The sequence below is a fragment of the Mycobacterium sp. E2327 genome, from assembly GCF_001672675.1.
In the GTDB taxonomy this organism is placed as follows: Bacteria; Actinomycetota; Actinomycetes; order Mycobacteriales; family Mycobacteriaceae; genus Mycobacterium.
This window is the reverse complement of record NZ_LZKE01000218.1, coordinates 1-48,958: the sequence shown is the minus strand read 5'-3', so window position 1 is coordinate 48,958 and position 48,958 is coordinate 1. Positions and strand designations below refer to the sequence as shown.

Here is a 48,958-nt window from a genome sequence, read left to right as displayed (position 1 = left end):
AGGAGGACGTCCTGCTGGCGACGGGCGAGGCCGTTACCAACGCCATCGAACACGGCAGCCGCTGCGAGCCGCGCCGGACCGTCTCCGTCGAGGCATTCCTGCACGGGGAGACCGTCGCGGTCACCGTCAGCGACACGGGGAGCTGGGCTGACGATTCGTCCGCCAGCCTGCGCAGCCGCCGGCGCGGGCGCGGGCTGACCCTGATCGGTGGGCTGGCCGACCGCGTCGCCACCGTCCGCACCCCGGGCGGCACCCGGGTCACGCTGGAGTTCGACAACGCGGTGAGCGGCTAGACCTGAGCGGCTAGACCTCTTCCATCGCCTCGCCGAGCTCCTCGAGGAGCCGGTTGTGGTGGTTGCTCGCGAGCACGTGGCCGGCGGCGATGACCAGGGCGACGGGCCAGTCGATGAGTTCGAACGCCGCCAGGGCCGCCAGGCCGCCGTAGTAGGCCAGCTGCTCGGGTCGCGGAATCTCCACCTGACCCACGACCGGCACGTTCACCACGAACGTTTCGCCCTCGCGGATCTTCTGTACGGCTTCGCTCTGCGAGGTCCCCTTGCGCGATTTCTTTTCGGCCATGATTCGCCTTTCGGTAACGAAGGGTTTGCCGCCCCGCCGAGTACTCCGACCACCGTCGGACTTATGTCGACGACCGACTCCGTGTCCGATCCGCTGGTTTCGTCGATCGCTTTGGTGCTGAAGGTGCCTCTGGTGCAACTTTATGCGCTGCTTTGGCGGGCCGGGGTGGTTGAGATTCGCCATTCCGATCGGACGGCGCACCGGTCGTCGCGTCAGGTCCTGGTGGCAGCGTGTGCGGGCTGCCCCAACCGTCCGAAAACCGGTTCAGAACGGCTATCGCGACGGTCGCCCCGGCGGCGGCGCCCAGAGCTTGTCCCCAGCCAACCGGACCAAGCGGTGTGCAGCCGAGCAACTGGCTGACCACCGGGATGCTGATCAGCGTCCCCATCGCGCCGAGCGAACCCACCGCCGTGAGCACCACCAGCGGGGCGTGAGAGTCCAGCAGCGTCTGGCCCAGCTCGGCGCCCACCAGCGCGACCAGCGCCACGGTGGAGGCCCGCTGCGGGCGGCCCGTGACGCTCGCCATGGCCCACGCCACCGTCGTCGCGGCGGCGGTGGTGACGCCGCGGATGGCCACCGCGCGCCACAGCGCGGGTTGGTCGGGGCCCCGAATGCCCGGGTCCATCGGGGTGCTGGGCTCGCTGACCGCCAGGGCGGCGGCCGGTAGCGCGTCGGTCATCATGTTCACCAGCAGGAGCTGCCGGGTGTTCAGCGGCGACGTGCCGGTGATCGCGCTGCCGATGACGGCGAACAGCACCTCGCCGGCGTTGCCGCCCAGCAGCACCGACACCGCCGCCTGCACCCGCTGCCAGAGCTGGCGCCCCTCCTCGATGGCCTGCACCAGCGCCTCGATGCGGGCGTCCACCAGCACCACGTCGGCCGCCATGTGGGCCGGGTCGCTGCCGCCCGCGACCACGCCGATGCCGACGGTGGCGGCCCGGATGGCGGCGGCGTCGTTCGACCCGTCGCCGACCATCGCGCACAGCACGCCGGCGCCCTCCAGCGTCTGGACCACCTGCACCTTGTTCTCGGGCGTCATCCGCGCGAAGATCACCCGCTCGGTCACGACGCGCTCTTGGTCCTTGCGCGACAACGCGTCCCACTCGGAACCGCTGATCACCTGCTCGTCGGTCACCGATAGGCCCAGCTCCCGGGCGATGGCCAGTGCGGTGATGGGGTGGTCGCCGGTGATCAGCTTGATGCCCACGCCCTGGCGGCGCAGGTTGGCCAGCAGCTCGACCGCCTCGGGGCGCGGCGTGTCGGACAGGCCGAGGAACCCGGTCAGGGTCAGCCCGTCGCGGCAGAAGTCCGCGATGTCGTCCGGGTCGTCGCGGATCGCCTCGGCCTGCTGCGCCGTCAGCCGGCGCTGCGCCACCGCGATCACCCGCAGACCGCCGGCGGCCAGCTCGCCGACCGCTTTCTGGATCTTCGGGCCGGTGTTCTCGCAGGCGGCCAGCACCACTTCGGGCGCGCCCTTGACGGTCAGCTCCGTCCCGGTGACCGAGGCGGAGAACGACCGCCCGGAGCGGAAGGGCAGGTGCGCGTCCGCTTCGCCGGTCGGCGCCGAGCCGTCGAGCGAACGCTGCGCCGCCTCGACGATGGCGGCGTCGGTGGCGTGCGCCTGCGGGCTGCCGTTGGCGGCGGGGGCGGCGTGCGCCGCGTGGCGCAGCACCTCCTCGGCCGAGTGCCCCGGCGCGGGACGGACCTCGGCCACCCGCAGGCGGTTCTCGCTCAGCGTGCCCGTCTTGTCGAAGCAGACGACGTCGATGCGGCCGAGCGCCTCCACCGAACGCGGAACTCGGACGAGCGCGCCGAACTTGGTCAGCCGTCGCGCGGACGCCGACTGCGCCAGCGTCGCCACCAGGGGCATCCCTTCGGGGACCGCGGCGACGGCGATGGCGATGCCGCTGGCCACTGCCTGGCGCAGGCCCGTTCCGCGCAACATCCCGAGCCCGCCGACCAGCGCGCCGCCGGTGACGCTGACGGGGAAGGCCCGGTTGGTGAGCTGGCTGAGCTGGTGCTGCAGGCCGATGTCGGACGCGGTGTCGCCGGAGACGAGCTCGGCGGCGCGGCGCTCCTGGGTGTCGGCGCCGACCGCGGTCACCACGGCGACCGCGGTGCCCGCCACGACGGTGGTCCCGGCGTACAGCATGCAGCGACGCTCGGCGAGGTCGGCGCCCGGCGTGGCGTCGACCTGCTTTTCCACCGAGAGGGACTCGCCGGTCAGCGTCGACTCGTCGACCTCGACGTCGACCTCCTCGAGGATCCGCGCGTCGGCGGGCACCACCTCGTGCGTCCGGATCTCGATGATGTCGCCGGGCCGCAGCTGCGCCGCGATGACGTCGGTGTAGCTGCGCTCGCCGTCCGGGCCGGTGTCGACCCTGCGGGCCGGCGGGATCTGCTGTGCCAGCAGGCGATCGAGGCGGTTCTCGGCGCGCAGCCGCTGGCTGGCCGCCAGGATCGAGTTGCCGGTCAAGACCGAGAACACCAGGACGGCATCGACGGGGGAACCGAGCACCGCGCTGGCCGCCGACCCGAGCGCCAGCACCGGGGTCAGCGGGTCGGTCAGCTCGGCACGCACGGCCTTGAGGAGTTGCCACACGGCGTTCGGCGGCGCTTCGACCCGCCCTTCGGGCTCGGCCTGCGCGTCCGGCTCGGGCGGCGGCAGGGCCTTGCGCACCTGCTCGACGGACATCGCGTGCCATTCGTGAACGGCCGCCGGCCGCGGCGCGTCCGCCGTCATGATCCCGCGGGCCAGCAGGCAGCCGGACAGCGCGCCCGCCGCGGCACCGGTGGTCACCGGTCCGGGGCCCAGGCCGCGCACGCCCGGGATCATCAGCAGCGATCCCATGGCCGTCGCGCCGGCCGATATCCCGACCCCGCGCTGGGTGGCGGCCTTGGCCGCGGGAAGCGCGTGCAGCACCCGCCAGGCGGCCGCGAGGTCGGGCAGCAGCAGGTCCGCGCACCAGGGCGGCGGGCCGGCGCCGGGCTGCGGCAGCACGCCCAGCGCCACGTCGGCCGACGAAAGCGCTTGTGCGCCAGACGATGACAGCACGGCGACGGTTCGGCCCTGCTGTTGCAGGTCCGCGACGGCACGGGCGAGCGCGTCGTCCATCGAGCCGTTGGCGAGCGGGGTGATCTCGTCGAACGCGGGGCGCAGCTCGCCCAGGGAATCGACGTCGATGGACACCAGCTCCGCTCCCGTGCGGTGCGCCTCGGCGACCACGGCCGACGCCAGCGGGTCGTGGGAGGGGCGGAAAAGCGCCTCGACCGCCGCGTGCGGCTCGTTGGCGGACATCCCGGGCACCCGGTGCCAGCCCGGCCGTTGGCCGTTGTTCTGCAGCACCAGCTGGGCGCGGTTCCACGCGGCGGACAGTTCACGCTCGTCGGCGCCGCGGATGCGCGCCACCCGCATGCCGGTGGTGCACAGCACCCGCGGGTCGATCACGATGGCGTCGACGCGGTCCAGGCGGCGCAGCGCGTCGGGCCGCAGCGACAGGACGGCGTGCCGGTCGGCCAACCCGCGTCCCAGGGCGGCGGCGAAAGCCTCCGGCGTGGTCCGGCTGGCCTTGGGGGCGGTCACCAGCACGGCGGTGGCGGCCATGTTCGGGTTGCGGGTGGTGGCGCCGACCAGGCCCGCGCCGAGCGCCTGGATGAGCGCGAACCGCCCGGCGCTGCGTTCCACCACCCGGGCCCGTGGCGGCCGCGGCGACGGCGCGTCGCTGGGCGGTTGGTCGGCGTGGCGGGCCAGCTCGGGTTCGTGCCGTCGCCAGGCGCGCGCCTCGGCGCGGCATTCGGCGGCCTTCAGCGACTGCATCAGCAGGCCCACCGACAGCGACGCCGGCGCGAGCGTGACGGTTTCGGCGGCCGTCATGGCCAGTGTCAGCACGGTGTCGGTCGCGGGCCCGCCGATGCGGTCCTCGAGCAGGCGTCGCAACCAGGGCTGGTAGTCGATCGCCACGACGGGCGCCTGGATCCCGATCGGCAGTCGCGGCCAGTGCAGCGCGCGCCCGGCCAGCGCGATGCCCAGCCCGGCCGCGTTGGCGGCCACGGTCACGGCCCGGGTCGCCGCCACCACACCGTCGCCCGGCAAAGCCGTCGCGGGCGCCTTGTGGGTTGAGCGGCAACGTTTTTCGGCGTCCTCGACCACGCGGCACAGGTCCCGCAGCGAAATGTCCGGATCGCCGAGGGTGACCACGACGCGCGACAGCGGATGGTTCAGGCTGGCCGACGTGACACCCGGGTGATCGCCCAGGCCGCCGAGCACGGCGCGGCCCAATTCGCCGTCATTCGCGTCTTCGAGGCCGCGCACCTCGATCCAGGCGCGCTGCTCACCGCGCCAACAGCGCCGGCTCAGCGTTTCGGCGGGAAGGTCGCCGGTGAGCGCCCTGGCGCCTTCGCGCAGCGGAATCGCCGCGATGTGAAGGGCCTCTTGTGCCAATCCGGTGAGGGCCCGCAGCGGCGTCGATCGTGGTAGCGACGTGACAATGCTCAAGGGCTCCCCGGACGATTCTTAGTTGGTGCTGCGCAGCTCGGCGGCACCGGCGCGGCGCCCGGCCGCCTTCTTGGCCGCCGGCTTGCTGGCGGCCTTCTGCGGCGCCGCCTTCTTCGACGGTTCGGAGGGCACCGGTTTGAGGCTGGCCTTCGGGGCGGCGCCGTTCTCGGGCTTGCGATTCAGCCTGTGCAACAGGAGCGCTCCGCCCCCGACGGCCAGCAGCACCGGCCACTCGACCAGGCCGGCCACGCCGATCGCGCCCAGCGCCAGCGCGGCCGCGGGTGTCGAGTGACTGCCGCTGTTGATCCCGCGCTTGATGCCCTCGGCGGCTCCCGTCACACCGCCGACGACTCCGTTGACCGCGGCGCCGCCCACGGCTCCCGCGGCCGCCGTGGTCGCGTCCGCCGCGCGACCCACCGTCTTGCCCACGCTGCGCACTGCGCCACCGACGACACCCATGATCACTCCCTGGTATCTCATCGCTCTCACTGGGAACCGCGTGGCCACCCGTATACCCGTTGAACGCGAGGTTAACAGCAACAACGAAATAGTTCTCTGCATCTATAAGGCGAAAGCCTGCCACGTTACAAACGCGCGTACAACGAGCAACTTCTTAAACCGGGCTCACATGGAGCTTAAAGCTGGCTCACATCGACCAGCACCGGCGCGTGATCGCTCGGGGCCTTGCCCTTGCGCTCGTCGCGGGCGATCTGGGCGCCGGTGACCCGGCCGGCCAACGCCGGTGACGCGAGGATGAAATCGATACGCATGCCCCGGTTCTTCGGGAACCGCAGCTGGGTGTAGTCCCAGTAGGTGTAGACGCCGGGGCCGGGAGTGAAAGGCCTTACCACGTCGGTGAATTGCGCGTCGACGATGGCGTCGAACGCGCGGCGCTCGGGCTCGGAGACGTGGGTCGCGCCGGCATAGTATTCGGTGCTCCACACGTCCTCGTCCGTCGGGGCGATGTTCCAGTCGCCGACCAGCGCGATCGGCGCCGCGGGATCGTCACGCAGCCAACCCACCGCCGTATCCCGCAGCGCGGCAAGCCAATTCAGCTTGTAGGTGTAGTGCGGGTCGCCGACGGCGCGGCCGTTGGGCACGTACAGGCTCCACACCCGCACGCCGGCGCAGGTGGCGCCGAGCGCGCGGGCCTCCGCGGTGGCGGCGACCTCCGGCTTGGACGTCCAGGTGGGCTGGCCCTCGAAGCCGATCGCGACGTCGTCGAGGCCGACGCGGGAGGCAATGGCCACGCCGTTCCACTGGTTGAAGCCGACGTGCGCGACCTCATAGCCGAGTTCGAAGAACGGCAGGGTGGGGAACTGGCCGTCGGCGCACTTGGTCTCCTGCATGGCGAGCACGTCGACGTCGGCGCGGGTCAGCCAGTCGAGGACGCGGTCGAGGCGCGTGCGAATCGAATTCACGTTCCAGGTGGCCAAGCGAATCGCGCCGTCGGGCATGGCTAGACGGTATCGATCGCCCGGATGTAGCGGCGGCGGTGGTGCAGCCGGAAGCCGAGCGCCGCGGCCAGGGCGAGGTTGTCGGCGTCGTCGTCGCCGACCTGCAGGTAACCGCGGGTCGCCCCTTGGCCGGCGCCCCAGGCCAACAGCGTCTCGCACTCGGGAGGCGCCGGGCCGTCGGCCGCCAGGCACAGCCACCGGCTGCCGTCGGGCGCTTCGGTGACCGCCGCGCGCCAGCCCCCGTCGCGCCGTTGTTCGGGCGTGACGCCCGAGAGGTCGCGCACCAGGATCTGTTCGGTGCGTTCGCTCGGCACGCCGGGCGGGATCGGCAGCAAGCGGTCGGGGATGGCCAGCCGCGGTGTCAGGCCGCGCCGCCGATACCAGCCGACGATCGCCGGCACGGCGGTCATTTGAGCCGAGATATCAAGTGGTACAGCCGAATCGGCGAGGGACCCGGGGCCGGTGCGCAGCAGCCAGCCGTCGACCCAGGCCTGTTCGGCGCCGGGCCAGGCCGCGGCGGCGACGTGCTCGACCGCCCGGATGTCGGAGGTGCGCACCGGCGCGTCGGTCAGCGCCCGGAGTGCGACGACGTCGGTGGGCGCGAACTGCACCACCGCGCCCGTTTTCGTCCGCACCCGCACCAGCGGATCGACGGCCAGCAGGTGTCCGACCGCGTCGGTCAGGGGCGGAACGGATCCGGCGGGGAGCCGGTAGCGAACACTCACCCGCGTTCCCAGGTCCGGCCACGAGACCATCAGTGACCGAACGGGTCCGGCCCCTCGCCGGGCAGCCACGACAGCCCCGGCACGCCCCAACCGTGTGACTTCACGGCGCGTTTCGCGGCGCGCGCGTGCCGGCCGATGAGGCGATCCAGGTACAGGAAGCCGTCCAGGTGCCCGGTTTCGTGTTGCAGCATCCGCGCGAACAGGCCGGTGCCCTCGATGGCGATCGGGCTGCCGTCGGCGTCGAGCCCGGTCACCCGCGCCCACTTCGCCCGGCCGGTGGGGAACGACTCGCCCGGAACCGACAGGCAGCCCTCGTCGTCGTCACCCGGGTCCGGCATGGTCTCGGGAATCTCGGAGGTCTCCAGGACCGGATTGATGACGACGCCGCGCCGGCGGTCGGTCAGCCCCCGGTCCTCGGAGCAGTCGTAGACGAAGAGCCGCAGACCGTATCCGATCTGGTTGGCGGCGAGCCCGACGCCGTGCGCGGCGTCCATGGTGTCGTACATGGTGGCGATCAACTCGGGCAGCTCGGCCGGCAGCGAACCGTCGGCGGCGACGGCCACCGGCGTCGTCGGGGCGTGCAGGACCGGGTCTCCGACGATGCGTATGGGTACGACTGCCATGATCGGTCAGCTTATTCGGGGCCCAGCGCGGCCTCCGGGGGAGCCGGGCAATCACAGCGAATCGGCCGACTCGCGGGTCTGGATTACGGCTTGAGGGTTCGCGGCGTGGTTCAATATTCGCGCGAAACATGCCCTTGAAACGCCTACGTAAGTCAAGTCATTCGAGCACGTTGAGAATCGCCGGAAGGGTCCAGGGGAAGCGGATATGGACAGCGCCATGGCGCGGGCAAATCGATCGGGGGACGACGCTGAAATCGCCGATGGCCTCACCCGTCGCGAGCACGACATCCTGGCGTTCGAGCGCCAATGGTGGAAGTACGCCGGGGTGAAGGAGGACGCCATCAAGGAGCTGTTCTCGATGTCGGCGACGCGTTACTACCAGGTGCTCAACGCGCTGGTCGATCGGCCCGAGGCGCTCGCCGCCGACCCGATGCTGGTGAAGCGGCTGCGGCGGCTGCGCGCCAGCCGGCAGAAGGCGCGGGCCGCGCGCCGCCTCGGCTTCGAGGTGACCTAACTCGCTACAGTGGGGCACGATGAAAGAGCGCGTGCCCGACTCCACGGGCCTTCCCCTTCGGGCCATGGTGATGGTGCTGTTGTTCCTGGGCGTCATCTTCCTGCTGCTCGGGTGGCAGGCGCTCAGTTCCTCCGGGAAGTCCGATGACGAGTCGGCGTCGGCGGCGTCCAGCGTCACCAGCACCACCACTTCGTCGGCCGCCACCAGCAGCGCCCCCGCGAACCAGGCCGAGGTGCACGTCTACAACATCTCGTCCAAAGAGGGCGTCGCCGCAAAGACCAAGGATCAGCTCACGTCCGCCGGGTTCAAGGTGACCGACGTCGGAAACCTGACGATCCCCGACGTCACGGCGACGACGGTGTACTACACCGACGCCGAGGGCGAGCACGCCACCGCGGACGCGGTGGGCCAGAAGCTGGGAGCGCCCGTCCAGCCGCGGATTCCGGCGCTCAAGGACCAGCCGCCCGGCGTCATCGTCCTGGTGACGGGCTGAGGGTCGCTGCTCGGAAATTCGGGGGTGCTCGGGATAGGCTCTCGCTATGCCTAAGCACCGCAACGCCGCCGCCATGCCCGCCCTGTTCGCGGTGGGTTGCGTCGCCTTGCTGGGCGCGTGCGCATCGCCCCAGCACGCCTCGTCGGTCCCCGGCACCACGCCGGCGGTGTGGACCGGGTCGAGCGCGCCGACGGCCGGCGCGGGCGCCGAGGGCGATCAGCAACAGCAGCCCGCGGGGCGCAGCATCACCACCCGGCTGAAGGGACCCGACGGGGTCGAGGTGGCGACCGCGAAGTTCGACTTCAGCAACGGCTACGCCACCATCACGATCGCGACGAGCGGCGCCGGGCACCTCGCGCCGGGGTTCCACGGCGTACACATCCACAAGGTCGGCAAGTGCGAGGCCAATTCGACGGCCCCGACCGGCGGCGCGCCCGGCGACTTCCTGTCCGCCGGCGGGCATTTCCAGGCGCCCGGGCATTCCGGGACACCGGAGAGCGGCGACCTGACCTCGCTGCAGGTCCGCAAGGACGGGGTCGGGATGCTGGTGACAACCACCGACGCCTTCGCCATGGAGGACCTGCTGACCGGCGAGAAGACCGCGATCGTGATCCACGCCGGCGCCGACAATTTCGCCAACATCCCTTCCGATCGCTACAACCAGACCAACGGAACGCCGGGCCCCGACCAGATGACGATGACGACCGGTGACGCCGGCAAGCGGGTGGCGTGCGGTGTCATCGGTGCCGGCTAGCAGGTCCCGCGCTCACATCGATTTCGCCCGCTCACCGCGGCCGACCATCGGCGTGGAATGGGAGTTCGCGCTCATCGACGCGCAGACCCGCGACCTGAGCAACGAAGCCCCCGCCGTGATCGCCGAGATCGGCCAAAACCCGCGCGTGCACAAGGAATTGCTGCGCAACACCGTCGAGGTGGTCAGCGGCATCTGTGAATGCGCCGCGGAGGCGATGCAGGACCTGCGCGACACCTTGGGCCCGGCCCGCAAGATCGTCCGCGACCGCGGCATGGAGTTGTTCTGCGCGGGCACCCACCCGTTCGCCAAGTGGTCCGCGCAGAAGCTCACCGACGCGCCGCGCTACGCCGAGCTGATCAAGCGCACCCAGTGGTGGGGCCGGCAGATGCTGATCTGGGGAGTGCATGTGCACGTGGGGATCTCGTCGGCCAACAAGGTGATGCCGATCATGACGTCGCTGCTCAACTACTACCCGCACCTGCTGGCGCTGTCGGCGTCGTCGCCGTGGTGGGCCGGCGAGGACACCGGGTACGCGAGCAATCGCGCGATGATGTTCCAGCAGCTGCCGACGGCCGGTTTGCCGTTCCACTTTCAGACCTGGGCCGAGTTCGAGGGCTTCGTCTACGACCAGAAGAAGACCGGCATCATCGACCACATGGACGAAATCCGTTGGGACATCAGGCCTTCGCCGCACCTGGGCACGCTGGAGGTGCGGGTGTGCGACGGCGTGCCCAACCTGCGTGAGCTCGGCGCGCTGGTCGCGTTGACGCACTGCCTGGTGGTGGACCTGGACCGCCGGCTGGACGCCGGCGACTCGTTGCCGATCATGCCGCCGTGGCACGTCCAGGAGAACAAGTGGCGCGCCGCGCGATACGGCCTGGACGCGGTGATCATCCTGGATGCCGAGAGCAACGAGCGGCTGGTCACCGAGGACCTCGACGACGTGCTGAACCGGCTGGAACCGATTGCGAAGTCGCTGCATTGCGCCGACGAACTGGCCGCGGTCTCCGACATCTGCCAAGGCGGGGCGTCGTATCAGCGGCAGCGGCGGGTGGCCGAGGAGCACGACGGCGACCTGCGCGCGGTCGTCGACGCGCTGGTGGCCGAGCTGGACATTTAGCATCATGGCGGATCCCGAAACCCTTGAGCTGGCGATGTTTCCGCTGGAGTCGCCGCTGCTGCCCGACCAGGAGTTGCCGTTGCGCATCTTCGAGCCCCGCTACGGCGCGTTGGTGCGGCGCTGCCTCGACCGCGACGAACCGTTCGGCGTCGTGCTGATCGCGCAGGGCCGCGAGGTGGGCGGCGGCGACGCGCGCTGTGACGTCGGGGTCCTGTCGCGCATCGACGAACACGCCGACCTCGGCGCCGGCCGGTACGCGCTGCGCTGCCGCACCGGTGAGCGGATCCGGGTGCGCCAGTGGCTGCCCGACGACCCGTATCCGCGCGCGGCCGTGACGCGCTGGCCCGACGAACCGGGCGACCCGGTGCCCGGCGCGCAGCTGCGCGGGCTCGAGGATCGGGTGATCGCCCTGTTCGAACGGATCGCGGAGGCCCGCGACGCCCGGCTGCCGGGCCGCGAGGTGCTGCTGGGCTACCGGGAGGGCGACGCCGCCGACGCCGGACAACGCCTGTTCGCGTTGGCATCTCGCATCCCGATCGGCGCCGCCGACCGCTATGCCGTGCTGTCGGCGCCGTCGGCCGCCGACCGCTTCACCGCGCTCAGCGAGGCCGTGGACGCGCTTGCCGACATGGTGGAGTTCCAGCTGTCCGAGTAGGGGGCAAGGCGATGAGCGCCGACGTGACGATCGACATCGACCAGGGCGTGGCGGTGCTGACGCTGAACCGCCCCGAACATCTCAACGCCTACACCGCCGAGATGGGCGCGCTGCTGAGCCGGGCCTACCGCGACTGCGACGCGGACGACGACGTCCGCGCCATCGTGGTGACCGGTGCGGGCAGGGCGTTTTGCGTCGGCGCGGATTTCTCGGGCAACATCTCGCCGTTCGACGCCCCATCGGACCGCGACGCTTTCTCGGCGTCGCCGATCGACCCGGCCGCCTTCGAGTTGCGCAAGCCGGTTATCGCCGCGCTCAACGGCCACGCGATCGGGATCGGCCTGACGATCGCGCTGCAGGCCGACATCCGCGTGGTGGCCGAGGACGCCAAATACGGTGTGGTGCAAGTGCGCCGGGGCGTGATACCCGACTGCATGTCGCACTGGACGCTGGCGCATCTGGCCACCTTGGGGGTGGCCGCCGAGGTGCTGCTCACCGGGCGCACCTTCACGGGCGCCGAGGCGGTGGCGCTGGGCGTCGCGAACCGGGCGCTGCCGTCCGAGCGGGTGCTCGAGTCCGCGGTGGAGATGGCCCGCGACATCGCGGCCCACGTCGCGCCGATGTCGGCGGCGTTGTGCAAGCGGCTGCTGTGGGACAGCGCAATTCACAACTACAGCCCGCGGCAGGTCGCGTCGCTGGAAACCCAGCTGCACCACCGCGTGATGGGCACCGCCGACGCCCGCGAGGGGGTCACCGCGTTCCTGGATCGGCGGCCGCCGCGGTTCAGCTCGCGGCTGTCGGCCGACTGGGCGCCGTTGCCGGAGCCGTGAGCGCGTGCCTCAGACGCTCAGCAATTCGGCCAGCGCGACACCGAGGTTGTGGAGGTTGGTCTCCAACGAATACGTCCGGTCAACCGTCCAGTTGAGGATGCCCCCGCACAGCGCGCCAACGAGTATGTCGGCCAACGTTTCTGCGTCGTGACGCGGATTGACCTCTCCGCGTGCGACGCCCTCCTTGATCAGCTCGACGAAGGTGTCGTGCAGGTTGAAACCACGCTGGATGCCGTAGCCGCTGGTGGCCATCATCTCCCCGATCAGCTCGCGGTAGGTGTCGCCCGATCCGACCAGCGTGGTGGCGATGTCGTCGAACACGCCGGCCAGGCGCGCCGGGATGGGTTGATCGCCGCGGTCGAACACGACGTCGTGCAGGTTGAGCAGCCGCCGCTCCGCCAGCGCCCGGATCATGTCCTGACGGGTCGCGAAGTGGTTGAAGAACGTTCGATTGGCGACGTCGGCGCTCTCGCAGATTTCCTCGATGGTCGTGGCCGCAACGCCCTTCCGCAGGAACAGCTCGAAGGCGGCCGAGAGGATCTTGTCCCGCACCTCGAGCTTTCGCCGCTGGTGTCTGTTCACGTTCTGTCACACAACTTCTCGGAGAGGATCCACCAGTCCGCCGCGCGCTGTTCGTCGCGCGCGTGGGGCGCGACCGCGTCGCTGACCCCGCAGTCTTCCAGGTACAGCGCCCCCTTGTCCGCCAGGTCCGGGCTGACCGCGGCCCATACCTGGGTGGCCGCCCCCTGTTCGGGCGTGGCGAGCTCGAGCGAGCCGTCGCTCGGTTCGCCGCGGGCGGCGGCGCGCGCGGCGACCATCGTTCGCAGCTCGGAAAAGTCCGCGCGGGACATGTACCGCGCCAGGGAGGTGGCCACGGTGCCGGGGTGGACGGCGTAGGCGCGGATGCCAGACTCGCGGAGGCGTCGGTCCGCTTCGATCGCATGAAGGATGTTCGCCGTCTTCGACGCGCCGTAGGCGACGAACTTGTCGTACTGCCTGCTCTCCCAGTGGGGGTCGTCGAAGTCGACGTCGCCCATGACGTGGCCGCCGGAGGACAGGATGACGATTCGCGCGCCCTCTGCGGCGGCCAGTTGCGGCACCAGCAGCCGGGTGAGTTCGAAATGCCCGAAATGGTTTGTGCCGATCTGCGTTTCGAATCCGTCGCGGGTCCGGCCGAACGGCGTGAACATGACCCCGGCGTTGTTAATCAAGACGTCTATGACCGGCGCGATATCGCGGATGGCGCTCGCCGCCGCGCGGACACTGGCCAGCGACGTGAGGTCGAGCTCCACCACCGGGGTCCGGGCGTCGGGCACCTGGTCCGCTATCCACTGGGAAGTCTGCGCCAAGGCATCGCGGTTGCGGGCGGCCAGGACGACGTGCGCGCCGGCGGCGGCGAGCGCGCGCGCCGACTCGCGGCCCAACCCCGAGGACGCGCCGGTGACGACGCACGTCTTGCCCGACAGGTCGATTCCGTCGACGACCTGCATGGCCGTCGGGCGTTCCGTCATGCCGGTGCCAACCGCCACAGCGGAATGACCACGTCCGGGTCGCATTCCTCGTCGACGATCCATTTGCACATCCGCCGGATCGGCTCGAGTGCGTCCTGCGGCGCGGCGACCGCAACGCTGCAGGCGTAGCCCAGGCTGGTCAGCCGCTGGGCGCCGAACAGCGGCAACGTGTTTCGCAGCCGACGCTTGAGGGACTCCGGGTAAATGCCGATCGTCTGCGTATAGGAGTTCACCGCCGCCGTGACCTGGTCGATGTTGTCCACCGGGACGATGTTAGCCACCCGCCCGGACAGCATCGGCGAGTAGTCCACGGGCTGATCGAACTGTGAGACGACGATGGCGCCCTCGCGCCGCTCACCGCCGATGACGCGGTAGAAATCGTCGGCCATGCGCGAGGACTCCAGGTGATCCAGCAGCTCGCGGTTCGGATATCGCGGCGGGGTGCTGACAACCGCGGGCAACGCCACCAGCTCCCGGTAGACCAATTCGCCGAACCGGTTGGCGTTGGCCAGCCCCTCGGCATCCGTCCCGCTGAGTACGTAGATGACCCGGGCGTTGGCGCAGCCTTCCTGGTTGGCGACGCCGATGTCTGTCGCGGCGCGGCGGGCCACCTCGCGCATGGTGTGTTCGTCGGCGAACGCCTCGCGTCCGATGATGGTGGCGCTGCGCTTCGGGTCGAGAGCGATGAGCTCCAAACCGGGCTGAATGTAACGGGTTACGTGCTTGACCGACGCCAATCCTCCCCACGCCACGATCTTTTCGATGTGATGCGGTTGGTAGAGGGCCTCTTCGACGGCCACGTCGCCGCCCTTCCAATACCCCACCGACAGGTGCCGGGTGATCGGGTGATTCGGCGCGACGTCGGCCAGCGTGCGCGCGATCGCGATCGCGGTCAGCGGATCGTTGGACGGCGCCTTGACGATCACGTCGGACCGGGTGATCACCGAACGCAGGATCGTCACGGCCGAGACCAGCCCGCCGTTGCCCGCCGGGATGTGCAGGACGCGGGAGCCGAAGGCCCGCACGCGCAGTTCGCGGCCGTCGCGCAGTTTGTGCGGGACCCATCCGTTGAGGTAGTCCAGCCCGACCTGGCTGTCGGCGATTTCGGTGACGTTATCGCGGGAAAAGAGTGGCCGCAGAACGCGATAGCTGTTCTGCAGCATGTCGGCCGGCAACACGTTGGCCACCAGTGACGCTTCGTACGCCTCCTGCAGGTGGGCATTGGACTCGAAGTCAAGGGCGTCGCCCAGCGCCTGGAGCACGTCGAGGATCTCGTCGAAGCCGACCTCGTAGAGGTCGGTCATTTCCGCGGGGCTTTTGAGCGGGAGCTGCTCGACGTACTTGCGCATGTCCGGTGCCTGAAACTGCGCGGCACCGCGGCGGGTGTCGAACCCAACGAGGTCGTCGGTGATGACCCGTCCGCGCAAGAACAGCGGGACGGTGTAGGCGATCACAGGTCCACGCCCTTCATGAAGTTGACCGCCTCGTCGTGCACCTCTTGTGTTGCGGCGCAGGTGATCCGGTCGTCTTCGATCTCATTCTTTTCGCTGTAGCGCATGATGTCCTTCTCGAACGCGACGCTCGCCTGCCCGCAGGGGCATCGCAGGTCCCAGTCGATCGTCACCTCGTCGCCGGAGATGACGCCGCCCCAGTGCGCGCGCAGCAGGATGTCGTAAACGGCCGCGCGGCCGGTCTGCACCCCGGTGCGGGGGAGCGGCTCGCTGGTGTCTGGATCGAGGACGAACGGGATGACCCAGGGTGCGACGTGGTAGCGGCCCTCGCTGCAGCCCCAGTGAAACGTGCTTGACTCGGAGAAGCCGTAACCCACCTGGATCCGGTCGACCCCGAGGAAGTCCTTGATGACTTCCATGAAATCGTCAGGCAGCGCAACGCCTTTCATGCCGCCGCCCGTGAGAATCGCCGAGTCGGGCGCGAAAACATTGCGTACTCCGCGCTCCAGACCGGCCCTGGCGATGTCGTACATCAGGTGGAAGGTACTGGTCATGAACACCCGTTTGCCGCGCAGCTGTTCGGTGATGCGGGCGAAGAACGCCTCCATGTCCTGGGCCTGGCGCGCCTGCATGGCGATGAACTCGTCCTTGCGGGCGGCAAGTGCGGGGTCGATCTCGAGCCGGTCGAGCTCGCCGCGCGACGCGGCCGCCCGCATCTTGGACGCCAGGAACATCAGGTCGGTGTCCACCGCGAAGGGATACAGGGCGTGGAATCTGCTTTCGTCGCCGCCGGTGAAGCCGCGCTTGATCATGTTGGCGATGCGCAGATGACCGAGCTTGCCGTTGGCGAAGTTGGGCCACACCACGTCCACCACCGGGTTGAGTTCTGTTTCGGTGGGTTCTCGGCCGAAGGTTTGGAAAAGGCAGATCTTCCACAGCGCCATGCCCTCGCGGGCGCCGCGCTTGTCCTTGGGCAGGATCGAGATGGTGCCGGTGGTGCCGCTAGAGGTGATGACCTCAAGCGGGGTCTGCGCGTCGAGTCGGTCGATCCAGTCGTCGATCCCGGCGCAGCCCGCGGTGTCCACGCCGGACAGGTCGTAGCTGGTCAGCTTGTCCAGCCACTTGGTCATCAGGTCGAAGCGCTTCTTGTCGACGAGCGCGGCCGGGTAGGACTTGAAGGCCGTGTGCGAAAAGAACAGCGGCACAACGTCATTGAATTCGTCAAGCGCCGTGATGCCGAGCCGGTCGGCCAGTTTGCGCAGCATCTCGATGGAGTCGTAGTGCTCCCGGAAGCGGACGCCCATCGCCTGGCGTTGCAACTCCTCCAGCTCGGGGCGCCCGATGCTGTGCATTCGGGTGTAGGACTGGCCGAAGAACCCGATCGGGTCGTTCATGAATTGGTCGACCGCTTGGGCGGTGGTTCCGGTGGCTGTCACCCGGTCACGTTAACGCGACTATGCAGTTATAAGCAAGATTGCAGATTACTGCAAAAAACTAACTCGATGCCAGCTGCGGCTGACCGGCGGGGGCGGCCTCCCGCGGCTCGGCCGCTGCGTGCCCGTTTCGGATGGCGAGGCCGCCGACGGCGGCGCCGACGAAGAACAGCGCCGCGCTGACGACCATGAGCCGGGCGAAGCTGGCGTCAGTGAGCCTGTTGGCGGTGATCACTCCCACGCAGGCCACCGCGATCAGCGCGGAGGTACGCCCCGTCGCGTTCTGGATCGCGGCGGCGATTCCGCTGTGCGCGGACTTGACGGCGGACAAATTGACCACGGTCAGGGGGGTCACGGCGAGGACCATGCCGACGGCCAGCACGATGCGGCCCGGCAACACGTCGGTGAGGGCGTGCAATCCGTGCGCGGTGGGGCGAATGAGCAGCAACCCGAGCCCGGCCAGCGCGGGACCCGCCATCAGGAAGATGCGCGGTCCGATCCAGGCGGCCATGCCGCCCACGCCGCGGGCGAACAGCAACGAGATGATCGGGCTGGGCAGCGTGATCAGGCCCGAGGCGGTGGCCGAATACCCCGCGACCTCCTGCAGGTACAGCGCGATCGCCAACGAACCCATCGTGATGCCGCCGTAGACGAACGCGGTGACCAGGTTGGCCCCGGCGAAGTTGCGGGCGGCGAACAGGCTCAGCGGCACCATCGGGTGGGCCGTGCGGCGCTGCCACGCCACGAACGCCAGCAGTGCCGCGATGCCCACCGCCAGCGCCGCCCTGACCAGTGCGTCGGCCCAGCCCCGCCGGCCCTGTTCGATCAGTGCGTACACCGTGGCGGCCAGCCCGACCGCCGACAGCGCGGCGCCGACGAGGTCGAGGCGCGCGCTTCCGGAGGGACCGGGAATCCCGCGCAGCCAGTACGTCAGCGCGAAGCCGACGGCCACGGGGACCGCCGACAAGACGTAGATCCAGCGCCAGCCCAGAAAGTCCACGGTCAGCCCGCCGAGCAGCGGCCCCACCGCGAAGGCGGTTCCGGTCCAGGCCGTCCACGATCCGATCGCGGCGGGGCGGTCGGCCGGCTCGAACGTCGAGTTGATCAGGGCCAGCGAACCGGGCACCAGAAACGCGCCGCCCAGTCCCTGGACGAGGCGCCCGGCGATCAGCATCGACGGGGTGCCCGCGGTCGCCGCCATCACCGAGCCGACCCCGAAGGCCGCCAGCGCGAAGCGCATCACCCGGATCCGCCCGAACAGGTCGGAGATGGCACCGCCGGGCAGGACCATGGCCGCCACGGCCAGCAGGTAGCCGTCCACCACCCACTGTTGGGTGCACATGCCCCCGCCGACGTCGCGGCCCATGGCCGGCAGGGCCAGGTTCACGACGGTGCCGTCGAGGAACACGACCGCCGAGACCATGATCGCCACCGTCATGACCCGCGTCGTCGGGGCGACATCAGGGAACTTCACGAAACCGATCCTGCTCTTCTCGGTGAGGTTGTCGGATGCCTGTATGTAGGCATCCGGGTTACACCAAGTCGGACGAACGAACGGGTCAAACGGTTCAGGTGTGTGCCGCAACGCGTTTCACGAGCCCCGGCGCCACGGCCCGATGCAGCGGGCCGACCGCGGCCCACACCGCTCGGGCGGCGAGGCGGTTGTAATGCACGCGGGTGATGAGCATCACCCGGCCGTCCTGGCGGCGCAGCGTCAACCGGCCGCGGATGAGCGGCCCGCCCGACGTCAGCACGATCTCCTCGCGATCCGAGCGCGTGATCGGCCAGCCGATGATGTGGTTCGGCGAGGAGTACGGACCCAGGCGAAGCCTCAGCACGTGGCGGTGGATCCACAGCACGAGGTTCCCGCCAGCTCCCGGCCTGCGCCCCACCGCGTCGCGGAGCGTCTGTTCGGCGGTGCGTGAATCACCCTGCGGGATAGGGGCCTCGAAGACGTCGGCGTAGTCGGCACCGGTCCCGCCGAGCGCCACCGCCGCAATGCGTCTCAGCACGCTGCGCACCACGATTCGGTGTGCGCCGGTTCCGATGACGAGCGCGCGATAGGCCGTGCCGTGGATGCCGGGGAAGGCAGCCCAGGTCGCGGAGCGCACCCGGGTGCCGGGTGCCACGTCGTCCAACTCGAACACCCACCGGTAGATCGCGAACAGGTGGCGGCCCTTGAGCGCGAACAGCTCCGGGTGCCGCGCCCCGTCCAAAACGAAGCCCGCCGGCACGGTCGACGGGTCGAGCGGGTCGCGGCACATCACCCGCAGCAGCGCCGACCACGTGTCGTCGCGATTCGCGGGCACGGTTATGGCATGCTCATCGATATAGGGTAATCGTTCCATATAGAAGGAATGTACTAGATCATGGCGCCGCCGCGGAAGCACGAAACCGATGTGATCCTCGACGCAGCTCGGGCCCTGGTGCTCGACGGGGGACCGCGGGCGGCGAGCGTCGCGGCGATCTCCGAGGCGAGCGGCGCGCCCGCCGGCACGCTGTATCACCGGTTCGGCAACCGCGACGGCATCCTGACGGCGGCGTGGCTGCGGGCGCTCGAACGTTTCCAGGCGCGGGCGCTGGGCGCCGAGGGCGAGACGGCCATCGACACGGCGGTGGCGATGGCCGTGGCCGCCGTCGGCTTCGCCCGCGAGCTGCCCGAGGACGCCCGGCTGTTGCTGACGATCCGGCCCACCGACCTGCTCGACGACGAGCCCGACGCGGCGTTCCGGGAGACGCTCGCCGCGATGAATGCGCCCTTGACCGAACGGCTTTCGGCCCTGGCGAAGCAACTGTACGGAAGACGCGACCGGCGATCGGTCGACGCGGTCGCGCGCGCGGTGGCCGACCTGCCGTATGCCGTCGTCCGCCGCCACGCGCACGACGAGCCGATGCCGCCCTGGCTGGAGGCCGACGTCGCGGCGTCGGCCCGCGCGGTGTTAGAGCGTTTTGCCGAACGCGCGTAGGGACTCCACCTGCGCGGGGTCCAGCGACGGGCGGACGGTCTTGCGGGCGGCATCGAGGTCGGCGGCCGTCACGTCGGAGGCGTCCAAGGAGCGTCGCATGGCGGTCAGCGCGGCCTCCCGCAGCAGCGCGACGCAGTCGGCGGCGCTGTAGCCGTCGAGCGAGGCGGCCACCGCGTCGAGGTCGACGTCGTCGCTCAGCGGGATGGATTTGCCTGCGGTGCGCAGGATTTCGCCGCGGGCGGCGGCGTCGGGCGGTTCCACGAATACCAGCCGCTCCAGCCGGCCCGGCCGCAGTAGTGCCGGATCGATCAGGTCGGGCCGGTTGGTGGCGCCCAGCACGACGACGTCGCGCAGCGGGTCGATGCCGTCGAGCTCGGTCAGCAGCGCGGCCACCACCCGGTCGGTGACGCCGGAGTCGAAGCTCTGCCCGCGCCGCGGCGCCAGCGCGTCCACCTCGTCGAGGAACACCAGCGACGGCGCCGAATCGCGGGCCCTCCGAAACAGTTCGCGCACAGCCTTTTCCGAGCTGCCCACCCACTTGTCCATCAGCTCGGAGCCCTTGACCGCGTGCACGGACAGCTGTCCCGTGCTGGCCAGGGCGCGGACGATGAACGTCTTGCCGCAGCCGGGCGGGCCGTACAGCAGCACGCCGCGCGGGGGATCGACGCCGAGCCGGGCGAAGGTGTCGGGATGCTGCAGCGGCCACAACACCGCTTCGGTCAGGGCTTGGCGGGCCTCGGCCATGTCGCCGACGTCGTCGAGCGTGACGTTACCGACGGTCAGTTCCTCACTGGCCGAGCGGGACAGCGGCCGGATGACGGTCAGCGCCCCGACGAGGTCGTCCTGATTCAGCTTCGGTGGCTGCCCGTCGGCGCTGGCCCGCGACGCCGCCCGCAGCGCGGCCTCACGCACCAGCGCGGCGAGGTCGGCGACGACGAAACCCGGTGTCCGCCCGGCGATCTCGTCGAGATCGAGATCGCCGGTGGGCACCGGTTTGAGCAGCGCCTCCAGCAGCGCCTTGCGGGTGGCGGCGTCGGGCAGCGGCAGGCCCAGCTCCCGGTCGCACAGGTCGGGGGCGCGCAGCCGGGCATCGAGCTGGTCCGGGTGGGCGGAGGTGGCGATCAGCGCGACGCCCCCGGTGGCGACGGCGGCTCGCAGCTCGCCGAGGATGAGGGCTGCCACCGGCTCGGCGGTGGCCGGAAGCAGCGCGTCGACGTCGGCGATCAGCAGCACGCCGCCGCCGTCGCGAACCTTCTTCACCGCCGCGGCAACGGTTTTCAGCCGGTCGTCGGCGGCGAGCGCGCCCACCTCCGGGCCGTCGAGCTCGACCAGTCGGCGGCCGTCGCACACCGCGCGCACCAGCGTCACCTTGCCCACGCCTGCCGGGCCCGACACCAGCACACCGAGGTTGGTGCCCGCGCCTAGGCTCTTGAGCAGGTGCGGCTCGTCGAGCGAGAGCTTGAGCCACTCGGCGAGTTTGGCGGCCTGCGGCTGCGAACCCTTGAGCTCCTCGACGAGGATCTCCGGGGTGCCGGTGGGAAGCTGCTCGTGCGGGCCCCCGACGGCCGGGACCCCGGTTCCCCAGCTGACCAACGAGCTGGGCTGCACGCTGACCGGCCCCTCCGGGTCGACCTCCGTGACGGTCAACAGCTCCGAGGTCCAGCTGATCCCGACGGCCGAGGCCAGCGCCCGGGTGGCCGCCGACGTCGACGTCCCGGGCCCCAGGTCGCGCGGCAGCAGCGACACGGCGTCGCCGACTGTCATCACCTTGCCCAGCAACGCCTGTCGCAGGGTGACCGGCGTGATCGAGGCGGTGGCCATCGACGAGCCGGACAGCGTCACCGACCGCGCGCCGTAGACGGTGACCGCGCTGACGATCACCGCGGTGCCCTCGCGCAGCCCGGCGTTGGACAGCGTCACGTCGTCGAGCAGCACGATGCCGACCGGGGTGTCCGGGCCGGCCAGCCCGACGACGGCCGCCGTCGTGCGCGATCCGGTCAGTGCGACCGCGTCCCATTCCCGGATGCCAAGGGCGGCAACGGCATTGGGGTGTATGCGGACGACGCCGCGGCGGGAGTCGACGGCGGAGGTGTTCAGCCTGGCGGTGAGCGTGAGCTGACTGCCGGAGGCCGGGATCATCGCAGGCGCCCGCCCGGCTTGCGCAGCCCCAGCCGCGTCATCGACCGGCGGCTCGGCTGCGCCCGGCGGTCGGCGCGCCGCACCGCGCGGCGTTCTTTGGGCTTGTCGTCCCACACCTCGGGGTGTTTGGCCAGCCAGCTCTTGGTGCGCACCGCGAACGGCACGTGGCACAGGTAAGCGATGATGATCACCCAGATCAGGATGTAAGGCTGCAGCACCGCGGCCGCCGCGACCGCCGCGAGCACCGCCAGCAGGGGAACCGCCCAGTTCGGCGGAATCGCCACGGTGTGCAGCTTCTTCATCGGAATCGCGCTGACCATCAGCATCGACGTCCCGGTGATCCAGATCGCGAGGAACCACACCGACGTCCACCAGCCCTCGCCGAACTGCAACTTGAGGGCGATCGTGCCGATCATGGAGACCGCGCCCGCCGGCGCGGGCATCCCGACGAAGAATTCATGCTGGTAGGCGTGCTGGGTTTCGTCGTCCTGCTGAGCGTTGTACCGGGCCAGGCGTAGCACGACGCACACCGCGTACAGCAGTACCACCGCCCAGCCGACCGGCCACTTCGACAACAGCATCACGTAGACCACCAGGGCGGGTGTCACCCCGAAGTTCACCGCGTCGGCCAGGGAGTCGATCTCGGCGCCGAGGCGCGACTGGGCGCCCAGGATGCGGGCGACCCGTCCGTCCAGCGCGTCCAGGATCGCCGCCGCGGCGATCAGCGCCATCGCGGGAATCGGCTTGCCGTCGAGGGCGAACTTGATCGACGTCATGCCCGCGCAGATGGACAGCACCGTCATCGCGCTGGGCAACAGTTGCAGGCTCGCGGTTCGCCGATCCCGGCGCTTGTCAGTCATCGCAGTTCGGCCAGGACGGTCTCGCCGGCCACCGCCCGCTGGCCCACCTTCACCAGCGGTTCCGTGCCGGGCGGGAGGTAGGTGTCCAGACGGGAGCCGAATCGGATCAGGCCGTAGGTGTCGCCGATCGAGAGCTTGTCCCCGGCGCGCGCGTCGCAGACGATGCGGCGCGCGAGCAGTCCGGCGACCTGTACGGCCACCACGTCGGCGCCGGTGTCGGTGCGGATGCGCAGGCTGGTGCGCTCGTTTTCGGTGCTCGCCGCGGGCAGGTCGGCCGACCCGAACCGGCCCGGCCGGTGCCGCACGTCGATCACCTCGCCGCTCACCGGGGCCCGCTGCACGTGGGCGTCCAGCAGCGACAGGAAGATGCTGACCCGCAGCAGCGGCGCGTCGCCCATGCCGAGCTCGTCCGGCGGGGCCGCCGCGTCGATCACGCAGATCTCACCGTCGGCGGGGGCGACGACGGCGCCGGGCCGCGAGGGCGGCACCCGCGGGGGATGGCGGAAGAATCCGGCGCAGGCGCCGGCCGCCAGCAGGCCCGCCCGGCGCAGCCAGCGGTGGTTGCGCCCGATCAGCGCCACACCCAGGCCGGCGGCGATGAACGGCCGCCCGGCCGGGTGCACCGGCGGAATGGCGGAACGCACCAACTCGAGGGCGTGCTGGGGGCTGAAGGCCGGGTCCTCGGCGGTCGGGCCGACGGTTTGGGGGCGTCTTGCCACGGCGGCCATCTTACGGACTAGGTGAGGTCCCAGACTTGCAGCTCGGTTCCCGCGGACACCTCGACGACGTCCTCCGGGATGTCCAGCAGCCCGTTCGCCGACGCCAGCCACCGCAAATGGTGGGAGGCCGGCGGCCCGTAGCTGGTTACGGTCCCCGCTTCGGGGTCGAGGATCGCCCGCCGGAACTGACGTTTGCCGCGCGGCGAGGTCAGCGATTCGGCGAGGACCGCGGGCCGGTGCGGCCGCTCGGGGTCGGGCAGGCCCATGGCCCGGCGCAGCGCGGGGCGGATGAACACCTCGAAGGACACCAGCGCGCTGACCGGGTTGCCGGGCAGCGTCACGATCGTGGTGCCGGCCACCCGCCCGATGCCCTGCGGCATGCCCGGCTGCATCGCCACCTTGACGAACTCCACCCCCTGGTCGCCGTCCCGCCCGAACGCGTCCTTGACCACCTCGTAGGCGCCGGCGCTGACGCCGCCGCTGGTGATGATCAGGTCGCAGTCGCCCGCGTAGCGATCGAGGATCGAACTGAACTGTGCGACGTCGTCTTCGGCGGTCGCGACGGCGATCACCTCGGCGCCGGCCTCGCGCACCGCCCCTGCCAGCATGATCGAATTGGACTCGTAGATCTGCCCTGGCCGCAGCGGTGCGCCGGGCGCTACCAGCTCCGACCCGGTCGACATCACCAGAACCCGTTGGCGCGGAACCACTTTCAGCTCCGCCATGCCCAGCGCCGACGCCAGGCCGAGCACCGCCGGCGTGACCACCTGGCCGCGGCGCAGCACGGTGGTGCCGGGCGCGACGTCCTCGCCGGCCCGCCGGATGTGCGCGCCCTCCGGACGCGGCGCCCGGATCGCCACCGCCTGCACGCCGCCGTCGGTGTCCTCGACCGGCACCACGGCCGTCGCCCCGGCCGGCAGCGGCGCGCCCGTCATGATGCGGTGCGCGGTCTTCGGTTGCAGCACCAGCTCGTCGATCCGCCCGGCCGGAATGTCCTCGGCGACTTCCAACACCACCGGTTGCTCGGGCGTGGCGCCCGCGACGTCCTCGGCGCGCACCGCGTATCCGTCCATCGCGGAGTTGTCGAACACCGGCAGCGCCAGCGACGCGACCACGTCGTCGGCCAGCACCAGCCCCTGGGCCTCGGCCAGCCCGACCGCGACCGCCGGGCGGGCGCGGATCATCTCCGCTACGACTCGCTGATGCTTCTCGACAGACCGCACCCGGCCATTATCCAAGGCGCAAAAAAGCGGCTCGCGGACGTAAGGTTGAGAACGTGATTACCGGGTTGACCCACGCCGGGTTGTGCGTGCCCGACTGTGAGGCCGCGGTGGCGTTCTACCGCGACGTATTGGGCCTGCGTGTGCTCTCGCCGCCGTACGTCATGAGCGGTAACGCCATTCGCGAGGACATGGGCGAGCTGGTCGGTGACCCGAGCATGAAGGCGGCCATCGTCGGGTTTCCGGGCGACGGCGACCGGGTGCTCGAGGTCATCGAATACCTCAACGTCGACGGCGCGGATGCCGAGCGGGCCCTGACCGATCAGGGCCTTTCGCACGTGGGCCTGATCTGCGAGGACCTCGACGCCACCCGCGCCGAGCTGGAGCGCAAGGGGGTGCGCTTCCTGGTCACCGGGATCGCCGACGTCGCCCGGGTGCGCACCACCTGGTTCGTCGACCCCTGGGGCGTGGTGTTCATCCTGGTGGAAAAAAGCCGGCCCGAGCGACCGTACTTCGCGCAATACGGGGCGTGATGCCCCGAAAAATCACAGTCGGGATCATCGGCGCGGGTGCCGGCGGCATCGCGATGGGCATCCAGCTGGCCGACGGCGGCTACGACTTCACCATCTTCGACCGCGCCGACGGGTTCGGCGGGACCTGGCGGCACAACACGTTTCCGGGCGCGGCCTGCGACGTGCCGTCGCACCTGTACTCGTATTCGTTCGCGCCCAACCCGCGGTGGAGCAAGACCTACGCCAACCAGCCCGAGATCCTGGCCTACCTGGAGAAGGTCGCCGCCGACCACGGGCTGGCCTCGCATCTGCGCCCCCACACCGAGATCACCACGGTGCGCTGGTCGGATCGGGAGCGGCGCTGGACGCTCGGCACCGCCGACGGCGCCGAACACCACTTCGAGGTCGTGGTCAGCGCCGTCGGGATGCTCGACGTGCCCAACGTCCCCGACATCCCCGGCGCGCGACGCTTCCGCGGGCGCCAATTCCATTCGGCGCGTTGGGATCACAGCAAGCCGACGGCCGGGGAGCGGGTCGCGTCCATCGGAACCGGCGCCAGCGCCATCCAGTACGTGCCCGCGATCGCGCGAGACACTGCGCACCTCACCGTGTTTCAGCGGACACCGATCTGGATCGCGCCGCGGTTCGACTTCCCGTTCACCCCCGAGCAGCACGCGGAGTTCGAGCGCCACCCCGAGACGGCGCGCAAGCTGCGCGACGAGGCCTTCGACGCCTATGAGTCATCCGACTTCGACGTCGACGCCGCGCAGACGCGCGAGGCGACCGAGCTGGCCCGCAGCTATCTGATGCGCAAGGTCGCCGACCCCGAGCTGCGCGCGAAGCTGACGCCCGACTACCCCGTCGGCTGCAAGCGGCCGCTGATGTCGCGCGACTGGTACCCGACGTTCGCGCTGCCCAACGTGAGCCTGGAGACGACGGCCATCGCCGAGCTGACCGAGCGCGGGGTGCGCACCGTCGACGGCGTCGAGCACCGCGTCGACACGGTCATCTACGGCACCGGGTTCAAAGCGGCCGACTACCTGGCGAGCATCGACGTGTACGGGTCGGGCGGCCGCCACCTGCGCGACGAGTGGAGCGGGGGCGCGGAGGCCTACCTCGGCACGCTGATCGCCGGGTATCCGAACTTCTTCACGCTGTACGGCCCGAATACCAACGGCGTCAACTCGATTCTGTACATCCACGAGGCGCAGACGACGTTCGTGCGCCACATCCTCGACGTCATGGGTGACCGCGGCGCGCGCACGGTCGAGGTCACGCCCGCGGCGCAGCGGCGCTACAACGACGAGATCCAGGCCGCCATGGTCGGCAAGGTCTGGCTCGCCTGCACCAACTACTTCCGGCACCCCAGCGGCAAGGTCGTCACCCAGTTGCCTTACAGCGGGCGGACGTTCTTCGAGCGGACCCGCGAGCTGGTCGACGGCGATTACCGATTCGCCTGCTAGCGGCCGGCGCGTCCCGATGGCGGTGAACCCTGCGCACCCCGCGCTCGCCCCGGTGCCGGGCCGGCGCTCCAATTCCGGGCTGCCGCAAGGCGCTTGGCGCCGGCGATGCCGGCCGGCTGCCCTGCCTTAGCCGCTTGACCCGCTCCGCTGCCCTGATCGGGGCGCTGCGCGCCATCTCGATCTTGGTCCGCGCCCACGCCGCTTCCCGCTTCGACTGCGGCTTCTTAGCCTGCACGGCCAAACCCTACGTCGCAGCCGGGGCCCGCATCGCGGCCCGGCACCGAATGTTCGCCCACCATTAACCCGGCTACTGCACCCAGTAGTTGTCGTGGCGGATGAACCACTCCCGGCGTTCGTCGTCGGTCATGTCGGCGAGCGCCGCGAAGCCCTCGAAGTAGGCCTCGCGCGGCGCGCCGGGCGCGAACAACATCAGGACCGAGGCCGGCGCGTCCGCCTCGTTGCGGAAACCGTGGACGCCGCCGGGCGGGACGTAGAGGAAGTCGCCCTGGTGGCCGTCGACCCACTCGTTGCCGTCGAAGAGCTTCATCGTCCCGGACAGGACGAAGAACGCCTCGGACATCGCGCGGTGATAGTGCGCCGGGGGCCCACCGCCGGCCGGCGCGATGTCGACCCGGTACAGGCCGTAGTCGCCGTCGGTGGCCTGCTGATTGGCCAGGTAGCGGTACTTGGTCCCGAAGGTCTCGTAGTCCGGCGGCGAGTCGGCTCGCCTGAGCCAGGCACTGATCTCCGGTTCGTCCTTGGTGTAGCGCGGCGGCGGATACGGGGGCACGACGAGGGACACGTTTTCCAGCTTGCCAGTTAGCATCGCCGGTGTGGAGGGGCGGACCGACGACGAACAACGGCGCGTGGAACGGCTTCTCGACGCCCAGACGAAGGCATCGCAACTGTTCGACGAGATCGAACGCCGCACGATGATCCGCCCGGGCGTCGGCGAACAGGAGTTGTCCGACGACATCGCCCGCCTCGCCGAGGACATGCTCGGCGTGACCCGGCACTGGCATCGCCGGATCGTGCGGGCCGGCCCGAATACGTTGCAGCCCTTCAAGGCTCACCCGCCGGACCGCGCGATCGCCGAGGACGACATCGTCTTCCTCGATCTGGGACCGATCTTCGAGGAGTGGGAGGCCGACTTCGGGCGCACGTTCGTGTTGGGCGACGATCCGCACAAGACGGCCGTCCGCGATGCGCTGCCCCGGGTGTGGGACGCCGGGCGCCGCTATTTCGACGACCACCCGGACGTCACCGGCGCCCAGTTGTTCGACTACGTCGTCGGGGCGGCCCACGCGGAGGGCTTCGAGTGGGGCAGCCACATCGCGGGCCATCTGCTGGGGGAGTTCCCGCACAAGAAGATCGCCGGCGACGGGGTCGAGTGGTACATCAAGCCCGGCTCGAACAAGCCGATGCGGCGCACGGACCCGACCGGTCGCCGTTGCCACTGGATCCTCGAAATCCATCTGGTCGATCGGGTCCGCGGCTTCGGCGGCTTCTACGAGCAGCTGCTCGATCTGCCGTGAACCGGCGGGGCCGGCCCGTCAGTCGAACGGATAGACCACCCCGGTGAGCTCCTCGGAGACGGCCCACAGCCGCCGCTGCTTGTCGACGTCGTGGGACTTCGCGCTGGAGCCCACCAGCTTGGGGTAGCCGCGCGTCTCGCCGAGGCCGTCGGGCCCGTAGTACTGGCCGCCGAGCACGCCCGGGTCGGTGGCGGCGCGCAGCGTCGGGAGCGCGCCCCTGGCCGCGTCCTGCGCAATCACGTTGAAGAACACGTTGACGAGCGGCCGGAACGCGGTGGGCGTGTAGCGGCCCAGCTCGGTGTTCGACCCGCCGGGGTGGGCGGCGGCGGCGATCGTCGTGCCGTGCGGGGCGAGCCGGCGCTGCAATTCGTAGGTGAACAGCAGGTTGGCCAGCTTGGCCTGGCCGTACGCCGCCACGCGGTTGTACCGGCGCTCCCACTGCAGGTCGTCGAAGTGGATGTCGGCGAGGATGCGATGGCCCATGCTGCTGACGGTGACGACCCGGGAGCCGGCGACGGGCAGCAGCCGGTCCAGCAACAGGCCGGTGAGCGCAAAGTGGCCGAGGTGGTTGGTGCCGAACTGCATCTCGAAGCCGTCCTGGGTGGTTTCCTTCGGCGTGTACATGACGCCGGCGTTGTTGATCAGCAGGTCGATGCGGTCGTGGGCGGAACGCAGCTGCTCGGCCGCGGCGCGGACGGACGCCAGCGACGTCAGGTCGAGCTCTTGCAGCGCGACGTCGGCGTGCGGGCTCTGCGCGGTGATCCGGGCCGCGGCGTCCTTGCCCTTGTCGAGGTTGCGCACGGCCAGCACCACGTGGGCGCCGTGGTCGGCGAGCGCAAGGGCGGTCTCGTAGCCCAGCCCGGTGTTCGCTCCCGTGATGACGGCGACGCGGCCGGTCTGGTCGGGAATGTCCGCGGCGGTCCACTTGGCCTCAGAAAGGGGCATGAAAAGCTCCTAAACTAGTAAGGTAAACGGGGCGAGCGCTCCGGTTGTCCCCACTATACGGAACGCGCGCCCCGCTTTGTCAACCGACTTGAGGTGAACTTATGGCGCAACCCACCCGGCCGCTGCGCGCCGACGCGGCGCGTAACCGGGCGCGCGTGCTGGAGGTTGCCTACGACACGTTCGCGGCCGAGGGGCTGTCGGTGCCGATCGACGAGATCGCCCGGCGCGCCGGGGTCGGGGCCGGCACGGTCTACCGGCACTTCCCGACCAAGGAGGCGCTGTTTCTGGCCGTGATCGAAAACCGGATGCAGCGCCTCGTCGACGACGGGCGCGCCCTGCTGGAGTCCGAGGGGCCGGGGAAAGCGCTCTTCACCTTCCTGCGCTCCATGGTGTTGCAGTGGGGCGCGGCGGACCGCGGCCTGGCCGACGCGCTGGCCGGCTACGGAATCGACATCGCCTGCGCCGCCCCCGAGGCCGAGGACGCGTTCAAGGCCATGCTCGGCGAGCTGCTGCGTGCCGCGCAGGAAGCGGGCACCGCGCGGCGCGACGTCGACATGCGGGATCTGAAGGCGATCCTGGTCGGCTGCCAGGCGATGGAGGCGTACGACTCGGCGCTGGCCGGGCGGGTGACCGACGTCGTCGTCGACGGTTTACGCGCGCAGCGATAACGCGGGGGCCGTTCTTGCACTCGGCATAGGCGAGTGCTAAGAATGACGTTGGCACTCGCCACCGGTGAGTGCTAGGTCGGGACGGTGAGACCAGCTTGGTCGTCCGTCGCGGGCACTGCACCCGGCCAGGACGTGTCATCCCCTATCCGGAGGAATCACTTCGCAATGGCCAAGACAATTGCGTACGACGAAGAGGCCCGTCGCGGCCTCGAGCGAGGCTTGAACAGCCTCGCCGACGCGGTAAAGGTGACGTTGGGGCCCAAGGGCCGCAACGTCGTCCTGGAGAAGAAGTGGGGTGCCCCCACGATCACCAACGATGGTGTGTCCATCGCCAAGGAGATCGAGCTGGAGGACCCGTACGAGAAGATCGGCGCCGAGCTGGTCAAGGAAGTTGCCAAGAAGACCGACGACGTCGCCGGTGACGGCACGACGACGGCCACGGTGCTGGCCCAGGCCCTGGTGAAAGAGGGCCTGCGCAACGTCGCGGCGGGCGCCAACCCGCTCGGCCTCAAGCGCGGCATCGAGAAGGCCGTCGAGAAGATCACCGAGACCCTGCTGAAGTCGGCCAAGGACGTCGAGACCAAGGAGCAGATCGCGGCCACCGCGGCCATCTCCGCGGGCGACCAGTCGATCGGCGACCTGATCGCCGAGGCGATGGACAAGGTCGGCAACGAGGGCGTCATCACCGTCGAGGAGTCCAACACCTTCGGCCTGCAGCTCGAGCTCACCGAGGGCATGCGGTTCGACAAGGGCTACATCTCGGGCTACTTCGTCACCGACGCCGAGCGTCAGGAAGCGGTCCTGGAGGACCCCTACATCCTGCTGGTCAGCTCCAAGGTGTCGACCGTCAAGGACCTGCTGCCGCTGCTGGAGAAGGTCATCCAGGGCGGTAAGCCGCTGCTGATCATCGCCGAGGACGTCGAGGGCGAGGCTCTGTCCACCCTGGTGGTCAACAAGATCCGCGGCACCTTCAAGTCGGTGGCCGTCAAGGCTCCCGGCTTCGGCGACCGGCGCAAGGCGATGCTGCAGGACATGGCCATCCTTACCGGTGGTCAGGTCATCAGCGAAGAGGTCGGCCTGTCCCTCGAGACCGCCGACATCTCGCTGCTGGGCAAGGCCCGCAAGGTGGTCATCACCAAGGACGAGACCACCATCGTCGAGGGCGCCGGTGACCCGGACGCCATCGCCGGCCGGGTGGCCCAGATCCGCACCGAGATCGAGAACAGCGACTCCGACTACGACCGCGAGAAGCTGCAGGAGCGCCTGGCCAAGCTGGCCGGCGGTGTTGCGGTGATCAAGGCCGGCGCCGCCACCGAGGTGGAGCTCAAGGAGCGCAAGCACCGCATCGAGGACGCGGTCCGCAACGCCAAGGCGGCCGTCGAGGAGGGCATCGTCGCCGGTGGCGGCGTGGCCCTGCTGCAGGCGGCACCGGCCCTGGACGAGCTGAAGCTCAAGGGCGACGAGGCCACCGGCGCCAACATCGTCAAGGTGGCGTTGGAGGCTCCGCTGAAGCAGATCGCCTTCAACTCCGGGCTGGAGCCCGGCGTGGTCGCCGAGAAGGTCCGCAACTCGAAGGCCGGCACCGGCTTGAACGCCGCCACCGGCGAGTACGAGGACCTGCTCAAGGCCGGCGTTGCCGACCCGGTGAAGGTGACCCGTTCGGCGCTGCAGAACGCGGCGTCCATCGCGGGGCTGTTCCTGACGACCGAGGCCGTCGTGGCCGACAAGCCGGAGAAGGCGGCCGCTCCCGCGGGCGACCCGACCGGCGGCATGGGCGGTATGGACTTCTAGTAAGTCAACGAAAAAGCCCGGTCCCTCGAAATGCCGAGTGGGCCGGGCTTTTTCGTGTCCGCGAGTGTGTGTGAACCTACGGCTTTCAGTGTGAAGCCACGGCGGGATTCCGGCGATTTTTTCGCCGTGGTTTCACCCGCAACGCCCTGAGCTCACACTCGATGCCTGGGCGCACGAATCAGGCCGGCCGCGAGAACACCACGCAGTCGTGCAGGCAGCCTTTGGCGACGCTGGGGGAGTCGGCCTCGCGGTGCAGCAGCGCGCGCTCCGGCACGACGCCCAGGCGGACGGTGTCGTCGTCCGACTCGGTCACCTCGGCGCTGCCGTCGACGATCAGCGAGTAACCCCCGGGCTCGCGCGGGGGCCAGAGCAGGGTGACGTCGCGGCGGTGGGCCAGGTTGGTGCGCGTGCGGCCGCCGATGAGCCCGATGTCGAGAACCGCGCCGTCATGCAGCCGCGGCTCGACCGTCACGGTGTGCACGCGATAGTCCTCGCCGACGGTGATCAGATAGGCGAACGGGAAGTCCGGGAGCGCCGCGGCCAGCCGCTCGACGTCGACTTTTTTCTTCGTGCGCATGGCTTCGAGGATAGGCCGCTAGTCGGTTAGGAGCGGCTCCCTGGTACCGGGGTCGGGGACGTCGGGGCCGCGCTCGCCCTTGTTGAAGAAGCCGGAGCTGGGGATGTTGGACTCCCGGCCGGTCAGGGTCCGCACACCGGGGTCGGCGTTGCCGGCGGCGAAGAAGCCCGACGGGGCGCTCGCCCCCGTCGTGGTCCGCAGGGCCGGCGGGGTGGGGGTGGGGCCACCCGCCGCGCTGACCGAGGAATTCGCGTGGCCGGCTTCGAGGCCGCTGGCGAGGGCGCTGGCGTCGGCCGGCGCCGCGAAGCTCGCGTTGCTGAGCAGGCTCGATCCGGCGGCCGGGGCCAGGCCGCCGGTCGACGCGCTGACCGAGTTGAGCAGGCCCGAGCTGAGGTTGGCCGCGCTGACGCCGCCCGTCATGTAGTGGCTGGAGTTGAGCGCCTCCGCGCTGCCCAGCCCGTTCTCCTGGAAGAAACCGGTGTTGGCGGTGCCGGTGTTCAAAACGCCGGCATTGACCGACCCGGAATTCAGGAAGCCGGTATTCGAGACGCCCGAATTCCCGATGCCGAAGTTGCCGCTGCCGGAGTTGAAAAAGCCGATGTTGCCGGTGCCCGAGTTGAACAACCCGATGTTGCCGCTGCCCGAGTTAAAGCCGCCGAAGCCGATCTGATTGCTCCCGGTCAGCCCGATCCCGAAGTCGTTGGTGCCGCTGTTGCCGAAGCCGAAGTTGTTATTTCCGAGGTTGCCCAAGCCGAAGTTGTTGTTACCCGAATTTCCGGAACCGACATTCAGGCTGCCGCTGTTGCCGAAACCGATGTTCGAATTGCCCATCGTTATGGGGCCGAAACTCATTCGGCCATTGGCGAAGCTGAAACCGAGCTTCTGCAGGACCTGCTGCCAGGGCGCCAATTGCGCGACGGCCGAGGACGCGTCGGCGTGGTAGCCGAACATCGCGGCGACGTCGGTTGCCCACATCGCCTCGTAGGCCGCCTCGGTGTCCATGATCGCGGGAATGTTGAATCCGAACCAGTCCGTGGCCGCCAAGGCCTGCACCAGGGCGCGGTTGGCCGCCACCACCGCGGGCTGCACTGTGGCCGCCACCGCAGTCTCGAACGCGGCCGCAATGGCCGCGGCCTGGCTCGATGCCGCCTCGGCCTGAGCGGCCGCCGCGCTGAGCCAGCTCACGTACTGCGTCGCCACGGTCATCATCGCGGCCGCCGACGCGCCCTGCCACGAACCGTTGGCCAGATCGTTTGTCACCGAGAAGAATGACGAAGCCGAAGACGCCAGATCCTCGGCCAACCCATCCCATGCGGCGGCCGCAGCAAGCAGCGGCGCCGCCCCGGGACCGGCGAAGATAAGTGCCGAGTTGATTTCTGGCGGCAACCACGCAAAATGCGGGCTTGTCACTAACCCAACTTAACCGGGAAGGGCCGCCCTTCGTGGCGTTATCGACCAGGTACCGGAATAGGCTTTCGGCCCCGGACCAACTTCCCTGGCCGCGCGGCTGTCGGAACGCCATTTTCGGCAATTATTTCACCGGAAACCACCGTTGTCACATATCCTTCTGCGGTCTGGTCCAGCCTCCGGCCCCCGGCGGGTAGGTCGTGCCGGATCACGGGTTTGTGCAGCCGCAGGGCGGCGTGATCGATGACGTTGAGGTCGGCCTTGTAGCCGACGGCAATCCGGCCGCGGTCGCCCAGACCGGCGACGCGGGCCGGCACGGAGGTCAGCTCGCGCACGGCCTCCGGCACCGTGAACCGCCCGGACTTGCGGTCGCGGGCCCAGTGGGCCAGGAAGTACGTCGTGTAGCTGGCGTCGCAGATCATCCCGTAGTGCGCGCCGCCGTCGCCGAGTCCGAGCACGACGTCGTCGCGGTGCAGCAGCTCGCCGACGGTGTCCAGCGAGTTGCCCTGCAGGTTGCTGGTCGCGACCAGCAGCATCGCGCGGCCGTCGTCGTCGAGCAGCCGGTCGTAGGCCTCCTCCATCGGGTCCACCCCGCGGGCCCGGGCGCGGGCCCCGACGCTGGTCGACGGGTCGGGCTCGTAGTCGGGGTTGTCGCCCAGCGGGAAGATCCAGTCCCACATCTGGGCCACGTACAGGATGGGGTGGCCGACGCCGGGCTTGTCGGCCAGGATGCGGGCGCGGACTTCCGGCTTGCGCATCTCGGCGACCCGCTCGGCCAGCGGCAGGTGCGCGATCTCGCGGTAGCTGGGGTAGAGCACGAACGGGTTGGCGGACAGTTGCAGCCCGATGATCAACCCGATCGGGCGCGGCAGCAGCTGGGCGGTGACCTGCGGCTCGTCCCCGGCCGTCCTCGAGTTGGCCTTCTCGATCATGGTGATGGCGTCCGGCCACGTCGGGTCGCCCGCGTTGGCGACGACCAGGGTGAACGTGACCGGCAGCCCGACGTCCTCGGCCACGTCGAACACCGTCTGCAGGACGGGCTGATAGCCGCCGGCCGGGATGTCGGGCACGAACTGGAGCAGGCCCCCGCCGCCGTCGACCACGCCCCGGGCGATCTCTTCGATCTCCTCGCGGGCGGCGTCGTAACTCGGTATGGGCGAACCGCTTTCGGTCTTGTGGATCGTCAGCCGCGACGACGCGAAGCCCAGCGCGCCGACCTCGATCGCCTCCTTGGCCAGCGCCCGCATCTTGGCCAGGTCTTCGGCGGTGGCCGGCTCACGGTCGGCGCCGCGCTGACCCATCACGTACACGCGCAGCGGCGAGTGCGGCAGATAGGCGGCCACGTCGATATCGCGCTTGCCCGCGTCCAGCGCGTCCATGTATTCGGGGAAGGTCTCCCAGTTCCATGGCAGGCCGTCGGTCATGACGACGCCGGGAATGTCCTCGACCCCGGCCATCACGTCGACGAGCACGTCGTGGTCCTCGCGGCGGCACGGCGCGAACCCGACCCCGCAGTTGCCCATCACGACCGTGGTCACCCCGTGCGCGGACGACGGCGTCAGCCGCTCCGACCAGATGGACTGGCCGTCGTAGTGGGTGTGCAGGTCGACGAAGCCGGGCGTGACCAGCAGGCCGGTCGCGTCGATCTCCCGCGTGGCGCCATTCCCGTTCACGGACCCGACGGCCGCTATGACGCCGTCTTTCACCGCCACGTCGCCGACGTACGGCTCACCGCCCAGCCCGTCGACGATGCTGCCGTTGCGGATGATCAGGTCGTAGGTCATCTAAATAATCTCCTACTTTGACCGTTTGAGCTGCTCAAACAGGTATGACGTGTCCGAAAGTGCCGCGAAAGTGCCACTAACGAGCTGGGGCAATGGACTACGTGTCGATTGGACACATCGCACGTGTCCACCATTAGCGTCCACCATTGAAGCCTAGCCTCGCTAACGCAGTTCGTAACCCGTGACCACAACTGAGCTGCAGGACAACGGTCTGTCCATCAGTGGTCGCTGTGGGATGAGGTGACCTACCACGGGGCACAACAACGGTGGGGCTTTATGGGGCGCTGCGAAGCGCACCTGTGCGTTGAGCGGTAAGCCTCCTGCGGACTGGGCTTACGACTGCACCGACCGACCGGGCGGTACCACGACACGCGAGACGATTTTGATCCTGTACGAACCATTCTCCCGTATTCGCAGTTCCCCGAGTTCTACATGCCGATGTGCAAGGCCTGCCATATACAACGGGATATGCAGGAGCTTGACGACGAGGTTGAAGCGTTCCGCGAATGGTGTAAGACGCATCGGTCGCGCGGCGAGCACGGCGGGTGCGAATCGATCTGACGGTGCTTCGGGTGGTGATGGTAGAGCCTAACCATAGAGGGATGAATATCTAGCACCGTGCTCTTTGGGTGTCGTTAGTGGGCCTGTGTCCAGTTCCTGTCCCGGACTGCTATTGCTAAACCCTACGGGCCCTGATGAATTGGAGAGGGCGAAGGACACAGATAGGAAGCAAACCGGCATCCCGAGCGGGCCAGCGTCGCCGGCGCGGCTATCGCCATCGGTCACCCCCGGGCGCCAGCGGTGCTGGCATCATGACCACACTCGTGCGCGCTCGAACAACGCGCTGGCCGATACGAGCCGCGCACGACGTGAGCCGGCGGCGGCACGTCCAACATCGACGGCTGGGATGGCTAGTGAAGTCCGGGGGCGGGCGTAGCCTGTTGGCGGTGGCACGAAAGTGCGTATTCTGCGGCAGGACGCCCGTCACGTCTGAACACATCTTCAAACGCGCGTTTCGCAAGAAGCTCAATCTGCCAGCCGGCAACCGCCGGTTGGACAGGCAAGACGGTCTCGACTCGCCTATGACGACGCGGCCCGACCCATTGTTCGAACTCACAGTGCGCTACGTCTGCTCGAAATGTAACAGCGGCTGGATGAATCGGCTCGACTTAGCCGTCGAACGTTGGGTTATCAACCCAGACAGCGAAACATGCGAACCCAGCGATCTCCGACGCTGGGCGATCAAGGTTGCGATCATGTATTCGTTGACCGCCCAGCCAAGTACCGTCTTGCCGCGTACAGACTATGACCGGCTCTTCAGCGGCGACGACCTCAACGATTGGTATGTGTTTATCGGACGCAGCAGCTTTCCCGAATGGCGGCACGGACATGTTGGCCATGGCGTTCGCTGCGACACCACAGGTGAAATGCTCGGGGGCATCACGCATGCCTCCTGGGTCGTGGGCACATCAGTCGTATCGGCACTTCGTCCCGCGGGCGACGCGGAGTTGCACCTTCTAAAGGCGTTTCGACAGTACAACGTCTTCGCAGACGAGCCGTTGGTGGAGATTCCGTGCGGAGCCGATACGTTTCCAGACCTCTTAACGCATCGACCATTGCGACGCGGGGAAGCCGCGTCTTTCATCTGGTTTTTCGCAGCCCATCCCGCATCGCCGGTCTACCCGCATAACAAAGCAGGAGCTGAGAAGGTACGGGATGCCGTGGCTGCACGACGCAAGGAATTAGGCCTAGGACCCGGTAACCCACCCCGTCAGCATCAAAAGTAATGCCTCACAAGCCGAAACGCATGGGGTGCTGGGCACCAAGGCTCCCACCGAGTAGTGCGCTCGCGCGGGGCGCACAAGCCGCAGACCTCCTGCGAGTGCGTACGCATCGGCAAGGTGCCCGTCGAGCGGTCGGACTACGCCGCATTCACAGCGACAGAACCCGCGCCAGTCCCGGTCAGGGTACGGCGATTCGCGTCCTGGCCTCTCCAATGGCCACGATTCGCCAGTACGATCGCGGCGACGCTACGAATACACCTAACGGGACAGTTGGCGCGGCCTCCCATGATCGACTCGCCATCTGCGCCTACTGTCCCCGCTCGGCGGTTGATTTTCCGGCAAGGGCTTTCACTCGGCGGCATCGACAACCTTGAAACCGCCGTCATGCCGAGTTGCATAGTGAGGTTGGCGGCCTGAATCCGCGATCGCCGGATTCTCGGACGGCGGATCCGGTCGATTCCGGTTACACCCTGTTATACGTTGCGCGGCAATGGCTTTCGCGGAGGAGAGAACCTGATGGATCCGTTCGATTCCTATTGTTTCCTGGTCATTATGCGTGAATAAACGATGGGCGAGGCGCTCGCTTGATAGCCAGCCCGAATGGCGACTTAGCCAGCCGCTTTGCTGCGAGTCCGGCGGCCGCGATGAGCCGGGCGAGGCGTCCAACAACTAACAGGTCGCCAAGCATTAGTGGATACCGTCGAGCGGCGCGCTTGCGCGACGCGACCTGGAGCAGCACCTATACCCGCCGCCGAAGCTGCCACACCTATGACGACAACAACGACAACTTGCAATACGTCGCCGAAAACGGTGCGGACATCGGAGAAGCCCGCTCCGCTGTTACGGTTGTGACCGATGTGGCCTATACACCATGCCTTAGCGGATTCTCGGCATTGAATACCGGCGTGTCTTCCGCTCGAATGTGGGGAGGCGATGAAACACTGGGCGGAAGCCCATATGGATCAAACCCAGTAGCGCCTGCCCCCGATACCGAGCCGACCAATGGAGACTTCTAACTTAGATTGTTTCCCGCAACCGTACTCAATCTATTGATCGCCACGCTGCAGATGCCGGCGATGAAATGCAGGCGTTGATCAAAATGCTCCACATCTGCCGACACGCTGGTTGCGGTGTCCTTCGAGAACTGGTTGATCGGGTAAGCACCGCTGTCGCGTCTGCCGGGCACGCCATCACCACAATTCTGCTCGCGGTGGTAGGAGGCGTGATCGCAGCTTGGATCTATGCTCGTTTCCTTCGCCCCCGCCGCGACTTTGCTGCGGACAACAAGGTGACCGATGCCCATGATCGGGCTGACCGTAAGAAACCTGCGGCCAATGTGATTCTTACCGAGCCGCCAAAACCGTGGTTCAGCTGGCTCTCCGATGACGTGATCGACATACCGCCCGACGCCGAACGGGGCATGTACAACACTAGATTTCCGGGCCATGACCGAGCAATCAGAACAAGCATGCCGTATCGAAATCGAACCAACGGAGCTGATCTGGTCAGATCCAGACTGTCGTTCGACCTGACCGGAACCCACCACACAGCCACTCGCATAGCAAGCATTAAGGCAGTCATCGACGAGCGGCGACCTGTCCCGGCGGGAACCGTTTACTACGCAGCACCCCAAGGCGGTACCGCCAAGGGAGAAATAGCGTTCGACCTCGGATCGCCCGACCTGAATGCCCGCGTGCAAGATGAGTATGGAGCGCCGACAACCCGCCACTACCTTGATGAATACACTTACGAGTTGGTGCGCGGCGAGTCCATTGGATTCATTGCCGGGGTGTTCGCGCCGTGGTACGGCGGCGACATTCGATACCACCTCGAAGTCGCCTTCGACGCAGGGCCACCGGTATCGATCTACAACGAGGCCGGAGAGCCATTCCGCATCGTCGGCTACCCCCGGACCGCGCGCCGCGCGTACTTCGACACCAGCATCAAACATCACGACTGGCCGAACTACCCACACTTTCCGGTTGACGGCTTAATTCACGACATACCAGGCAACGCAACCAAGACCAGCGGGTAGCACTTTGACCAGACGCAATTAAGAGAGCCCCCTGGGTGCATATTGTGTCGCGCTGAACTGGTCTGCGCGTCGATGGATCGCCGCTTGCCCTCGACGTAATCTACGCCGTCGCACGGCATGGCTGCTGGCTGACGAATGTTTGCAGGGCTAACGGTCCAGTGGCACGGCGCCCGGGATGACTTGCAGCAAATCGCCCGGTTTGATTCCCACTCTCGCCAGTGGTCGGTCGTCTGTGCCTGAGCTCCGACTGTGTTTGCGCGCCCAAGTGGTGCCCATGTCGAGAAACATCTGCCCGTCGTGAGGGCGACGAAGCAGCCATTCGTCACCGTAGGTAAAGGCGGGCACCCAGTCAGGCAATAATCCGTAGATGAAGTTCAGTAAGTCGCGGACGGTTGTGTAGTCAGACACCGGAACCTTGACAGCGCCCAGCCGGGGGTCGAGTGGGCCGAAATCGACCGTGACAGCCGATTTCTCGACCTCGTCGCGAATGGATTCGAGCAGGTTATCGCGGAGTTCGTCGGGAAGGTTGTCCCCCACTGCTTTTTCGACGCTGGCTGCTACAGCGGCTTTGGTCGCCTCGACCGCATTTTCCTGGGCTATCCTCTTCGAGTAATTCTCAATATCGCTGCCGGTAGCCGCGAACAACCATAGAACGATAACCCGGGTGTATAGGTATCCGAGCAAGAACGCGGCGACGGCCGCAGTCATGGAAAGCACTACTCCAACGCCGCCACTAGGCCCATACGAACCGAGCAGCGGTGCCAACTGGCGCCCCAGAGCTTCGAGTGCCGCAGGCACTTTGCCGATCTGCACCAGCGATATACCAACTAGGACCTTGGTTAGCCAGTCTGAAATCTGTTCAAGGTTGGTGTTGCCGATGTAGCGGGCCGACTTGGAGTCGGCGTCAAGTTGTGTCGACTGCAGCTCGCGCGGTATGGCAAAGATGAATCCGAGAAAGCCTCCCAGACATGCGGACGCCAAAGCGATCAGTATGGCAGCGAACGTTATCGTGAAAGGCTCACGTCCCCAATGATTGCTCAAGGAAAATCCGAGGACCGGACACGCAATTACGTAGAAGAGCACAAAAGATAACGTCAACGTGCGAATCTGCTGCGCGAACTTCTCTGCCGTGTCGCCGGGCCTACCCGGACCGTCGGCGGCGCCACGGGCGGGGGCTGGATGGCTGCCGTCAGATGTTGTAGGAGTGGCTTTGCTCCGGCGGCGCGTCAGCCTGCTCCACCATTCCACAGTCGTATCGGACGGCGGCGGATTCGTCGGATCAGCGGACACACCAGCAGAATGTCACAACAGACGCACTGACACCATGCACGTCGCCGGAATCCGGCCCAGCAAACGACTTCAGTTCCGACGCAGCCCTACCTCACCCCGGTGGATCGTGCCAGGATCTCTTCCGTGATCGATCACGTCGGAATCAATTGCGCCGATTATCCGAAATCGCAGGATTTTTACGACAGCGTGCTGGGAGTGCTCGGGTTTTCACGGCAAATGGATTTCGGCCGGGCCATCGGGTACGGCCGCGACGGCAAACCCACGTTCTGGATCTCCGACGGGGCGGGGATGGGTCCGGCTCGGGAGGTGCACCTGGCCTTCGCGGCCGCCGACGAGGACGCGGTGCGCGCGTTTCACCGGGCGGCCGTGGAACGGGGCGCCGAGTCGTTGCACGAGCCGCGGCTGTGGCCCGAATACCACCCCGGCTATTTCGGCGCGTTCGTGCGCGATCCCGACGGCAACAACGTCGAGGCGGTCTGGCGCGGCGCGTAGTGTCGGCCGTATGGGAGCTGAAAGTGACGCCGCCACACAGGAACTGCTTCGCGACGCGTTCACCCGGTTGATCGAGCACGTCGACGAGCTCGTCGACGGCCTGACCGACGAGGTGGCCGACTACCGCCCGACGCCGAACGCCAACAGCATCGCCTGGCTGATCTGGCACAGCGCGCGGGTGCAGGACATTCAGCTGGCCCACGTGGCCGGCGTCGAGCAGGTGTGGACGCGCGACGGCTGGGTGGACCGCTTCGGGCTGGACCTGCCGCGCAACGACACCGGCTACGGGCACGGCCCCGACGAGGTGGCGAAGGTCAAGGCGCCGGCGGAGCTGCTGGCCGGCTACTACCACGCGGTGCACAAGCTGACCCTCGAATACATCGCCAGCGTGACCGCCGGCGAGCTGTCCCGCGTCGTCGACACCAATTGGGACCCGCCGGTGACGGCCAGCGCCCGGCTGGTGAGCATCATCGACGACTGCGCCCAGCACCTCGGGCAGGCCGCCTATGTGCGGGGCATTCAGTAGGTTCTAGGGCGTGCGATTCGCCGCGACCGTGCTGCTGTGGCTGGCCGCCACGCTCGCCCTGGCCGTAGCGATCCCGGCGTCGTGGGCGCAGCGCAACCTCGTCAGCGAGGACGGCTACGCCGCGCTGGCGCAGCGCGCCGCCGGCGATCCCGCCCTGCAGTCGGCGATGGCGGCCGAGCTCACCACCCGGGCCATGGCGCTGATCGCGGCGCACGGCGGGGGGCGTTATCCCGTGGACGGCTCGGAGGTGCACGCTGTCGCCGCCGCCTTCACGGCCGGGCCGGGGTTCCCGCCGCTGTTCGCCCGGGCGAACCGGGCGGCACACCGCTACCTGTTCACCGCGGACGGGTCCGCGGAATGGGCGATCGACGTGGCCCCGATGCTCAACGACGCCGCGATGCAGCAGGTGCTGGCCCGGCACCACGTGACCGTGCCGGCGAACCTGACGGTGCCCCTCACGGTGTCGATGCCGTCGTCGGTGCGGCCGGGGCGGCTGAGCGCGCTGGCCAGGTGGGGGCCGTGGATCAGCGCCGGCGCGGCGGCCCTGAGCGGTCTGTGCGCGCTCCTGACGCTGGCCGCCGCGCGCGGCCGCGGCAAGGCGCTGACCAGCCTGGGCGTCTCGGCGCTGCTCGTCGGCGGGGCGGGCTGGGCCTGCATCGAGGCGAGCGGCCGCTACGTCAACGACGCGCTCAACCGCACCACCGGTAACGTCCGCCAGATCGGCGAGGTGATAGTCGCCCACGCCGAGGCCGGCCTGCGCGGCTGGCTCGACCTGACCCTGGTCGCCGGGGTAGCGCTCGTCGCCGCTGGGGTGCTCGCGGCGGTCCTGGGCGGGCTGCGGAAAAGCCCTAGCTGAGCGGCAGCTCGGCCAGGATCGGGGTGGTCGGCTGCGGCGATCCCTTGCCGGGCTCGACGGTGAACGCGAGCTCGGTGGAGGCGCCGATGTTGGTGAGCGTGTCTTTGGTCGACGGCGACACGGCGGCCGCGTCCATCGTGCCGGCCGAGGTCGGGCCGTTGGCCCCGATCAGCCACATCTGATAGACGGTGCCGGGGGACGGGGGCGGCACGTTGTTCATCACCAGCAGCGCCGCGTTGCGGTCACGGGAGAACATCACCGTCGCGGTCCCGTTGGCCAGGGGACGCGAGACCGTCTGGACGTCCGGGGCTGACATGATCTGTTCGGCGACCGTGGGCTTCGCCGGGGGGCGCATCAGCACGCCGGCGCCGAACGCCGCGGCGCCCACCACGACCGCCGCCGCGGCGGAAGCCAACACGGCTCTGCGCCAAGGTATTTGGCGGACATTGTTCGGCTTTACGGCCGACAGCGTGGCGTCCCGCAGCTGTGCCGGCGGTTCGCTCGCGGTGGCCGCCGACACGACCGCCATCGTCTCGCGGACGGCACGGACCTCGTCATCGAAGGCCGCCGCCACCGACGACGGCGCCGCGGCGCGCAGGCGCTCGATCTCGGCGCGCTCCGCGTCCGACACCGCGTGCAGGGCATACGGCGTGGCCAGCTCGAGCAGTTCGAATTCGGTCGGCTCAGTCATGGCACGTCCAGGCAGTTACGCAGGCCGCGCAGCGCGTCGCGGATGCGCGATTTGATCGTCGACAAGTTGGCGGCCAGCCGCTGCGACACCTCGCTGTACGTCAGCCCCTGGTAGTAGGCCAGTTCGATGCACTGTCGCTGCGCGTCGCTCAACCCGTCGAGGCATTGGGCCACCCGGCGACGCTCGTCGCCGGAAATCGCCGAGTCGGCGACCACGTCACCGGCGGGCTCGACACTGGCGGCGCCGTAGCGGGATTCGCGCCTGCTGCCGGCCTGTTCGGCGCGCACCCGGTCCACGGCCCGCCGGTGCGCCATGGTCAGCAGCCACGCCAGGGCCGAACCTTTGGCCGGGTCGTACTGCGACGCCGAGCGCCACACCTCGAGATAGACCTCCTGGGTGGTTTCTTCGCTGTAGCCGGGATCACGCACCACCCGCGTCACCAGTCCGTACACCCGAGCCTTGGTGAGGTCGTAGATCGTGGCGAAGGCGGCGCTGTCCCCGCGCGCGACCTGGCGCAGCAAGGTGTCGAGCTCGTTGCTCATCGATCGGTAGCCTAGCGTCCGTCATCGGTGCGCCTATGCCGGTGGCGGGGAAAGAAATACGCCGTCCGTTCCCGGTATTCGCCGCAGCATGTGCACCAGGCTGATCCACACCGGTGATTCGGAGCCGCCACCGGGGTGGATGGGCTCAACCGAATGTGAACGAAAACACTTGCAGGCCTTTGCCGACCTGCATGTCGAGCTGGTCGCGGTGCGCGGTGTCGTCGGAGGCGACCTGGTGCAGGGTGGGCGGCCCGCCGACCGTTGTCACGGTGGTCTTGCCGCCCCTGGTCACCGTGATCGTGCCGGTGCCGCCGAGGACGACGTAGACGCTCTTGCCGGTGTAGTTCAACCGGATGGCAGCGTCATCGCTCGCCGCGGTGGCGCCCTGGTCGTCCAGTGTCCAGCGCCCGCGCAGCGCGAACCGGTCGTCGGGCAAGGTCGCCGGGTACGCGAACGCGGCGGTGCCCAGCTTGTATTCGCCGGCGCCGCCGTAGTTGACGGCCTTGCCGGCGCCCAGGTAGGTCTCCGGCGTGAGCCTGCTCCGCGGGGTGTCGTCCACCGCGTTCGATGCGGCGGGCAACTTGACGTCCGGGTTGGCGGCGACGAGCAAGTCGCGGATCAGCTGTTCGGTCGCGTCGTAGTCACCCTCGCCGAACTTGGTGTGGCGGATCGCGCCGTTGGCGTCGATGAGGTACTCGGCCGGCCAGTACAGGTTCTGGTAGCCGTTCCAGGTCGCGTAGTCGTTGTCCAGCGCAACGGGATAGGTGATGTGCAACGCGGCGGCGCCGCTGGCCACGTTGGCGGGAACCCGTTCGAACGCGTACTCGGGGGTGTGCACGCCGATGACGACCAAACCGTCGTCGCGGTAGCGGTTGAACCAGCCCACGACGTGCGGGATGGCGCGCTGGCAGTTGATGCAGGAGTAGGCCCAGAAGTCGATCAGGACCACCTTGCCGCGCAGCGAGGCCAGGTCGATTGGCGCGCCGCCCGGGGTGTTGAGCCACCCGGTGATCCCGGTGAGGGCGGGGGCCGGGCCGCACTGCTGCAGTCGGTTGGAACCGTCGACGCAGTCGGACAGCTGGCCCGACATCGCGCCGCCCAGCTGGTGGCGAATCTGGTTGGCCCCGATGCCTTTTTGCATCGCCGTGGTGTAGTCGGGGACGGCGCGCTGCAGCGTGGCGGGCAGGTTGAAGACCAGCGCCGCGGCCAGCACGATCATCGTGATTCCGCCGGCGACCCGGATCACGTGTTGCCGGCGGCGGAACGCGGAGACACGCTCGGCGAGGCGCCGCCCGGCCAGCGCAAAAACGAGCAGCGGCAGCGCGGTGCCGATCGCGAACGCCGCCGTCAGCACCAGCACCGGCGGGCCGATGGAGGCGGTGCCGCCCGCGACGACGATCGCGGCCAGCACCGGTCCCGCGCACGGCACATACAGCGCGCCCAGCGTCAGACCCAGCCCGAAACCGTTGCCGCTCAAGCGCTTCGGGCCGAGCTGGGGCAGCGGGATGCGGGCGAACGGGCGCTCGATCAGGTGCGCCAGCGGCGGGAAGATCAAGCCGAGGCCGATGAGCGTCAGCGTCACCAGCGCGGCCCAGCGGATCGCGTCCTGCGGCAGGTGCAGCGCCGACAGCAGGGCCGAGCCGGCCAGGGTGACCACGCTGAAGCTGCAGACCAGCCCGGCGATCACCAGGTACGGCCGGGCCGGCGGGGCGGTGTCACGCGAGCTGCCGGCCCCGGAGAAGAACACCACCGGAAGCACCGGCAGGATGCACGGCGAGACGCCGGTGATCAGGCCGCCGAGGAATCCGATCAACGCGACTGTGGGCATGGTCGTTATTCGGAGCCGCGGCAGTTACGGATTAGTCGCTGTAGGCCAGGGAGCGGTCCGGCGGGTGGGGTTGCACCGGCTGCGTCGGAACCCGCAGGGGCCGCGAGCGCACCCGCATCGGCCACCAGAACCAGCGGCCCAGCAGCGCGGCGATGGACGGGGTCATGAACGCGCGGATGATCAACGTGTCGAACATCAGGCCCAGCCCGATCGTGGTGCCCACCTGCCCGACGATGCGCACGTCGCTGACGACCATGGACGCCATCGTGAACGCGAACACCAGGCCCGCGTTGGTCACCACCTTGCCGGTGCCGCCCATCGACCGGATGATGCCGGTGTTCAGGCCGGCGTGAATTTCCTGCTTGAACCGGGAGACCAGCAACAGGTTGTAGTCGGAGCCCACGGCCAACAACACGATCACCGACATGGCCAGCACCATCCAGTGCAGATCGATGCCGAGGATGTGCTGCCAGACGAGCACCGACAGCCCAAACGAGGCGCCCAGCGAAACCGCCACCGTGCCAACGATGACCGCGGCGGCGACCAGCGCGCGGGTCAGGATCAACATGATGATGAAGATCAGGCACAGCGACGAGACCCCGGCGATCACCAGGTCCCACTTGGCGCCCTCGGCGATGTCCTTGAAGACGGCCCCCGTGCCGGCGACGTAGATCTTCGCGTCCTCCAGCGGGGTGCCCTTGAGCGACTCCTCGGCCGCGGTGCGGATCTTGTCAATGCTGGCGATGCCCTCGGCCGACGCGGGGTCGCCGCGATGCAGGATGATCATGCGCGCCGCGTGCCCGTCGGGGGACAGGAAGTTCTTCATGGCGCGCTGAAAGTCTTTGTTCTTGAACACTTCCGGCGGCAGATAGAACGAGTCGTCGTTCTTGGAGGCGTCGAAGGCGTGGCCCATCGCCGTCGCGTTGTCGCTCATCTCGTTCATCTGGTCGAAGATCCCGGACATCGTGCTGTGCATGTCCAGCATCATGGTCCGCATGTTCACCATGGTCTGGATCATCGGCGGGAACTGGGCGACCATCTGCGGCATCAGCCGGTCCAGATCCTTGATGTCACCGACCAACGTGTTGAGTTTCTCGTCGATCTGGTCCAGGCCGTCCAGCGCGTCGAATATCGAGCGAATCGACCAGCAGATCGGGATGTCGAAACAGTGCCTCTCCCAATAGAAGTAGCTGCGGATCGGCCGCCAGAAGTCGTCGAAGTCCGAGATGCGGTCCCGCAGCTCGTTGGTGATCTGCTGCATCTGTTCGGTGTCGCCGACCATGCGGTGCGTGGTGCCGACGAGCTGCGTCATCAAGTCGTACATCCGCTGCATGTTGGCGATCGTCTTGGTCATCTCGTCGGCCTGCTTGACCATGTTGTCCATCTGGTCGCGCTGGTATTTCATGGTCTGCGTCTGAGCGGCGTTCTGCATGCTCATCTGGAACGGGATCGACGTGTGGTCCATCGTCGTCCCGTCCGGCCGGGTGATCGCCTGGACGCGGGAGATTCCCGGGACCCGAAAGATGCCCTTTGCCAACCGGTCCAGGACGAGGAAGTCGGTCGGGTTACGCATGTCGTGGTTGGCCTGGATCATCAAGATCTCCGGCTTCATCCGCGCCTGGGAGAAGTGGCGGTCCGCCGCCGTCAGCCCGGCGTTGGCGGGGATGGTGCTGGGCAGGTACTCGCGGTCGTTGTAGTTGGCCCGGTAGCCGGGCAGCGTCAGCAGGCCGACCAGGGCGACCGCACACGTGACGGCGAGGATCGGAAGCGGCCAGCGGACCACCGCGGTGCCGACCCGGCGCCAGCCACGCACCCCGAGCTTGCGCTTGGGGTCGAAGACGCCGAACCGGCTGCCGACGGTGAGGATCGCGGGGCCCAGCGTGAGCGCGACCAGCACCGCGAGCAGCATCCCCACCGCGCACGGAATACCGAGGGTCTGGAAGTACGGCATCCGCGCGAAGCTGAGGCAGAACATCGCGCCGGCGATCGTCAGGCCGGAGCCCAGGATGACGTGGGCCGTCCCGCGGTACATGGTGTAGAAGGCCGATTCCTTGTCTTCGCCGGCGTGGCGGGCCTCCTGATACCGGCCGACGATGAAGATGCCGTAGTCCGTCCCGGCCGCGATCGCCAGCGAGGTGAGCAGGCTGACCGCGAAGGTGGAAAGCCCGATGAGCCCGAAGTGCCCGATCACGGCGACGGCTCCGCGCGCCGCGGTCAATTCGAAGCCGACCGTGATCAGCAACAGGATCACGGTGAGGATCGACCGGTAGACGAACAACAACACGATGAGGATCACCGCGACCGTCGTCAGCGTGATCCTGACCATGGACTTGTCGCCGCTGTGGTGCAGGTCCGCGGCCATCGCCGAGACCCCGGTGACGTACGCCTTGACCCCGGGCGGCGCGGGCACGCTGTTCACGATGTTGCGGACGGACTCGACCGATTCGTTGGCCAACGGCTCGCCCTGATTACCGGCGAGGTTGACCTGAACGGTCACGGCCTTGCCGTCGTTGCTCTGCGCGCCCGCCGCCGTGAGCGGATCGCCCCAGAAGTCCTGGATGCTCAGCACGTGCGCCTTGTCCTCGCGCAACTTGCGGATCACGGTGTCGTAGTACCGGTGGGCGTCGTCGCCGAGGGGCTGGTTGCCCTCCAGCACGATCATCGCCGAGCTGTCGGTCTCGCCCTCGTTGAACGCATGGCCGATCTGCTTCATCGCCACGAATGACGGTGCGTCCTTTGGGCTCAACGACACCGACCGCTCCTGCCCGACCACTTCCAGCGACGGGACGAACAGGCTGAGGACGATGGCCACGCCCACCCAGAACAGGATGATGGGCACCGCGAGGGTGTGAATCATTCGCGCGATGAACGGCCGCTCGGGGTGGGCGTCGCGCGCGAATTCGGTGAATCGACTGGTCACGCGGACTTCACCACGCAGAAGGTGAAGGCGTGGACGCCGTTGGAGATTCGCTCGGCCTTGACCACGTCGTCCACCGTGATGCGGCAGCCGATGCTGTCGCTATCGCCCCGCGCCGTGAGGTTTCCCATCATGGCCGCCTTGTCGGTGGTGACGCGCAGCGTCCACGGCAACGGCGCACCGTCGATGCGTTGCGGGTCGGCGTTCACGTCGAAATAGCTGATGTCGGCGAGGGTTCCGGGCGGCCCGAAGACCTCGTAGACAATTCGTTTCGGGTTGAACGGCTTGGGATTCTGCAGGTTGCTGTCGGCATACGATTCGCGTTTTTCCGAGCCGAAGTAGCCGTGCACCCGATACACGATGAAGCCACCGACCATGACGACCGCCAGGATGACCAGTGGAATCCACGTTCGGGACAGCACCTTGAAAATCGGAATCCCTTTCAGCGGTCGGTAGTTCTGCGTGCGGTCCGTCGCCGCCGAACGTGGTCAACTACGGATCGCCGCGCTGCGCCCGTCCGCCGATCCCGGTAGGAAAACAGCCAAGGCTTACCTAAGTAAATCACGGCCAGGTGTGTCGCCCGCCCTGGGACCGTTGACTCCTTCCCCTCGCGCCCTGGAGTGTAACGCATATCACGTGCGTAACCGGAAATCGTCTGCGAGCTGTGACCTGGGATAGCCGGTGGGAGCCAGGATCTAGTGTCGTGAGTCGTTAATTCGCCCGCTCTTGTTAGAATGGGTGATGCCGTCGCCGCATGCTGCGCAGATCGTG

General features: G+C 68.6%; 47 protein-coding genes and 1 pseudogene. 21 read left to right on the top strand and 27 right to left on the bottom strand.

Features of this window, described 5'->3' with window-relative positions; all coding sequences use genetic code 11:
* A partial coding sequence (locus A5712_RS24975) for an ATP-binding protein (RefSeq protein WP_197519493.1) occupies nucleotides 1–293 on the top strand: 293 nt, incomplete at its 5' end.
* A 10-nt stretch (nucleotides 294–303) separates the two neighbouring features.
* On the opposite strand, the gene A5712_RS24970 is transcribed toward A5712_RS24975, so the two are convergent.
* Entirely contained in the window at nucleotides 304–579 is a 276-nt protein-coding gene (locus A5712_RS24970; protein ID WP_152531587.1) for a hypothetical protein, read from the bottom strand.
* A 63-nt stretch (nucleotides 580–642) separates the two neighbouring features.
* Here A5712_RS24970 and A5712_RS32775 point away from each other — a divergent pair, with 63 nt between their 5' ends.
* Nucleotides 643–939 carry an Rv1535 domain-containing protein gene (locus tag A5712_RS32775; RefSeq protein ID WP_369830432.1) on the top strand — a complete coding sequence of 99 codons (297 nt, stop codon included), beginning with the start codon at nucleotides 643–645 and terminating at the stop codon, nucleotides 937–939.
* Here A5712_RS32775 and A5712_RS32770 read toward each other — a convergent pair.
* The 5 genes and pseudogenes from A5712_RS32770 to A5712_RS24945 form a co-directional block, all read right to left on the bottom strand.
* Nucleotides 902–3,274: pseudogene (locus A5712_RS32770) on the bottom strand (cation-translocating P-type ATPase); the annotation flags it as partial. The gene A5712_RS32775 and the pseudogene A5712_RS32770 sit on opposite strands and share 38 nt — an antisense overlap.
* Before the next feature lie 1,818 nt (nucleotides 3,275–5,092).
* A complete protein-coding gene (locus tag A5712_RS31085; protein ID WP_068111461.1) occupies nucleotides 5,093–5,533 on the bottom strand; it encodes a hypothetical protein in 441 nt (146 codons plus the stop codon).
* 176 nt (nucleotides 5,534–5,709) lie between these two features.
* Entirely contained in the window at nucleotides 5,710–6,516 is an 807-nt protein-coding gene (locus A5712_RS24955; RefSeq protein ID WP_197519494.1) for an exodeoxyribonuclease III, read from the bottom strand.
* A gap of 17 nt (nucleotides 6,517–6,533) precedes the next feature.
* Complete coding sequence (locus A5712_RS24950; protein ID WP_068111431.1) at nucleotides 6,534–7,286, bottom strand: GCN5 family acetyltransferase; 753 nt, start codon at nucleotides 7,284–7,286, stop codon at nucleotides 6,534–6,536.
* On the bottom strand, nucleotides 7,286–7,879 hold the full coding sequence (locus A5712_RS24945; RefSeq protein WP_068111428.1) for a peptide deformylase: 594 nt from the start codon (nucleotides 7,877–7,879) through the stop codon (nucleotides 7,286–7,288). The genes A5712_RS24950 and A5712_RS24945 overlap by 1 nt, the downstream gene beginning before the upstream one ends.
* A gap of 205 nt (nucleotides 7,880–8,084) precedes the next feature.
* Here A5712_RS24945 and A5712_RS24940 point away from each other — a divergent pair, with 205 nt between their 5' ends.
* The 6 genes from A5712_RS24940 to A5712_RS24915 are packed head-to-tail and all read left to right on the top strand — an operon-like array spanning nucleotide 8,085 to nucleotide 12,245.
* Nucleotides 8,085–8,393, top strand: a complete 309-nt coding sequence (locus A5712_RS24940; RefSeq protein ID WP_066931013.1) for a DUF3263 domain-containing protein — start codon at nucleotides 8,085–8,087, stop codon at nucleotides 8,391–8,393.
* A 19-nt stretch (nucleotides 8,394–8,412) separates the two neighbouring features.
* Complete coding sequence (locus tag A5712_RS24935; protein WP_068111424.1) at nucleotides 8,413–8,886, top strand: LytR C-terminal domain-containing protein; 474 nt, start codon at nucleotides 8,413–8,415, stop codon at nucleotides 8,884–8,886.
* A gap of 46 nt (nucleotides 8,887–8,932) precedes the next feature.
* Complete coding sequence (locus tag A5712_RS24930; RefSeq protein WP_068111421.1) at nucleotides 8,933–9,640, top strand: superoxide dismutase family protein; 708 nt, start codon at nucleotides 8,933–8,935, stop codon at nucleotides 9,638–9,640.
* Nucleotides 9,630–10,760 (top strand): glutamate--cysteine ligase, encoded by a 1,131-nt coding sequence (locus A5712_RS24925; protein ID WP_082973652.1) that lies wholly within the window; start codon nucleotides 9,630–9,632, stop codon nucleotides 10,758–10,760. Before A5712_RS24930 ends, A5712_RS24925 begins: the two co-directional genes overlap by 11 nt.
* Nucleotides 10,761–10,764: 4 nt before the next feature.
* The gene (locus A5712_RS24920; RefSeq protein WP_068111414.1) at nucleotides 10,765–11,415 is read left to right on the top strand and encodes an LON peptidase substrate-binding domain-containing protein; all 651 of its coding nucleotides are present in this window, start codon (nucleotides 10,765–10,767) and stop codon (nucleotides 11,413–11,415) included.
* A gap of 11 nt (nucleotides 11,416–11,426) precedes the next feature.
* Complete coding sequence (locus A5712_RS24915; protein ID WP_068111411.1) at nucleotides 11,427–12,245, top strand: enoyl-CoA hydratase/isomerase family protein; 819 nt, start codon at nucleotides 11,427–11,429, stop codon at nucleotides 12,243–12,245.
* 9 nt (nucleotides 12,246–12,254) lie between these two features.
* On the opposite strand, the gene A5712_RS24910 is transcribed toward A5712_RS24915, so the two are convergent.
* The 6 genes from A5712_RS24910 to A5712_RS24885 form a co-directional block, all read right to left on the bottom strand.
* On the bottom strand, nucleotides 12,255–12,827 hold the full coding sequence (locus A5712_RS24910) for a TetR/AcrR family transcriptional regulator (RefSeq protein ID WP_068111408.1): 573 nt from the start codon (nucleotides 12,825–12,827) through the stop codon (nucleotides 12,255–12,257).
* The gene (locus tag A5712_RS24905) at nucleotides 12,824–13,756 is read right to left on the bottom strand and encodes an SDR family NAD(P)-dependent oxidoreductase (protein WP_068111449.1); all 933 of its coding nucleotides are present in this window, start codon (nucleotides 13,754–13,756) and stop codon (nucleotides 12,824–12,826) included. The genes A5712_RS24910 and A5712_RS24905 overlap by 4 nt, the downstream gene beginning before the upstream one ends.
* On the bottom strand, nucleotides 13,753–15,210 hold the full coding sequence (locus A5712_RS24900) for an acyl-CoA reductase (RefSeq protein WP_082973651.1): 1,458 nt from the start codon (nucleotides 15,208–15,210) through the stop codon (nucleotides 13,753–13,755). Before A5712_RS24900 ends, A5712_RS24905 begins: the two co-directional genes overlap by 4 nt.
* Nucleotides 15,207–16,643, bottom strand: coding sequence for a hypothetical protein (locus tag A5712_RS24895; RefSeq protein WP_082973650.1), 1,437 nt, complete (start codon nucleotides 16,641–16,643; stop codon nucleotides 15,207–15,209). The genes A5712_RS24900 and A5712_RS24895 overlap by 4 nt, the downstream gene beginning before the upstream one ends.
* A 58-nt stretch (nucleotides 16,644–16,701) precedes the next feature.
* The gene (locus A5712_RS24890; protein WP_231982236.1) at nucleotides 16,702–18,114 is read right to left on the bottom strand and encodes an MFS transporter; all 1,413 of its coding nucleotides are present in this window, start codon (nucleotides 18,112–18,114) and stop codon (nucleotides 16,702–16,704) included.
* Between the two features lie 94 nt (nucleotides 18,115–18,208).
* On the bottom strand, nucleotides 18,209–18,988 hold the full coding sequence (locus tag A5712_RS24885) for a DUF2867 domain-containing protein (RefSeq protein WP_068111402.1): 780 nt from the start codon (nucleotides 18,986–18,988) through the stop codon (nucleotides 18,209–18,211).
* Between the two features lie 21 nt (nucleotides 18,989–19,009).
* Here A5712_RS24885 and A5712_RS24880 point away from each other — a divergent pair, with 21 nt between their 5' ends.
* Nucleotides 19,010–19,606: a TetR/AcrR family transcriptional regulator gene (locus tag A5712_RS24880; protein WP_068111398.1), complete on the top strand. Its 597-nt coding sequence runs from the start codon at nucleotides 19,010–19,012 to the stop codon at nucleotides 19,604–19,606.
* Here the strand turns inward: A5712_RS24880 and A5712_RS24875 are convergent.
* Genes A5712_RS24875 through glp form a run of 4 tightly spaced genes read right to left on the bottom strand, consistent with a single transcriptional unit; the run spans nucleotide 19,580 to nucleotide 24,547 of the window.
* Complete coding sequence (locus A5712_RS24875; protein ID WP_068111394.1) at nucleotides 19,580–21,745, bottom strand: AAA family ATPase; 2,166 nt, start codon at nucleotides 21,743–21,745, stop codon at nucleotides 19,580–19,582. The two genes, A5712_RS24880 and A5712_RS24875, sit on opposite strands and share 27 nt — an antisense overlap.
* Complete coding sequence (pssA, locus tag A5712_RS24870) at nucleotides 21,742–22,605, bottom strand: CDP-diacylglycerol--serine O-phosphatidyltransferase (RefSeq protein WP_068111392.1); 864 nt, start codon at nucleotides 22,603–22,605, stop codon at nucleotides 21,742–21,744. Before pssA ends, A5712_RS24875 begins: the two co-directional genes overlap by 4 nt.
* Nucleotides 22,602–23,324 carry a phosphatidylserine decarboxylase gene (locus A5712_RS24865; protein ID WP_231982234.1) on the bottom strand — a complete coding sequence of 241 codons (723 nt, stop codon included), beginning with the start codon at nucleotides 23,322–23,324 and terminating at the stop codon, nucleotides 22,602–22,604. Before A5712_RS24865 ends, pssA begins: the two co-directional genes overlap by 4 nt.
* A gap of 17 nt (nucleotides 23,325–23,341) precedes the next feature.
* On the bottom strand, nucleotides 23,342–24,547 hold the full coding sequence (gene glp, locus A5712_RS24860) for a gephyrin-like molybdotransferase Glp (protein ID WP_068111389.1): 1,206 nt from the start codon (nucleotides 24,545–24,547) through the stop codon (nucleotides 23,342–23,344).
* 53 nt (nucleotides 24,548–24,600) lie between these two features.
* Here glp and A5712_RS24855 point away from each other — a divergent pair, with 53 nt between their 5' ends.
* The 3 genes from A5712_RS24855 to A5712_RS31080 all read left to right on the top strand — a co-directional run bounded on the left by A5712_RS24855 (nucleotide 24,601) and on the right by A5712_RS31080 (nucleotide 26,821).
* Nucleotides 24,601–25,077 (top strand): VOC family protein, encoded by a 477-nt coding sequence (locus tag A5712_RS24855; protein ID WP_068111386.1) that lies wholly within the window; start codon nucleotides 24,601–24,603, stop codon nucleotides 25,075–25,077.
* A complete protein-coding gene (locus tag A5712_RS24850) occupies nucleotides 25,077–26,519 on the top strand; it encodes an NAD(P)/FAD-dependent oxidoreductase (protein WP_068111383.1) in 1,443 nt (480 codons plus the stop codon). Before A5712_RS24855 ends, A5712_RS24850 begins: the two co-directional genes overlap by 1 nt.
* A 134-nt stretch (nucleotides 26,520–26,653) precedes the next feature.
* Nucleotides 26,654–26,821 (top strand): hypothetical protein, encoded by a 168-nt coding sequence (locus A5712_RS31080; protein ID WP_156766762.1) that lies wholly within the window; start codon nucleotides 26,654–26,656, stop codon nucleotides 26,819–26,821.
* Nucleotides 26,822–26,826: 5 nt separating this feature from the next.
* Here A5712_RS31080 and A5712_RS24845 read toward each other — a convergent pair whose 3' ends face one another.
* On the bottom strand, nucleotides 26,827–27,321 hold the full coding sequence (locus A5712_RS24845) for a cupin domain-containing protein (protein WP_068111443.1): 495 nt from the start codon (nucleotides 27,319–27,321) through the stop codon (nucleotides 26,827–26,829).
* Between the two features lie 31 nt (nucleotides 27,322–27,352).
* On the opposite strand from A5712_RS24845, the gene A5712_RS24840 reads away from it, so the two are divergent.
* Nucleotides 27,353–28,054 (top strand): M24 family metallopeptidase, encoded by a 702-nt coding sequence (locus A5712_RS24840; RefSeq protein ID WP_068111381.1) that lies wholly within the window; start codon nucleotides 27,353–27,355, stop codon nucleotides 28,052–28,054.
* Between the two features lie 18 nt (nucleotides 28,055–28,072).
* Here A5712_RS24840 and A5712_RS24835 read toward each other — a convergent pair whose 3' ends face one another.
* Complete coding sequence (locus tag A5712_RS24835; RefSeq protein ID WP_068111378.1) at nucleotides 28,073–28,999, bottom strand: SDR family NAD(P)-dependent oxidoreductase; 927 nt, start codon at nucleotides 28,997–28,999, stop codon at nucleotides 28,073–28,075.
* Between the two features lie 101 nt (nucleotides 29,000–29,100).
* Here A5712_RS24835 and A5712_RS24830 point away from each other — a divergent pair, with 101 nt between their 5' ends.
* Both A5712_RS24830 and groL read left to right on the top strand, forming a co-directional pair.
* The gene (locus A5712_RS24830; RefSeq protein WP_068111375.1) at nucleotides 29,101–29,667 is read left to right on the top strand and encodes a TetR/AcrR family transcriptional regulator; all 567 of its coding nucleotides are present in this window, start codon (nucleotides 29,101–29,103) and stop codon (nucleotides 29,665–29,667) included.
* Between the two features lie 165 nt (nucleotides 29,668–29,832).
* The gene (groL, locus tag A5712_RS24825) at nucleotides 29,833–31,458 is read left to right on the top strand and encodes a chaperonin GroEL (protein WP_068111372.1); all 1,626 of its coding nucleotides are present in this window, start codon (nucleotides 29,833–29,835) and stop codon (nucleotides 31,456–31,458) included.
* A 178-nt stretch (nucleotides 31,459–31,636) separates the two neighbouring features.
* Here groL and A5712_RS24820 read toward each other — a convergent pair whose 3' ends face one another.
* The 3 genes from A5712_RS24820 to A5712_RS24810 are packed head-to-tail and all read right to left on the bottom strand — an operon-like array spanning nucleotide 31,637 to nucleotide 35,226.
* Entirely contained in the window at nucleotides 31,637–32,035 is a 399-nt protein-coding gene (locus A5712_RS24820) for a hypothetical protein (protein WP_068111369.1), read from the bottom strand.
* Between the two features lie 18 nt (nucleotides 32,036–32,053).
* Nucleotides 32,054–33,445: a PPE family protein gene (locus A5712_RS24815; RefSeq protein ID WP_068111366.1), complete on the bottom strand. Its 1,392-nt coding sequence runs from the start codon at nucleotides 33,443–33,445 to the stop codon at nucleotides 32,054–32,056.
* A gap of 38 nt (nucleotides 33,446–33,483) precedes the next feature.
* On the bottom strand, nucleotides 33,484–35,226 hold the full coding sequence (locus A5712_RS24810) for an amidohydrolase family protein (RefSeq protein WP_068111363.1): 1,743 nt from the start codon (nucleotides 35,224–35,226) through the stop codon (nucleotides 33,484–33,486).
* Nucleotides 35,227–36,173: 947 nt separating this feature from the next.
* Between A5712_RS24810 and A5712_RS31075 the strand changes: the two genes are divergently transcribed.
* The 3 genes from A5712_RS31075 (at nucleotide 36,174) to A5712_RS31065 (ending at nucleotide 39,045) form a co-directional block, all read left to right on the top strand.
* A complete protein-coding gene (locus A5712_RS31075; protein WP_156766761.1) occupies nucleotides 36,174–37,013 on the top strand; it encodes a hypothetical protein in 840 nt (279 codons plus the stop codon).
* Nucleotides 37,014–37,723: 710 nt separating this feature from the next.
* Nucleotides 37,724–38,026 (top strand): hypothetical protein, encoded by a 303-nt coding sequence (locus A5712_RS31070; RefSeq protein WP_156766760.1) that lies wholly within the window; start codon nucleotides 37,724–37,726, stop codon nucleotides 38,024–38,026.
* Between the two features lie 65 nt (nucleotides 38,027–38,091).
* On the top strand, nucleotides 38,092–39,045 hold the full coding sequence (locus A5712_RS31065; RefSeq protein WP_156766759.1) for a hypothetical protein: 954 nt from the start codon (nucleotides 38,092–38,094) through the stop codon (nucleotides 39,043–39,045).
* A 147-nt stretch (nucleotides 39,046–39,192) separates the two neighbouring features.
* On the opposite strand, the gene A5712_RS24800 is transcribed toward A5712_RS31065, so the two are convergent.
* Nucleotides 39,193–40,335 carry a hypothetical protein gene (locus A5712_RS24800; RefSeq protein WP_156766758.1) on the bottom strand — a complete coding sequence of 381 codons (1,143 nt, stop codon included), beginning with the start codon at nucleotides 40,333–40,335 and terminating at the stop codon, nucleotides 39,193–39,195.
* Nucleotides 40,336–40,458: 123 nt separating this feature from the next.
* Here A5712_RS24800 and A5712_RS24795 point away from each other — a divergent pair, with 123 nt between their 5' ends.
* From A5712_RS24795 to A5712_RS24785, 3 genes are read left to right on the top strand one after another with little or no spacing between them, the layout of a single operon-like run.
* On the top strand, nucleotides 40,459–40,827 hold the full coding sequence (locus A5712_RS24795; RefSeq protein ID WP_068111353.1) for a VOC family protein: 369 nt from the start codon (nucleotides 40,459–40,461) through the stop codon (nucleotides 40,825–40,827).
* 10 nt (nucleotides 40,828–40,837) lie between these two features.
* Complete coding sequence (locus A5712_RS24790; protein WP_068111350.1) at nucleotides 40,838–41,353, top strand: mycothiol transferase; 516 nt, start codon at nucleotides 40,838–40,840, stop codon at nucleotides 41,351–41,353.
* Between the two features lie 10 nt (nucleotides 41,354–41,363).
* A complete protein-coding gene (locus tag A5712_RS24785; protein WP_068111347.1) occupies nucleotides 41,364–42,209 on the top strand; it encodes a hypothetical protein in 846 nt (281 codons plus the stop codon).
* Here the strand turns inward: A5712_RS24785 and A5712_RS24780 are convergent.
* From A5712_RS24780 to A5712_RS24760, 5 genes are all read right to left on the bottom strand, one after another.
* Complete coding sequence (locus tag A5712_RS24780) at nucleotides 42,202–42,900, bottom strand: anti-sigma factor domain-containing protein (protein ID WP_068111343.1); 699 nt, start codon at nucleotides 42,898–42,900, stop codon at nucleotides 42,202–42,204. The two genes, A5712_RS24785 and A5712_RS24780, sit on opposite strands and share 8 nt — an antisense overlap.
* On the bottom strand, nucleotides 42,897–43,442 hold the full coding sequence (locus tag A5712_RS24775) for a sigma-70 family RNA polymerase sigma factor (protein ID WP_068111340.1): 546 nt from the start codon (nucleotides 43,440–43,442) through the stop codon (nucleotides 42,897–42,899). The genes A5712_RS24780 and A5712_RS24775 overlap by 4 nt, the downstream gene beginning before the upstream one ends.
* Before the next feature lie 145 nt (nucleotides 43,443–43,587).
* On the bottom strand, nucleotides 43,588–45,270 hold the full coding sequence (locus tag A5712_RS24770; RefSeq protein WP_068111337.1) for a cytochrome c biogenesis protein DipZ: 1,683 nt from the start codon (nucleotides 45,268–45,270) through the stop codon (nucleotides 43,588–43,590).
* A gap of 31 nt (nucleotides 45,271–45,301) precedes the next feature.
* Entirely contained in the window at nucleotides 45,302–48,127 is a 2,826-nt protein-coding gene (locus A5712_RS24765) for an RND family transporter (protein ID WP_068111440.1), read from the bottom strand.
* Nucleotides 48,128–48,186: 59 nt separating this feature from the next.
* On the bottom strand, nucleotides 48,187–48,609 hold the full coding sequence (locus A5712_RS24760; protein WP_068111334.1) for an MmpS family protein: 423 nt from the start codon (nucleotides 48,607–48,609) through the stop codon (nucleotides 48,187–48,189).
* Between the last annotated feature and the right edge of the window lie 349 nt (nucleotides 48,610–48,958).

Coding starts and splice junctions, on each gene's coding strand:
- A5712_RS24790 (WP_068111350.1), top strand. CDS start 40,838: ATGGGAGCTGAAAGTGACGCCGCCACACAGGAACTGCTTCGCGACGCG.
- A5712_RS24905 (WP_068111449.1), bottom strand. CDS start 13,756: ATGACGGAACGCCCGACGGCCATGCAGGTCGTCGACGGAATCGACCTG.
- A5712_RS24945 (WP_068111428.1), bottom strand. CDS start 7,879: ATGGCAGTCGTACCCATACGCATCGTCGGAGACCCGGTCCTGCACGCC.
- A5712_RS24830 (WP_068111375.1), top strand. CDS start 29,101: ATGGCGCAACCCACCCGGCCGCTGCGCGCCGACGCGGCGCGTAACCGG.
- A5712_RS24950 (WP_068111431.1), bottom strand. CDS start 7,286: ATGGTCTCGTGGCCGGACCTGGGAACGCGGGTGAGTGTTCGCTACCGG.
- groL (WP_068111372.1), top strand. CDS start 29,833: ATGGCCAAGACAATTGCGTACGACGAAGAGGCCCGTCGCGGCCTCGAG.
- A5712_RS24885 (WP_068111402.1), bottom strand. CDS start 18,988: ATGGAACGATTACCCTATATCGATGAGCATGCCATAACCGTGCCCGCG.
- A5712_RS24920 (WP_068111414.1), top strand. CDS start 10,765: ATGGCGGATCCCGAAACCCTTGAGCTGGCGATGTTTCCGCTGGAGTCG.
- A5712_RS24880 (WP_068111398.1), top strand. CDS start 19,010: ATGGCGCCGCCGCGGAAGCACGAAACCGATGTGATCCTCGACGCAGCT.
- pssA (WP_068111392.1), bottom strand. CDS start 22,605: ATGACTGACAAGCGCCGGGATCGGCGAACCGCGAGCCTGCAACTGTTG.
- A5712_RS24970 (WP_152531587.1), bottom strand. CDS start 579: ATGGCCGAAAAGAAATCGCGCAAGGGGACCTCGCAGAGCGAAGCCGTA.
- A5712_RS32775 (WP_369830432.1), top strand. CDS start 643: ATGTCGACGACCGACTCCGTGTCCGATCCGCTGGTTTCGTCGATCGCT.
- A5712_RS31085 (WP_068111461.1), bottom strand. CDS start 5,533: ATGGGTGTCGTCGGTGGCGCAGTGCGCAGCGTGGGCAAGACGGTGGGT.
- A5712_RS24770 (WP_068111337.1), bottom strand. CDS start 45,270: ATGCCCACAGTCGCGTTGATCGGATTCCTCGGCGGCCTGATCACCGGC.
- A5712_RS24930 (WP_068111421.1), top strand. CDS start 8,933: ATGCCTAAGCACCGCAACGCCGCCGCCATGCCCGCCCTGTTCGCGGTG.
- A5712_RS24940 (WP_066931013.1), top strand. CDS start 8,085: ATGGACAGCGCCATGGCGCGGGCAAATCGATCGGGGGACGACGCTGAA.
- A5712_RS24915 (WP_068111411.1), top strand. CDS start 11,427: ATGAGCGCCGACGTGACGATCGACATCGACCAGGGCGTGGCGGTGCTG.
- A5712_RS24850 (WP_068111383.1), top strand. CDS start 25,077: ATGCCCCGAAAAATCACAGTCGGGATCATCGGCGCGGGTGCCGGCGGC.
- A5712_RS24820 (WP_068111369.1), bottom strand. CDS start 32,035: ATGCGCACGAAGAAAAAAGTCGACGTCGAGCGGCTGGCCGCGGCGCTC.
- A5712_RS24765 (WP_068111440.1), bottom strand. CDS start 48,127: ATGATTCACACCCTCGCGGTGCCCATCATCCTGTTCTGGGTGGGCGTG.
- A5712_RS31065 (WP_156766759.1), top strand. CDS start 38,092: ATGCAGGCGTTGATCAAAATGCTCCACATCTGCCGACACGCTGGTTGC.
- A5712_RS24780 (WP_068111343.1), bottom strand. CDS start 42,900: ATGACTGAGCCGACCGAATTCGAACTGCTCGAGCTGGCCACGCCGTAT.
- A5712_RS24835 (WP_068111378.1), bottom strand. CDS start 28,999: ATGCCCCTTTCTGAGGCCAAGTGGACCGCCGCGGACATTCCCGACCAG.
- A5712_RS24810 (WP_068111363.1), bottom strand. CDS start 35,226: ATGACCTACGACCTGATCATCCGCAACGGCAGCATCGTCGACGGGCTG.
- A5712_RS24775 (WP_068111340.1), bottom strand. CDS start 43,442: ATGAGCAACGAGCTCGACACCTTGCTGCGCCAGGTCGCGCGCGGGGAC.
- A5712_RS24875 (WP_068111394.1), bottom strand. CDS start 21,745: ATGATCCCGGCCTCCGGCAGTCAGCTCACGCTCACCGCCAGGCTGAAC.
- A5712_RS24935 (WP_068111424.1), top strand. CDS start 8,413: ATGAAAGAGCGCGTGCCCGACTCCACGGGCCTTCCCCTTCGGGCCATG.